The organism is Synechococcus sp. Tobar12-5m-g, assembly GCF_024345415.1.
GTDB lineage: Bacteria > Cyanobacteriota > Cyanobacteriia > PCC-6307 > Cyanobiaceae > Regnicoccus.
In genome coordinates this window covers 1-55133 of record NZ_JAGQBB010000010.1, presented here as the reverse complement: position 1 = coordinate 55133, position 55133 = coordinate 1, and the positions used below count along the sequence as shown (strand labels likewise).

Below are 55133 nucleotides of genomic sequence, written 5' to 3'. Positions count from 1 at the left end.
CTGCAGGTGCTGGAGGCGGCCACCGTGGCGGATGCCCTGGTGGCGGCCCTGGGGGTCGATCCGGCGGCGGACTGAACCCTCAGAAGTACACGTCGACGGAGCCGCGGCCGCTGGTTTTCAGCCAGTTCTGGGCCTCGATGTAGTTGTTGGGGGCCATCCGGATCGCCCTGCCCCAGAACTCGGCGGCCCGGGAGAAGCAGCGATCCGATTCATCGGTGTCGCCCCGCTCCTCGGCCAGGGAGCCGAGGTGGTGATGGATCACCGCCATGTTGTTGAGGGCCTGGGGCATGTTGCCGTTGAGCTCCAGGACCTGGTCATAGAACTCCAGGGCCTTCTGGTGATCGCCGTTGCTGGTGAAGACCAGGGCCATGTTGTAGAGGATGAAGGCCCGGTCATTGGGGTCGTCCTCCAGTTTCAGGGCCTCCTCGTAGTTCTCAAGGGCCTCGGCGTACTCGCCGTCGCCCTGGGCGCTCATGCCGTCGCGGTAATAGGCGAAGGCCTCCTTGGAGCGCCGGTTGGTGGGCAGCACCTTCAGGATCAGATCGGCCATCACCGTGAAGCTCTTGTCGATGAAGTTGTCGTTGCGTTGGCTGCGGGGCACGGCGGAGGACGGCTCGGTGCTCCCATCCTGACGGTTGCGGACGTCCTGCTTCACGGCTCCCCGGTTTCGAGAGGGCCGTGTCCCTAGCCTGGGGCCCCTCGGCTGTGGCTGTGACCCCTCCCGTCGCCCCATCCCCGCTGGGCCCGTTGCTGCCGGACCCCGTTCCGCTGGAGCCCTTGCTGCTGGATGTGGAGGGAATGAAGTGCGGCGGTTGCGTGCGGGCGGTGGAGCAACGGCTGCTGGAGCAGCCGGGCGTCCGCCAGGCCAGCGTCAACCTGCTGACCCGCACCGCCTGGGTGGCTTTGGAGCCCGATCATCCCCGGGATCCGGAGCGGGCCCTGATCGCCAGCCTCGAATCGCTCGGTTTCAGCGCCCAACCTCGGGAGCCCGGCTCCACCCTGCTCAGCCGGTCGGAGCAGGGGGATCACCGGCGCTGGTGGCAGGACTGGCGCCAGTTGATTGTGGCGCTGGCCCTGTTGCTGCTCTCCGGGCTCGGCCATCTCACCATGGCCGGCACCCTGCCCCGATCTCCCCTGGGAGCCCTGTGGTTCCATGCCCTGCTGGCCAGTGTGGCGCTGCTGGGTCCGGGGCGTTCCATCCTGGTGCGCGGGGCCACCCAGGCCTGGCATGGGGTTCCCGGCATGGACAGCCTGGTGGGGCTGGGCATGGGCAGCGCCTACCTGGCAAGTCTGGTGGCCTTCCTCTGGCCCCGCTCCGGCTGGCCCTGCTTCTTCAACGAGCCGGTGATGCTGCTCGGTTTCGTGCTGCTGGGCCGCTTCCTTGAGGAGCGCGCCCGCCACCGCACCGGCCGCGCCCTCGAGGAGCTGGCGGACCTGCAACCGGATACGGCCCTGCTCCTGCTGGGGGATGACCCGCCCAGGCCGGTGCGGGTGGGTGGCTTACGGCCCGGCGACCGGCTCCGCCTCCTCCCCGGTGACCGGATCCCGGTCGATGGGGTGGTGCTCGACGGCAGCTCCGCCGTGGATGTGTCCAGTTTCAGCGGGGAATCCCTGCCCCTGGAGGCCAAGCCCGGCACCGAGCTGGAGGCCGGCATGCTGAATCTGCAGGCTCCCCTGGTGCTGGAGGTGCGCCGGGCCGGGGCCGAGACCGCCCTGGCGCGGATCATCGCGATGGTGGAGCAGGCCCAGGCCCGCAAGGCGCCGATCCAGGGGCTTGCCGATCGGATCGCGGGCCGCTTCAGCCTGGCTGTGCTGGTGCTGGCCCTCGGCACGTTTCTGTTCTGGTGGCGGTGGGGCACCCAGCTCTGGCCCCAGGTGCTGCTCGCCTCACCCCATGGCGAGGGCGGGATGGCTGCTCACGGCGGCATGCCTGTGGTGCTGGGTGGTGGCGGCGGCACCCCCTTCTCCCTGGCCCTGCAACTGGCGATCGCCGTGCTGGTGGTGGCCTGTCCCTGCGCCCTCGGCCTGGCGACCCCCACGGCGATCACGGTGGGATCGGGATTGGCGGCGCGCTCCGGGCTGCTGTTCCGCGGTGGCGACGCGATCGAGATGGCCTCCCGCCTGCAGACGGTGCTGTTCGACAAGACCGGCACCCTCACCCTGGGCCGCCCCCTGGTGATCGCCCTGGAGCCAGCCGAAGCCGATGGGGCCGAGCGGCTCCTGCAGGTGGCCGCCAGCCTCGAGCAGCAGAGCCGTCATCCGCTTGGCCATGCCTTGCTGCAGGAGGCCCGGTTGCGCCAGTTGCCGTTGCTGGAGGTGGCCCGCAGCACCACCTTCGCCGGAGCCGGTGTGGAAGGGGAGATCACTGGATTGGCAGGGGTCTGCCGGGTGGGCAGGCCCGATTGGCTTGCCCAACTCGACCTCAACGGTGGCGAGGCTCTCGAAACCCAGGTGGCTGCGCTGGAAGCCGATGGGGCCACGGTGATGGGTGTGGCCTCCGGCGCCTCCATCCTTGGCCTGGTGGCCGTGCAGGATCAACCGCGCCCCGATGCCGCCCGCACCCTGGAGACCCTCAACGCGATGGGGTTGCAGCTGGGGGTGCTGAGCGGCGATCGCCGCCAGGCGGTGCAGCGACTTGGCGAGGCCCTGGGCCTGCTGCCGGGAACCTTGGCCTGGGAGCTGCGGCCCGAGCAGAAACTGGAGCACATCCTGGGTTGGCGCGACCAGGGGCCGGTGGCGATGGTCGGGGATGGGATCAACGACGCTCCTGCCCTGGCGGCTGCCGACCTGGGCATCGCCGTGGGCACCGGCACCCAGATCGCCCAGGACACCGCCGATCTGGTGATCCTCGGTGAGCGCCTCGAGGGCGTGGTGGAGGCCCTGCGCCTGGCCCGGCGCACCATGGCCAAGGTGCGCCAGAACCTTGCCTGGGCCTTCGGCTACAACCTGGTGATGCTGCCGATCGCCGCCGGCCTGCTGCTGCCGGGTTTCGGTCTGCTGCTCTCTCCGCCCTTCGCCGCCCTGCTGATGGCCGTCAGTTCGATCACGGTGGTGGTCAATGCGCTTTCGCTGCATGGCCGCCCCTGAAGACCGCCCTGGCCGGGGCAGGTTTCTGGTCCTCGAAGGCATCGATGGCTGCGGCAAGACCACCCAGCTGGAGCTGCTCCGGCGCTGGCTCCCCAGCAGCGGCCTGATGCCCGAGGCGGCCGAGCTGGTGGTCAGCCGGGAGCCGGGCGGCACCCCCCTGGGCCTGGCCCTGCGCCAGCTGCTGCTGCATCCGCCGGAGGCCTCGATTCCCTGCCCCACCGCCGAGCTCCTGCTCTACGCGGCAGATCGGGCCCAGCATGTCCAGGAGCTCATCGCCCCGGCCCTGGAGGCCGGTGATTGGGTGGTGAGTGACCGCTTCACCGGCTCCACCGCCGCCTACCAGGGCCATGGCCGCGGCCTCAGCCTGGAGCTGATCGCCACGCTGGAAACGATTGCCACCGCAGGGCTGAGCGCCGATCTCACCCTCTGGCTCGATCTGCCCCTGGAGCTTTCGCTGCAACGGCGGGGCCACCGCCACCGCCCCGCCGATCGGATCGAAGCTGGCGGCATCGCCCTGCTGGAGCGGGTTCGCCAGGGCTTTGCGGCCCTGGCCCCCGCGCGCGGCTGGCAGCGGATCGATGCCGCCCCGCCCACCGCCGAGGTGGCCGCGGCGATTCGTGCCGCCGTCGCCGGCCGTGTGGGGATCCAGGCCGATGGCTGATGTGTTCGCCGACCTGGTCGGCCAATCCCGGGCCGTAGGCCTGCTCAGGGCCAGCCTCGATCGGCAGCGGCTGGCCCCGGCCTACCTGTTTGCCGGCCCCGACGGCGTCGGCCGGCGCCTGGCCGCCCGGCGCTTTCTCGAGGGCCTGCTGGCCGGCCTGGAGGGTTCTTCCAGCCTGCGGCGGCGCCTGCTGGAGGGAAACCATCCCGACCTGCTCTGGCTGGAGCCCACCTACCAGCACCAGGGCCAGCTGGTGCCGGCCTCCCAGGCGGAGCAGCAGGGCGTCGCCAGTCGGGCCTTGCCCCAGCTGCGCTTGGAGCAGGTGCGCGCTGTCAGCCGCTTTCTGGCCCGCCGCCCCCTTGAGGCCAGCCGCTGCCTGGTGGTGATCGAAGCGGCCGAGGCGATGGCCGAAGCTGCGGCCAACGCCCTGCTCAAGACCCTGGAGGAGCCTGGGGATGGGCTGCTGATCCTGCTGACGGCAGCGCCGGAGCGGTTGCTGAGCACGATCCGCTCCCGCTGCCAGCAGATCCCCTTCGCCCGCCTCGATGCGGTGGCGATGGCCCAGGTGCTGAACCGGCTGGAGCAGGCATCCGCTGCCGGCCCTGCGGCTTCGGTCGACCCAACGGCGCTGCTGGATCTGGCGGCAGGATCCCCTGGCGCCCTGCTGCGGCACCGGCAGCAATGGCAGTCGCTACCCCAGGACCTGGCCCCACGGCTGCTCGCCGATTCCACGGCTCCGATCGAGGCCCTGGCCCTGGCCCGCGACCTCTGCGAAGCCCTGGATCTCGACCAGCAGCTCTGGCTGCTGGATTGGTGGCAATGGCAGCTCTGGCGCCGGGATCACCAACCCCGAGACCAGGGCCGGATCGAGCGGTTGCGCGGCCAGCTGAAGGGGTTTGTCCAACCCCGGCTGGCCTGGGAGGTGGCCTTGCTGGAGCTCAGGGGGACGTGAGCCCGCCCAGCTCCAGGTGGGGATCGGTGGGAAGTTCAAGGCAGTAGCCAGCCCCATAGACCGTCTTGATGAACCGGGGCTTGCGGGGGTCGGGCTCCAGCTTCGTGCGCAGATGGCGAACATGCACCCGGATCGTCTCGATGTCGTCATCGGGTTCGTAGCCCCAGACCTCCTTGAGAATCACCGGCGGTGCCACGGTTTGTCCGTGCCGCTGCAGCAGGCAATGCAACAGCTCGAATTCCAGGTGGGTGAGCCGCACCGCCCGCTCGAACCAGATCGCCTCGAACCGCTCCCGCACCAGGGTCAGGGGGCCGAAGTCGAGAATGTCCCCCGGCTTGGTGGACAGGGGCGCCCGATCGCTGCGGCGGATCAGGGCCTTGACCCTGGCCAGCAGCTCCTCGAGGTCGAAGGGTTTGGTGAGGTAATCGTCGGCGCCGGAGTTGAAGCCGCTCACCTTGTCTTTGGTTCCCCCCAGGGCGGTGATCATCAGGATCGGGATGCCGGCGCTGCGCTCATCCCGCCGCAGCCGCTGGCAGAGGGTGATGCCATCCACATGGGGAAGCATCAGATCGAGCAGGATCACATCCGGATTGGCCTGCAGGGCCAGGGCCTGGCCCTTGATCCCATCGGCGGCGCACTCGACCCGAAAGCCGCTGTGCTCAAGATGGCCCGCCACCAGCTCCCGCATGTCCCGGTCGTCTTCGATCAGCAGGATGCAGGGCTTCATCGTGGATGGCCGGTGCGGTGATGGCGGCAGTGCATCGGCAGCTCAAGGCGCATCGGGGCCGATTCTTTCACTGCCTCACCACGGCTTCAGCTTCAATCTTCCCTTTTGCTTTGGAATCGGCCCCTGTCAAGGCGCTCGATCGGGGTCGTGGGGGCGGCATGCACCGCAGGCGCAGGCAGGCGGCGTTCTTCAAAAAACTCCCCGGGCGGGATTCGAACCTGCGACCAATCGGTTAACAGCCGACCGCTCTACCACTGAGCTACCGAGGATCGTGGCTTCGTGAACCTACCCCTCAGCCTTGCCGCCAGGCAAGGGGGGAAGCCTCCGCTCCAGCCGTTCCCGCAATCGGCGCCCCTCCTGCCAGGGTCCCAGCTGCCCCGCCTCCATCAGGGCGGCTCCATCGCAGCGCTCCAGTTCCTCCAGCCGATGGGTGATCCACAGCGCGGCCAGGGGCGCTGGCAGGCGGCTGCAGAGGTGTTGGATCAGCCCCAGCACCTCCTCCTGGCTGGTTGGATCCAGCAGGGCAGTGGGTTCATCGAGCAGCAGCAGGCTGGCCTCGCTTGCCAGGGCGCCGGCGATTGCCAGCCGTTGTTTCTGGCCGCCGCTGAGGGTGTGGATGGGCCGTTGCTGGAAGCCATCGAGGCCCACCTGGGCGAGGGCCGCTTCAACCCTGGCTTGCCGCTGGCCGCGGTCGAGCCCTTCGGGAAGGGAGAGCTGGAGATCGGTGCCGCAGCTGGGCAGCAGCAGTTGGTGGTCGGGGTTCTGGAACACCAGGGCGGTTTTGAACGGGCACTGGATGCGGCCCCGCTGCGGCTCAAGCAGGCCGGCGATCAAGCGCAGCAAGGTGCTTTTGCCGCTGCCGTTGCCGCCCACCAGCATCCAGAGACCGGCCTCCGGCAGGCTGAAAGTGCAGTGGTTGAGGGCCGGGCTGCCGGAGGGCCAGGTGAAGCCCAGCCGCTCCACCACCAAGGGGCTCGTCAAGGTCAGGTGTCGAAGGAGAAGCCGGGCCGCTTGCTGCCCCCTCCGCCCGCCGCCGACTTCTCGTAGATCTGCAGGGCCACCAGTTCGCTGCTCAGCAGGCTGACCCGCTTTTCTTCCGCCTTCTCGCAGGAGAGCTCGAGCACCCGGGGCTGGCCGGTCTCAAGGGCGGTCTTGATCTCCGCGTAGAGGGCCTGGGCGTCGCTCAGCTCCTTGCGCTGCACCGAAACGGGCATGGGGCTGAGCTTGAGGGAGAGCTCGACGACGTACACGGGTTGTTGGGAAAGGCCAGGGTTCACTCTGGCGAATGGCGGGGCCCCGCGCTGACGGGTGCCGCCCGGATGGCAGGGCACCGGATGACAGGGCACAGGATGAACCAGCTCCGAAAGACCCGGCGAAGCCAGTTAAGAAGGAATGCTCATCTTTGGTGATCCGCGGCATGCTGGCCACGGGCGCCCCCTCGGGCTGCGTATGGTTTGGATGTAACGCTTCATGAAGCACCCATGACGATTGCCCTAGGGCGCGCGCCGGCGACACGGGGATGGTTCGATGTCCTCGACGACTGGCTCAAGCGCGACCGGTTTGTTTTTGTCGGCTGGTCCGGCCTGTTGCTGTTCCCCACCGCTTACCTGGCGTTGGGCGGCTGGCTGACCGGCACCACCTTCGCCACCTCCTGGTACACCCACGGCATCGCCAGCAGCTACCTGGAGGGCTGCAACTTCCTCACCGCCGCCGTCAGCACCCCCGCTGATGCCATGGGCCACAGCCTGCTGCTGCTCTGGGGCCCGGAAGCCCAGGGTGACTTCGTGCGCTGGGTGCAACTGGGCGGTCTCTGGCCGTTCGTCGCCCTGCACGGTGCCTTCTCCCTGATCGGCTTCATGCTGCGCCAGTTCGAGATCGCCCGCCTGGTGGGAATCCGCCCTTACAACGCGATCGCCTTCTCCGGGCCGATCGCGGTCTTCGTGAGCGTGTTCCTGATCTATCCCCTGGGCCAGAGCAGCTGGTTCTTCGCTCCCAGCTTCGGTGTGGCGGCGATTTTCCGCTTCCTGCTGTTCCTGCAGGGCTTCCACAACTGGACCCTGAACCCCTTCCACATGATGGGGGTGGCCGGCATCCTGGGCGGTGCGCTGCTGTGCGCCATCCACGGCGCCACGGTGGAGAACACCCTGTTCGAGGATTCCGAGCAGGCGAACACCTTCAAGGCGTTCGAGCCCACCCAGGAGGAGGAGACCTATTCCATGGTGACGGCCAACCGCTTCTGGAGCCAGATCTTCGGGATCGCCTTCTCGAACAAGCGCTGGCTGCACTTCTTCATGCTGTTCGTGCCGGTGATGGGTCTGTGGACCAGCAGCATCGGCATCATCGGCCTGGCGCTGAACCTACGGGCCTACGACTTCGTGTCCCAGGAGATCCGCGCCGCTGAGGACCCCGAGTTCGAGACCTTCTACACGAAGAACATTCTTCTCAATGAAGGTCTGCGTGCCTGGATGGCACCGGCCGACCAGCCCCATGAAAACTTCGTCTTCCCTGAGGAGGTCCTGCCCCGTGGTAACGCTCTCTAAGGAGTGATCCTACGGAGCTTTGAATCCTCTTTCCATCTTTGAATAGGATCAATCACTGCACCAACCAATCAAAAGGCGCTCAATCGGGCGCCTTTTTTTATGGACAATCAGCCCATGGGATCCCTCCATTTTCAGCTATGATCATTGTGTTCTGTCAGCAGTGACGTGGAACGAGGTTTTGGAGCTTGCTCCATTGCTCGCTCCGAATGCGCCACCGGCTGACGCTGTCCCCCAGGGGAGGAGGTGTTCGTGAGCCACAGTTCCATGTACAAGGGTCTGCTGATCGCGGAGAACGCCGTCTGATGTCAGGCAGCCTGCTCTGAGTTCAAACGGTTCCGCGCCAGAGCGGACCCGGCGAGAGCCCCCGGAGTCACCGAATCTGGTGCCTCCGGGGGCATCGTTCATGAATGGAGATGACGACGAACGATCCCCTTCATCAACCCTGGGCTCACCTTGGAACTGTTCCCTGTCCTCTTGCCTCGAGTTTCGTGACCAGGTTGGCCCGGAGTTCCACGGCATCGGCCCGATCCTTGAGGCCCCTGCCCATCAGCACGATGCCGCCCTGCACATCCACAAGTCCATAGGCGGGGGAGAGCTCGGGCATCAGTTCCATGATGCTGGCCAGTTCCTTGCGATCGCCATCCGAGACATCCAGATGGCGATTCAGCATCTCCAGATCTGCCACAATCCAGTCAACCTCTGGGGCTTGTCCTGCCCTGTCCAGATAGGTCCAGTTGCGGGGAAACCGCACCAGCACCTCCCGTTCAGCAAGCAAAGGAACCAAGGGTGTGGTGGCTGAAACGCTGGCGGTGTGTGGGATCTGGTTCACGATCCTCCTGGCGGCCTGACCATGGTCCCAGAGCTGTTTTGGGTTGGTGTAGATCCAGGGTCGCACGCTGTCAGGAATCACGAAGGAGAGGCTTCGATTGGGATTGCTGGTGATCGTGAGCAGAATGGAGAGACCAATCGCCCCGATCCAGGCCGAGCGAAGCCGCGGCTGATGGAATGCGCTTGAATGCCGCTCCCACCAGAGCACGGCCCCGGCAAACAGGCCTGGCACCACAAGCAATGCATACCGCACATTGATGTCGAGGGGTGGTGGTTTCCCCTGGGCGAGGAGCAACCCCAGGAAGGGCAACCCCATCAGCAGCCAGGCATCGCGGGAGATCAACGGAATGAACAGAAGTGGCAAACTCTGCGCGAAGAGATAGCGAAGGGTGTCGCCTGGCTCGTTGAGAATTTCCCGCAGGATGGCGAGGGGTTGCGAGAGGATCCTGGCGCCCACATCCAGGCTGCTGGCCCGATCACGTTCACCCAGAAACTGGCCGAAGTTCTCCACCATGAAGCGGCGTGAATTGTCTTCGCTGAACAGGGGCATCAGCCCATTGGTGACGATCACCACCCAGCCGATTCCCACCGCTCCAAGCAGAAGCGCCAGGGGCCATGGCTCCTTCCTCCGCCAGAGCATCCAGAGGCTCACCCCCACCAGCAGCACGCCGGTGTCCTCCCGGATCATCGGAATCAGCACGGTGCAGAGGGCCACCAGCCACCAGTGCCGCTGTTTGAGCCCCCAGAGGAGCAGAAAAAAGGCCAGGGGCAACTGGCAAAGATCCGTGAAATTGCCCCAGGTGGGACCGAGCACGGCATTGGCTCCGAAAAAGGAGCAGGCCAGCAGGGCCGCGAGCCGATCCTTGTTGCGTCCAAGCGTTTGGAGGGCAAACCGATGCAGCACCAGACCGGCCCCGCTCATCAGCCCCACCTGAACCAGGGGCAAGGCTCCGGCACCGAGCAAGCCCACAAGCGGAGCCCAGAGCACCAGAGCTGGAGTGAAATGCTGGCCCAACCGCTGGTAGCCCAAGGCCGGTAACTGGTCGTCACGGGTCACGCTCGCCGAGAGCTGGGAGGACAGGGTGCTCTCGAACGGGTGGCCGTGAAGGGTGTTCCACAGCACCTGAAGAAAGATGCCCTGGTCATAGGTGGCGGCAAGAACCTGCAGGCGCCACCACTGCAGGGACAGCCCCACCACGGCAAACAGCAGGGCGGCCACCAGGACCAGGTGGTTCCAGGAACGGCTTTGCTGCGTCAATGCAGGGCTCCGTTCAGGGGTGCGGTGCAGTTCAGTGTCTCGGTGCATCGGATTGATCCGGGAGTGTGCAACGCCAGAGCTGCCAGCCCTGCTCGCCCAGCCCCGTGAGCCGGCAACGGGCACCCGCCTGGAGCAGCAGCGGGGGGGGCGGTTCGATGGCTTTCTCGATCAGCAGGAACTGCTGGGGAGAGCTTGGCTCTGCCCTCTCCGGCAACCGCAGGATCCTTCGCTGGGCATACCAGCTGAGGCTCGGTCGCTGCCCGGAGTCTCCCGTCATGTAGATCGGCAGCGAGCGATCGACCGCCACTGCCGCCGCTTCCCTGGCCAGCCTGGCCACGGGGCGAACGGCGTCGCGTTCGTTCAATTCCCAGTTCCACAGCGGACCCTGGAAGAGCAGCAGGAGGGAAAGGCACCAGCCCGTCAGCAGCAAGACCAGGCCACAGCGGCGCTGCCGCTCAAGCGGGCACTGGAGAAGCAGGCCCCCAGCCAGCAGGCCCACCCCCGCCGGCAAAACAAGCAGGCTGGCGGCGGCGGGCAGTCCGGTTCGGCTGCTCGCGGCGACCAGGGAGAGCAGCAGCAGAACGCCGCCGAGCAGGGCCCAGAGCACCGGCACGACCTGCAGCGCTGGGCGATCCCGCCGGGGTTGCAGCAACAGGGGTAGAAGCGGCCCGCAGAGCAGGGCGAAGGGCAACCAGAGTGGGTGGCTGTACCAGGGCAGCTGGGTGCGCAGCGGCAGGATCGCCGCCGCCAGCACCCCCTGGAGCACCAGGCACCACCGCCCCCAGGGAGTGTGGCGCTGCCGCCAGGCCAGAACCAGCGCCAACGGCCAGAGCGGCAGCCAGGGCCAGCCGCCCTCCAGCAACTTGATCAGGGGAACCCTCCAACCCAGGTCACTGCCTTCGCCGGCATCCAGCAGCACCCGGGTGACCCCGTCTCCGCCCCAGAGCCAGAGGGCGTCGCTTCCACGCTTCAGTCCATGCCAGAGATGCCAGCCGAGCCCAGGGGCCAACCCCAGCCCCAGACCTGTCATCAGAGGTGTCCAGCGGGGCCGGCCACCGCTGGGGTCAAGGGCCAGCCCGATCAGCCCAGCCGCCAGGGCCGGCAGCAGGATCGGCGCCTTCAGCAGCAACAGCCCGCTTCCGGCCAGCCCGGCCAGGCCCCCTTCCCGCAGCGCTGAGCTTCCGGCGGCCCGACTGCGCAGCAGGGCCCACCACAGCAGGGCCATGGCCGAAAGCTGGGTGCCGTCCAGCATCGCCAGGCGGCCGTGGCGTGCCACCGGCAGCAGGCTCACCATCACGGCTGCTGTGGCCAGGGCCGTGGCCCGTTGGCCCGGCCGCAGCTGGAACTGAACCAGCCCCACCAGGGGCACCACCAGGGTCGAGAGCACCGCCGGCACCAGCCGAACCACCCACTCCGGCGGGAGGGCATCGGCGGCGGCGGCGCTGCCAAGGCGCCAGAGCGAGATGGCCCCGGCGATGAGGAGATGGAGCCCGGGGGGCTTGTTCCGATAGGGGTCCCCCCACAGCGTCGGCAGCAGCCCCTGGGGCAAACCCCGATCGGCGATTTCCAGGCTCACCCGGGCCACGATGCCCTCATCCCAGTCGCGCAGCGGCAGGTTGCCCAGGCCCGCGAAGGCCAGGATCAGGGCGACGCCCCAGAGCAGCAGCAGGCCGCGCCAAGGGACGCGCGGATGGCCTGGATCAGGGTTGGCGTGATCCATGGCTCTCAGGGGGTTGGTTGGGGCCCAGGCCCAGCCGGGGCGAGCCGGATCAGAAAGCCCGAATCCGCCTCCTCCACCCCCGAATGGCTGCGGACCCATTGCTGCAGCCTGGTCTTGCCGGGACCATCCTCGAAGGGCAGGAAGCTTTCGACCTCCCGATAGCTCCCGGCCAGAGCCTCCGCCCCCTGTTCGCGCCACTCGTTCGGGCTGCGCTTCATCAGGCCCTCCGGCGAGACCAGCCATCCCTTGCGGTGGGCCAGATAGAGAACGGTGGGGTCCGAGCCGCTCACCACCACCACCCGCCCCCCGGCGGGGGTGTCCCGCCGGATCCGCTCGGCCAGCGCCAGGGTCGCCGAACCGGCCGTTCGCTCCCGGCTCCAGTAGTCGATCGTCAGGACCGTCAGGCTGACAACCATCAGCAAGGCCAGCACGATCCAGCCCTTGCCGCTCAGGAAGGGCACGGCTCCCTGCTCCAGCCGCACCCAGCCCAGGCCGATCAGGGGACCGGCGAACAGGGTGAGCGGCAATTGGTAATACTCGTGGACGGCGCTGCTCTCCGGTGCCAAGGCCCCGGCGGCGATCACAGCCCCCAGGCCGATCGGCAGCACCAGGGCCCGGCTTCGCTGCTGCCGGTCCGGGATGCGGCGAAGCGCCACCAGCCCCAGTGCCAGCAGCGGCAGCCCCACCACCGCCAGGTTCCGGACCGTGATCCTCAGGGCCAGACCGGCCCAGTAGCTGGGGCCAAGCAGGTCTAGCCAGGTGTAGCGGTGGGCCTCCCCACCCCAGAATCCGAAACTCAGGCCGCTGCTCTGGCCAAGCCGGTGGGCATGCCAATACCAAAGAGCTGTCACCGCCAGGGCGGTCAGGGGAAACAGCCAGGTCCCGGGATGGCGGAGCACCCGCCAGCGGCGGCGTGACCCCCAGAGCCAGAGCAGGGGCACCCCAAGCCAGACGAAGGGCAGTACCTTGATCAGACAGGCTCCGCAGAAGGCCAGCCAGGCCACCAGGAGCGCCAGGGGTTTGCCGCGCTCCAGCCAGGCCAGGAACCGCTCAAGGCAGAGGGCGGCCAGGAACAGCAGGGCCGCCTCCGGCTGCACGCTGCGGCCATAAAAAACCGGAATCGGCAGCACCGCCACGAACACTCCCCCCCACCAGCCCGCCCTGGCGCCCACCAGCCGCCGTCCGATCCGGATCAGCAGCCAGATCGTCAGCACGCTCAGCGCCACCGAAAGGCCCCGGGCCAGCCACTCATGCACCCCGATCAGGCGATACAGCAGGGCCACGCTGTAGGGATAGAGGGGAAATTCCGCCTCCACCAGGCCGCTTCCTGCCCCCCCCCAGTCGATCTGGGGACGCCAGAACACCAGACCCTGCTCCACGAAGTTGCGGGCCATGGCGGCCGTGTCGGCCTGGCGCCAGCTGTGGACCCCCAGGATCGGCGCCTGGATCTGCACCAGCCGCAGCCCGAGCCCGAGGGCCAGGGGAAACCAGAGGGGAAGGCCGGCGGCGCCGCGCCCGGTCGCGGAGGGTTCTGCGACGGGCATCGTTCACCGGGCTGCTCGGCTGGAGGTTACTGGCGGGGCTTCGCTGCGGCCTCCAGTTCGCTGCGGACCGCCTCGATGGCGCGGGGTATGGACTCCCTGGCCGGCTGGATCCGGCCCAGATCACCCCGCAGGACACCGGCCAGATCCGCGAGGGCCGGCAGCACGGGCTGCTCGAACCTCAGGGAGGCGGCTTTGGCAACGGAGGCGGCCGTGCCGGCCTGCCAGTCGGCCAGCAGCACCACGGCCCGGTAGGCGCTGGGCCAGGGATTGGTTCGCTCGAGTTGCTCGAGCCGGGCGAACCAGCCGTCCGCTTCGGCGGGCCGGTTGCGCAGCACCGCCAGCAGCGCCAGGCTCCAGAGCGCATCGGGATCGGATCGGTTCAGCCGCAGCCGTTGCTGGGCCCAATCGCTGACGCGTTGTTGATAAAGAAAGTGGCCATCGAGCTGGTGCTGGGAGCCGATGGCATCGGACATCGCCGCCAGCCCGGCCGGCCCCCGCTCCAGCCCCCTTGCCAAGGTGATGAACGGTCCGTCAAACCGCTGGGCTGGCGGGGCCTCGGCTCGGCGCCGCCACAGCTCGAGCTGGCGCCCCTTGTCCCAGGGCCAGTTGCCAACCATCCGGAAACGGCCATCCCGCCGCACCTCCCCGCTCAGGCGCCGCGACTCCTCCCGTTTGGTGCCCTGATCGCCACTGGCCAGCAGGACCCAATCGGCCTGGTTGAGCACCAGGGGCTGCTCCTGCTCCCGCTTGCCGATTTCCCGGCCGAGGATCTGCCCCCCGCCGAGGCGCCCGAAGCTGGTGGCGTTGTGTTGGTTGACCGGGCCGGCCGAGGGAATCACCATCAGGGTGGTGGGTTGGTTGCCCACCTGTTGCCGCAGCGCCGCGAGCACGGCGGGAAGGGGCGAGCCTGGCTGGGTCTCGATCTGCCCGGTTCGCTCCACCGCCGTCGTGGTCCCGGCCGCGGCCAGCCCGACCCCGAGCAGCGAGGCCGCCGCCGCCAGCCCCCAGCGCCCCCGGGCGCGCCGCAGCAGGCTCCACCAGCCCCAGCCCAGCAGCAGCACCAGCAGGGGCAGCACCGGGGCGATGTAGCGCGGATCCTTGTTGGGGCTGAGGCTGGTGCAGATCCAGCCGGCCAGGGCGCAGCCGATCACCCAGCCCCAGCCCCGGCCGCTTTCGCCGCCGTTTTCGCTTGCTAGCCTTGCCCCAGGCCCGGTTCGTAGCCGCTCGAACCAGGCCAGCAGTCCCCCCAGCACCCCGAGGCCCAGCAGGGGAATCCCGAGCTGCTCGGGCCAGAGCCTTGGGTACCAGAGCAAGCTGGCGGTGCTGAAGGGCTCCGGATCCCCCTCCCGCGCCCCCGATTCGATCACCGCCCTGTTGGTACCGCCGAGGGTGGTGATCCAGTTGTGATGCAGCCAGGGAAGGCTGACCCCCACCACCAGGGCCAGGGCCGCCAGCACCTGCAGCCGCCGTCCCCGGCTGCCCAGGCCCAGCGCCGCGGCCCAGAGGCAGGGGAGCACCAGCACGAGCAGGGCGCTCTGCTTCACCAGCACGGCCGCCGCGATGGCTCCCGCGGCGGCGAGCCCCTGGCTCCAGCGGCCGCCGGTGGGGGCCGGTGCGACCCAGCGCCCCAGCAACCACAGCGCCAGCAGCGCGGTGGCGGTGAGCGGCAGATCGAGGGTGAAATCCACCCGCAGGGCGGCCAGCGCCGGAGTGAGCCCAACCAGAGCCGCCGCCAGCAGGCCGAACCCCGGGCCCACCAGCTGCCGCCCCCAGCCAGCCACCACGGCCAGCAGCAGCGCCTGCCAGAGGGCAAGGGCCCAGCTGGCCTGGTCGGGGGTGTCGCCGGCGGCGGCCATCACGGTGCCGTTCACCAGGCTGGCCAGGGGCGGGATCTTGGGGGAGAGATCCAGCAGGGCGCTCCAGCCCTGCCAGCCACCGCCCGGGAGCAGGCCCAGGGCGCGGCCATGGTCGACGGCACTGTTGAGGTATTCGGCCTGATCCCAGGCCGGCAGCCGCTGGTCGAGCCGGAGCCAGAGCCGGTCGGCGGCGGTGCAGGCGAGCCAGATCAGGCCGAGCGCCAGCCACCAGCCCGCCGCTCTCCGGGGCACTGGCAAGCGCAGACGATGGGCAACCAGGGGCTTGCCGCGGGGCCCCGACACTTTGAACGCCCGATGGCCGTTCCGCGTTCTGGCACAACCTCCTTGGCCACCCTGTTCCGCCCGGGTGACTGTGGTGTTGTGCGCTTTGCGCCATCTCGTGTGTGAGGATTCCATGAAACTTTTCCAGCAATTGCTGCTGGCGCCTGCAGCCCTCGGTCTGCTGGCTCCGATGGCCGTTTCGGCCTCTGAGCTGAACATCAACGGCGTCAACAAGTACGCCGGCTCCGAGGAGCAGGTCACAAGCATCACCCAATTCTCCGACGTTCAGCCCACCGAGTGGGCCTACCAGGCTCTCTCCAACCTGGTGGAGCGCTACGGCTGCGTCGCTGGCTATCCCGATGGCACCTTCCGCGGCAAGAAGCCGCTGAGCCGCTGGGAAGCCGCCGCCCTGCTCAACGCCTGCCTCGACCGCATCACCGAGGTGACCGACGAGCTCCGTCGCCTGATGAAGGAGTTCGAAGCCGAACTCGCCGTGCTCAAGGGCCGGGTGGATGGCCTCGAGGCCAAGGTGGGTGAGCTGGAGGCCAACCAGTTCTCCACCACCACCAAGCTGAAAGGTCAGGCCACCTTCGTGATCGGTGCCAACGCCTACAGCGGTGACAGTACCCGCACGGATCTGGCCCAGCAGCTTCAAGGTGCCACCGCCTTCAACTACGACCTGCGGATTGACTTCGACACCAGCTTCACCGGCAAAGACCTGCTGCGCACCCGCCTGCGCGCCGGCAACTTCGGTGACGGCCCCTACGGCCAGCCCATCGTTGGCCTGAACGCCCTGGAAGTGGCCTTCGAAGGCCCTCCCGGTCCTGACTCGGTCATGATCAACCGGCTCTTCTACCAGTTCCCGATCGGCAGCAGCTTCACCGCCACCGTCGGTCCCCGGGTCCGTCAGGACGACATGCTGGCTGTCTGGCCCAGCGTGTACCCCGCTGACACCGTTCTCGACATCTTCACCTACGGCGGTGCTCCCGGCGCCTACAGCCTCAACCTCGGCGCAGGTGGTGGTCTGTGGTGGAAGAGCGGGGGCTTCAGTGCGAGTGTCAACTACGTGGCCGCCAATGGCAACGTGGGCAGCCCAAGCCTTGACAGCGCCACCTGCGGCGGCATCGGCAACGATTGCTCCCAGCAGACCGGCACCGCCCAGATCGCCTACACGGGTAGCAACTTCGGCCTTGCCGTTGCTTACACCTACTCCACCCCCAATGGGGTTGCTGGCCTCTACGGAGGCAACGGCACCCCTACGGCTGTCACGGGTTTTCTTTTCGCTAACAGCGTCAACTCCGTTGGCGTCAGTGGCTACTGGCAGCCCTCCAATTCCGGCTGGATTCCTTCAATCAGCACAGGCTGGGGCATCAACCAGTACACGATTGACTCCAGCTGCGTGGGTGTGGATTGCGTAACGTTCGATAACGCCCAATCCCAGTCCTGGTATGTTGGTTTGCAGTGGAACGATGTGTTCATCAAGGGCAATGCTGCCGGCATGGCCGTCGGTCAGCCCACCTTCCTGACCAAAACAGGTGATGACGCCAGCTTTGATGCCAACGACGGGCAATATGCCTGGGAGTGGTGGTACAAGTTCCAGGTCACCGACAACATCAGCGTGACGCCTGCGATCTACTATCTCAGTGCTCCCTTGGGCCAAGATGTAGGCACTGATTTCAGGGCCGATCTGAACAACTTTGGCGGCCTGCTCAAGACCACCTTCAAGTTCTGATCGCTTAGGCCACCTCAAGGTTTTCGGCTGATCCCTCACACACCATCAGCCGAAAATCAATTCATTCGTTTCCTTCCAAGCACCCCTCATCGAGTTCCTTCTTTCTTGGCCACAGCTTAAGGCTGTGGCTTTTTTATGGCACCTTGATGAAGATCAGGCACTCCGATTGACTGTTGCTCCGATGGCCTTGGGGACCCAAAATGGGGTATCCCAGAACACACCACTCCGCCGTTTTGCTGTGGTCAAAGCAAGCTCGATCGGATAGACTTCGCCAAGCTTCCCTATGGAAGCCCCCTCAATTGGTGTGAGGATCCAATGAAACCGTTCCAGCAACTGCTGCTGGCGCCTGTTGCCCTTGGGCTTTTGAGCCCCTTGGCCGCATCCGCCGCAGATCTCAATCTCGATGGCATCAACAAGTATGCCCGGCCTTCCACCGCGAAGAGCCAGAATCAAGTCACCAGCATCAGCCAGTTCTCCGATGTTCAACCCACCGAGTGGGCCTATCAGGCTCTCTCCAACCTGGTTGAGCAATATGGCTGCGTAGCCGGTTATCCCGACGGCACCTTCCGCGGCAAGCAGCCGCTGAGCCGCTGGGAAGCCGCCGCTCTCCTCAACGCCTGCCTCGATCGGATCACCGAGGTGACCGATGAGCTCCGTCGGCTGATGAAGGAGTTCGAAGCCGAGCTCGCCGTGCTCAAGGGTCGGGTGGATGGCCTCGAGGCCAAGGTGGGTGAACTCGAAGCCAGCCAGTTCTCCACCACCACCAAGCTCCAGGGCGAAGCCAACTTCGTGCTGGGTGCCCTCATTGCCGGTGGTGATCGCAATGGCTCGCTGTCTTCTGTGCCTCCGGCAAACACAGGCCGTAAAACGTCTGATATCTACAATCAGGCCAACGGTGCCACCACCTTCAGCTATGACGTTCGCCTGAACTTCCTGACCAGCTTCACCGGCAAGGACCTGCTCTACACCCGTCTTCGCTCCGGGAATTTTGCCAATGCCTTCAACGCAGGCAGTGGTGATCCTGTCAACCTGACCACGCTTGATAAAGCCAGTAATGGCTTCGGTGGTTCCGATGGTGTCGGTATTGATCGTCTCTACTACCGCTTCCCCGTTGGCAAGGAGTTCAGCTTCATCGTTGGCCCCAAAGCTCGGAACACCGAATCGCTGGCAGTGAACCCCTCGGTTTACAACAGCAATATTCTTGATTATTTCTCTGTCCATGGTGCCCCGGGCGTCTATAACAAGGCAACCGGTTCTCTGCTGGCTGGTATCTGGAAACAGAATGTCAAGAAGGGGCAAGGCGCCTTCAGCTTCGGTGCCAGCTATGTGGCCCAGCAAGGTAACGTGGGCACCGTATATGAGAGCAACCCGTTTACTTGCTCTGGTAGCGAAGGTGGCATTGGCACGGATTGCGCCCGCGGCAACTTCCTGGCCCAGCTGAACTACACAGCGCCCCAGTGGAACATCTCCCTGGCTTACCGCTATGGCCAGGCAGCCACCAACTTCCGCCGCAGCACGGGCTTTGCTGCCTCCAACAGCTCCTTCCTGGCCAACGGTGAATCCAACAACTTCGCCGTCAATGCCTACTGGCAACCCAAGAAGGCAGGAGGGTTCATCCCCTCGCTGAGCGTTGGTTGGGGCATTAACACCCTCACCGATAACGACATCAGAAGCAACGGACTGGAGTTCTCTACTCCTTATGTCACCCAGTCCCAGAGCTGGTTTGCGGGTCTCCAGTGGAATAATGTGTTCGCGAAAGGCAATGCCGCCGGCATGGCCGTCGGTCAAGGCACCTTCGCCACTCAGTTGTCTTCCGGCACCAACAAGGATGCCAGCACCACCCCCGACGACGGCAACTACGTCTGGGAGTGGTGGTATCGCTTCCGGGTCTCCGACAACATCTCGGTCACCCCGGCGATCTTCTACCTGAGCCGTCCCCTCGGCCAGAACACCGGCAGCAACGACGACTTCAATGTCTTCGGCGGCCTGGTGCAGACCACCTTCCGGTTCTGATCCTCAGCACCGACCTCCTCACACACCACACCAGCGCCCCCCGGAAACGGGGGGCTTTCTGTTGGGTGATCGCGCAACGATGGACCACCCTGGCGATGATGGATCCGCCCTTCGGTTCCCTGATGGTTTCGCCCGCCACGACAGAGCTTTACGCCGTGTTGGGGGTCGCCCCCGGTGCCAGTGCCGCGGCCATCAAGGCGGCCTACCGCGCCCTGGTGAAGCGGCACCATCCCGATGCCGGGGGCGATGCCACGGTGATCCTGTCCCTCAACGCCGCCTGGGCGGTGCTGGGCGATGTGGAGCAGCGCCGCCGCTATGACCAGGAACGGGCCGGCTTCGTCGGCACTGGTCATGCCGCTCCTTCGCACCGACGCGGGCGCTCACGGGACGGCGAGCTGGTGGCCTGGCTGCAGCAGGTTTACGCCCCGATCGATCGGTTGCTGGCCCAGGTGATCAACCCCTTCCCCGCCCAGCTGCGGGCCCTCTCCGCCGATCCCTACGACGACGCCCTGATGGAGTCGTTCTGCGCCTTTCTCGCCCAGAGCAAGGCCAAGCTCGAGAAGGTGGAGGCGCTGTTTCGTTCGCTGGCTTGCCCAGCCGCCGCCAAGGGGTTCGGCCTCAGCCTCTACCACTGCCTCAGCCAGGTGCAGGACGCCCTGGCCGAACTGGAGCGCTACACCCTGGGCTACGTGGACAGCTACCTGAGCGATGGGCGCGAAATGCTGCGGGAGGCGAAGCACCGCCGCAGCTTGCTTCAACAGGAGCGGCGCCGCCTGGAGCTCTGAAGCACCGGCGCTCAGAAGGCTTCCAGTTGATCCAGCCGCAGCCACACGTCGGGAATCGGCAGGCTCCAGTGCAGCTGGGCGTAGTCGCCCCGGATGGCCAGCACCTCGCCGGGCCCTTCGAACAGGTAGGCGGGCGGGGTGGGATCGCTCGCCGCGGCTTCGAGGCTGCCGGCATAGGCGGCCCCGTTCACCTTGACCAGGCTTCCTTTCTTGATTGCGGTCTTGATCGCGGCTGCGGGAGTTTCGGCCATCACACGGACAATGCGGCAAAGGCAGGCTAGAACCCCCTCGACTGTGGTGGCACCTCCGTGAGTTCGACCCTGGCCATGGCGCTGGCGGTGTTCGGCGCCCTGCTGCTGGCGGCCGTTCTGCTCGATTCGCTCGCCGTCAAGGTGCGGGTGCCCGGCATCCTGCTGGTGCTCGTGCTCGGGTTGCTCACCGATAACAACCTCGATGCGTTGCCCGGGGAACCCCTGCCGCTGCTCAGCCTCGCCAAGGCCGAGGAGGTGGCCCAGGTGGCGTTGGTGCTGGTGCTCTTCTTCGGTGGCCTCACCACGAACTGGCACCGGGTCCGCTCCGTGGTGCGGCCGGCCACCCGCCTGGCCACCGCCGGTTCCCTGATCACCGCCCTGTTGTTGATGGGGGTGGTGCTGGGCTTCCAGCAGCTCCCCGGCGGTGAGATTCCCCCAAGCCTGCCCCTGGCGCTGTTCGTCGGAGCGATGGTCTGCAGCACCGATGCCTCGGCGGTGCTGGCCATGCTGCGTCCCCTCTCCGACCGGCTGCCTCTGCGGCTGCTCGCCCTGATCGAGGTGGAATCGGCGGTGAACGATCCGGTGGCCGTGGTGTTCTCGGGCCTTGCCCTCGCCATGGCGGGGGGGGCTGCCACAGCCCCTTCCGGACTGGTGATCGACGTGGTGCGTCAGTTTCTGTTGGGCGGCTTGCTGGGCTTCATGGGCGGCAGCGTCGCCCAGTTCCTGCTCGCGAAGCACCGCGGCAAGGCCGGCCCTTCGGTGCTGGCGGTGATGAGCCTGGCGGAGCTGCTGCTGCTGGTGGGTGCCACGGAATTGCTGGGTGGAAGTGGCCTGCTGGCGGCCTTCATCGCCGGGCTGGTGCTGGGCAACAGCCCGGACGGGGATCAGCCAGCCATGGAGGAGGCCCATGCCGGCTTCACCAAGATGGCCGAGCTGATGTTGTTCCTCTGCATGGGGCTGGTGGTGGATCCCCAGGAGGTGGTGCAGACCTTCGGCTGGGCGTTGGCGTTGTTCCTGGCGATGCTGCTGGCGCGTTGGCTCATGGTGCAGGGGATGCTGGTGGGCGCGGGCTACAGCCAGGAAGAAAAGCTCTTTGTGGGCATGGCCGGTCTGCGGGGTGCGGTGCCGATCGCCATGGCGATTCAGGCCGCCGCCAGCGGCGTGCCCTGGGGTCACCTGATGCCGCCGTTGGCCCTCGGGGTGGTGCTGCTGGGCCTGCTGGGTCAGGGCTTCGCCCTGGTGCCCCTGGCCCGTCGCCTCGGCCTCACCACGCCCACGCCGGTCCTGGCCAACCCCGGCTCCTAGCCTGGGCTCACCCCGGGGGAACGATCGCCATGCGCCTGCTGCTGCTCGGATGCACGGGTTTCGTCGGGCGGGCCCTGGTTCCCCTTCTGCTGGAGCGGGGCCATGCCTGCAGCGTGGTGAGTCGCCGGCCAGGCAGCCTCGATGGTCTGCAGCATCCCCGCCTGGATCGGCTCGTGGCCGACCCTGCCCAGGCCGACAGCTGGAAGCAGCCCGAGCTGGCCGCTGCCATGGCCGAGGCCGAGGGGGTGGTGAACCTGGCCGGCGAGCCGATCGCCGAGAAGCGATGGACGGCCGATCACGTTCGCCTGCTGGTCAACAGCCGCCTGCAGACCACCCGGCTTCTGGTCGAGGCGATGGCCTCCCAGCCGCGCCCGCCGGCGGTGCTGGTGAGTGGCTCGGCGGTGGGCTACTACGGCACGAGCCTGGAGCAGCGGTTCAGCGAGGCGAGCCCTCCCGCCGATGATGTGCTCGGCCGCCTCTGCAGCCAGTGGGAGGCGGCCGCCGATGGGGCGGCTGCTTTAGCCAGGGTGGTGAAACTGCGGATCGGCATCGTGCTCGCCGCCGATGGCGGAGCCCTCGGCAAGATGCTGCCGGTGTTCCGCGCCGGGCTCGGTGGGCCGATCGGCTCGGGCGGCCAGTGGATGAGCTGGATCCACCGCGACGACCTCTGCGCCTTGATCGCCACGGCGCTGGAGGATCCGGCCTACGGGGGTGCCTACAACGCCGTGGCGCCGAATCCGGTTTCGATGGCAACGTTTGCTAACGCCCTGGGCAAGGTGCTGGGGCGACCCAGCCTGCTGCCGGTGCCGGGCCCGGTGCTGCAGCTCCTGCTCGGTGACGGGGCCCAGGTGGTGCTCCAGGGCCAGGAGGTGGTGCCGGAGCGCCTGCAGGGCCAAGGCTTCAGCTTCCACTACCCGGAGCTTGCCGCGGCCCTCGCCGCTGCCACCAGCCCAGAATCCCGCTGAGCACCGATGCGGCCATCAGCACCCCGATCGCTGGGGTGAACACTGGAGTCCAGAGCTGCTGAAACAGCTCCAGGGGTGCCTCCACCTTCCGGCTGTGCAGCGCAATAGCCACCCCGAACCAGATGGCTCCGGCGATCACCAGGAAGACATCGGCCACCAGCAGGTTGTCAAGCCAACCCTTCAGACGCTCGATCAGGGGCCTCGAAGCCGGTTCAGTCATCCAGCACGGCCAGGATCTGCTCCGCCATTCTCGCTGAGCCCCCCGGGCCGCCGATCCGCTCCAGCCCGTTGGCCCGGCAGCGATCCGCCAGGTCCGTGCCGATCACCAGCGCTTCGAGCTGCTCCGACAGGAGCCGGGCGGTGCCACCCAGGCTTTGTTCGGTTCCCGGTTCCCCGGCGCTGCAGGCCAAGGAGGGACCCAGCAGGCGCCGTTGGGCTTCGGCAAAGGCCGGGGTGAACTGCGGCCCGAACCCGACCAGCTGCATCACCGGTTTGCCTAGCCCAACCGCCTGCTCGGCGGCGGTGCCAGTCATGGAGAGCAGGAGGCTGGCTCGCTGCAGCACGGCGGGAAAGCGCCCCCAGTGCAGCCGAAGCTCCAGGGGTCCGCGGCGCAGGCTCCTGCCCTCCAGCCTCCAGCCCAGCCGGGCCGCCAGGGCGACGATCTGCTCCAGCTGGAATCCCTTCACCAGGGCGGCCTCCAGACCCAGGCGATCCGGCTGCTGCAGAGGGGCTGGAAGCCGCTCCAGAACCAGAAGCATCAACTCCAGATTGCGCTCGGCCTCCGGCAGCCGGCTTCCCGGCAGAAGGGCGAGCGCCTGGGCCGATGGTGCTGCTGGCTGCTCCTCGCTGTCAGGCGGTGGAGCTGCTGCCAGGGCGGGATCGAGAAAGGGGTTGCCGAGAAACCGCACCGGTCGCCCCAGCTGGGCCGTGAGATCGGTGGCGGAGAAGGCATCGCGGCTGAACACCCGCCGGAACCGCTGGCTGCGCAGGCAGCCGCCGCATGGCCAAGGCAGCCGCAGCCGGCCCTCGTAGTGGCTGGAGTAGGCCACGAGGTAGGTCACCACCGGCCGCCGGCACAACCAGGCGGCCAGCACCGGGATCACATCACCGACCACCACCACAAGATCGGCCTGTCGGCTCTGACGCAGGAACAGGCCCAGCCGGCCGAGCAGGTAGCTCACCTGGCCCTGGAACAGCTCGGTCAGCCGCCCGCCCAGGCTGGTGTAGCCCAGGCCGCCGGTGCTGAATTCGCGGGTGCGGCCCAGCACCGCGATGCCCGCTTGCCTGTAGGCGGCCCCATGGCCCACCAGGGGCAGGGCCTGCACGGCCACACCGCTCGCCTGGAGCCGATCGCCGATCAGGCTGGCGCTCAGATCCTCACCATGGCCATTGCTGAGCAACAGAACGCGCTTCATGCCGCTGGGGCTCCCGAGGGCCTCCCGTTCACCCCTGCAGCCAGTTCTTCACCTTCTCCAGCGCCTTCCAGCCGGGCTTGCGCCGCAGGCCATCGGCGATCGAACCCTGCAGTTCGGTGGCCAGCTCGGGCGCCACCGCTGTCACCCGAAGGACCAGATCAATGTGTTCGCGCACCCCCTTGGCGCCGGTGTCCAGCATCGCCAGACAGAGATTGATGCGCGACTGCGGATCCTGAGGATTGAGCTTCACGGCCGTGCGCGCCGAGCGCAAGGCCTGCTCCGGCTGGTCCTCCAGCAGCTGCAGCCAGGCCAGGCAGGTCCAGGCGGCGGAGAGGCGTGGGGCCTGGGCTGTGATCGCCACAAAATCGTCGATCAGCTCGGCGGCCGGGGCGCCCTCCTGGTACCGGTGGATCGCCTGATCGAACTGGGATTCGGCGGAAGGGCTGGAGGCCGTCATCGGCAGCGGCGGTGATCGAGGGAATCCCTTCAGGTTCCCATGTTCGATGCTGCCGCCAGTTCAGACGGCGAAGGAACTGCCGCAGCCACAGGTCTGGCTGGCGTTCGGGTTCGTGAAATTGAAACCACCGCCAATCAGGGCGGAGCTGAAATCGAGCTGCATGCCGTAGATGTACAGCAGGCTCTTCGGGTCGCACACCACCCGGAAGCTCGCGGCCCCGGCAGGTTGGTACACATACACCGCGTCGTCGTCGGCGATGGCGTCGGCGGCCACGAAATCCATGGTGTAGCTCATGCCGCTGCAGCCGCCGGAGCGGACACCCACCCGCAGCAGTTTTTCTTCGCCCTGCTGCTGGGTCAGGCTGGCCAGCTGCTTCATGGCCGGATCGGTGATCAGGATCCCCTTGCCGTCCTTGCCGGTGTGGGTGGCCGGGACCATCTCCACTGACACCGTTGCGATCGTGCTGCTCATGGGGGGCGCCTTGCGGGATCGGATGGACACATTGCCTCCACTCTATGGAGGCTGCCTGGTTTTTGGACAACCGCTTCTCGGCAACCGCTTCAGAACGACCGCCGCCGCAGCGGGTGGCTCCATAGAGTCAGGGAAAGTCGGAGAGACGGGGTGCGGGTCGCCATCGTGGGTGCGGGTCTGGCCGGCTTGTCGGCGGCCGTCGACCTCTGTGATGCCGGCCACCAGGTGGACCTCTATGAGGTCCGGCCATTCGTGGGCGGCAAGGTGGGCAGCTGGGTGGATTCAGGCGGCAACCACATTGAGATGGGGCTGCATGTGTTCTTCTTCAACTACGCCAACCTCTTTGCCCTGATGCGCAAGGTGGGGGCCTTCGAGAACCTGCTCCCGAAGGACCACACCCACCTGTTCGTCAACAAGGGCGGCGACCTGCGGGAGCTGGATTTTCGCTTTCCGATCGGCGCCCCCTTCAACGGCCTCAAGGCCTTCTTCACCACGCCCCAGCTCGACTGGATCGACAAGCTGCGCAATGCCCTGGCCCTTGGCACCAGCCCGATCGTGCGGGGCCTGGTCGACTACGACGGCGCCATGGCGGTGATCCGTGACCTGGATCGGATCAGCTTCAAAACCTGGTTCGTGGGCCACGGCGGCAGCGAGCGCAGCATCGAGCGGATGTGGGATCCGATTGCCTATGCCCTCGGCTTCATTGATTGCGCCGCGATTTCCGCCCGCTGCATGCTGACGATCTTCCTGATGTTCGCCACCCGCACCGAGGCCTCCCAGCTCAACCTGCTCAGGGGCTCGCCCCATCGCTGGCTGCACCGGCCGATCCTCGACTACATCGAAGCCCGGGGCGCCCGTCTGCACCTGCGCCATCGCGTCAGCGAGGTGCGTTACGAGGAGATCGGCAGCGAAGCCCCTCGGATCACCAGCCTGCGCCTGGGCACACCCGAGGGCGAGGTCACCGTGGAGGCAGACGCCTATCTGGCGGCCTGTGACGTGCCGGGCATCCAGCGGCTGCTGCCGCTGGCCTGGCGGCGCTTCCCTCAGTTCGATGCCATCTACAAGCTTGATGCCGTGCCGGTGGCCACCGTGCAGCTCCGCTACGACGGCTGGGTGACCGAACTGGGCGATTCGGAGGCCAACCGCGCCGCCCGCAGCGATCTGGGCCGCCCCACGGGGCTCAACAACTTGCTGTACACCGCCGACGCCGATTTCAGCTGCTTCGCTGATCTGGCCCTGGCCAGCCCCGACGACTACCGCCGCGAGGGCCAGGGCTCCCTGCTGCAGTGCGTGCTCACCCCCGGCGATCCCTGGATCGCCAAGGGCAACGAGGCGATCGCTGCTGCGGTGGATGCCCAGGTGCGGGACCTGTTCCCTTCCGCCCGGGACCTCACCTTGATCTGGAGCAATGTGGTGAAATTGGCCCAGTCGCTCTATCGGGAGGCCCCGGGCATGGAGCCATTCCGTCCACAGCAGCGCACCCCGGTGGCCAACTTCTTCCTGGCCGGCAGCTACACCCGCCAGGACTACATCGATTCGATGGAGGGCGCCACCATGAGTGGCCGGCTGGCGGCGGCGGCCATCCTCGATCTGCCGGTCCGGCTGGCTCCTTGCGCCGCGGTGGCCTGATCACCATGGGCCGTTGGCTGGAGCACAGCGTCACCACTGAAATCAATGCCCCGGCCAATCGGGTCTGGGAGGTGTGGAGCGACCTGGAGGCGATGCCGCGCTGGATGCGTTGGATCGAATCGGTGAAAACCCTCGACGATCCAAATCTCACCGACTGGACTCTCTCCGCCCAGGGTTTCCGCTTTCATTGGAAGGCCAGGATCTCCCAGCGGGTCGAAGCGCAGCAGCTCCATTGGGAATCGGTGGGAGGGCTGCCCACCAAGGGCGCCGTGCGTTTCTATCCCCAGAGCGAGTCGCTCACGGCCGTTCGCCTCACGGTGAGCTACGAGTTGCCCGGGGTGCTTGCGCCGCTGATGGAACCCGCCATCCTGGGGGGCATCGTCACCCGGGAGCTCCAGGCCAATCTTGATCGCTTCAAGGATCTCGTGGAACGGGGCCAGGCAATCGTCTGAATTGCGGTGCTTCCTGGCCACCCTGGCGCTCCCTGCCCTGGCCAGTTGCGCCAGTGCCCCGCCGCCAGGTCCTGAAGCCCAGGTGTTGGCGCTGACCCCCCAAGTCTCCCCCGCTGGGGATTCCGCCAAGCCCCCGGCCGTTGCGGCTGCGGCAGGCACACCGGCTTCAAACGGTTTCACGCCTCTGCCAACTCCCCAGCAGGTGCTGGCCACCACTCCGGAGCGGCGCCTCGACCCCTTTGCCCCCCTGCCCCGCCCGCCCCAGGCCCCGCCAGCGGGTCCGCCCGGCAGCCGGCCCGGCCTCCAGACTCCGATCACTCTGCCGAAGGGGTTTCAGTTCAACGGGGTTGTCAGCGTCGGGGGCGTGCCCCAGGCCCTGGTGACCTACGGCAACGAGAGCGGCAGCCTCTCGCCCGGCGACCACGGCGGCCGCACCACCCCCCTGCTTCCCGCCGGTTGGAGCGTGGCTTCGATCGATGCCAGGGCGGGCCGCCTGTGGCTCCGCCAGGGCCAGCGGACGATCAGCGCCCGGATCAACCCCGCGCTGCTCTGAGGTCGGGGCGGCTCGCCAGGGTGGCGATGCAGCTTCCCACCAGGCCTTCAAGATCGTGGGGATCAGCTTCCCCATCCACCCTCCCGAGCAACTCCCGGCAGGCGCGGCTGGTCTGGGGCCCGATCGAAATCAGCGCCACCCGCTCCAGGAGATCGCGCCAACCAGCACCCAAGCTCTGCTCCAGCAGTTGGCGGCTGTGCAGCACGGTCTTGCCGCTGCTGAAGGTGATCGCATCGATCCCCTTCTGCCCCAGGGCAGCGGCGGTGGCCGGTGGCATGTGCTGCGGGCAACGTGATTCATAGGCGGCCACCTCCACAACCCGGGCGCCGGCTTCGCCGAAGGCTTCGCCCAGCAGCGAGCGGCCGCCGCTCTGCACCCGGGGCAACAGCAAGCGCAGCCCCCAACCCGACACGGGAAAGTGTTCGATCAGGCTCTCAGCCACGAAGGTGGGCGGCACGAAGTCGGCCGGGGCCCGGAGGGCTTCGAGGTGTGCGGCGGTTTTGACTCCCACCGCCGCGATCTTCAGGGGGCGGGGTCGGCTGGCAAGGTTGCGGCCGATCCGCTCCAGGCGCTGCTCCACGGCGTCCACGCCGTTGCTGCTGGAGAAGACCAGCCAATGGAAGTCATCGAGCTCGGCGAGGGCGTCGTCGAGGGGGCCCCATTCATCGGGAGGGCCAATCACCAGGGCGGGCAGGTCGAGCACCCGGGCACCAGCCCGCTCGAACCGTTGCCGCGCCTCCCCCAACTGCCGCTCGGCCCGGGTCACCACCACGGTGCGGCCTTCGAGCGGTGGCCGGGGTGAACCGCTGGCGCTGGGCTCTGGGTTGGCTTCGCGCATCGGCTCAGACCTGGAGCTTCACCATCGCACCGGCCTGGCGGAGCAACTGGTCGGCATCCCCAGCCCTTCCCTGGCGTCGCAGCAGGCGGATCGCCTCGCCGAAGCTCTGGCGGGCCGCGTCGATGTTCCCCCCCAGCAGCTGGGCCACCGCCAGATTCTGGTGGGCTTCGGCATGGTCGGGGCTGAGCTGCAGAGCGGTGCCGTAGGCCTCGATCGCCCCGGCGATGTCACCGAGGCGGCGGCGGATCAGGCCGAGATTGAACCAGCCGAGCGCCACCTCCGGTGCCCGCCGTGTGGCTGTCTCGCAGAGCGGCAGGGCGGCCTCGGCCTCGCCCTGGTTCAGCAGCAGCGCCGCCAGGTTCAGCTGGGCCCCCAGGCAGAGGCGGGGATTGAGGGGCAGGGCCAGGGCCTGGTGGTACAGGTCGATCGCCCGGCCGGGATGCCCGGCGGCTTCCGCCATCGCCAGGTGCAGCAGGAGTTCGTAGCGCTCCGGGTGGGCCTCGGCAGGGCAACGGGCCAGACCTTCCTCCAACAGCGCCAGCCCCCGCTCCCGCTGCCCTTCGCTGATCTCCAGCCCTCCCAGCTTGGCGCTGGCATAGGGATCCCCCGGGTTATCGCGCAGTTCCCGCTCCATGGCCTGGCGCAGGCGGGCGGCCTTGCCGCCGTCCGCCAGCAGCTCCGGCCGGTAGCCGTCATGGCTCAGGGCGGGCTGGGGGCAGGCGGCGATGCGCCAGTGGGGCTCATGCTCGATCAGGGCCGCCACGCTGTCATCCACCATCGCGTGATAGGCGCGGCTCCAGCGGATGGCCGGATGGCGCCGAAACAGCCGACTCACACTGGAGTAGGGAGACTGCCGGGCGCCGCGCTCCAGCCGCAGCAGGTTGACCACCAGCACATCCGGGAGCGCCATCAGGGCCCGCAGGGGGCCTCGGGCCTCGGGTAGAAGCTGTTCGTCGGCATCCAGCACCAGCACCCAATCGCAGCTCGCCCATGCCAGGGCCTGGTTGCGGGCCTCGGCGAAATCCCCCGGCCAGGGGACCTGGTGCACCGTGGCGCCGTGGCTTCGGGCAATCTCCACGGTGGCATCACCCGAGCCGGTGTCCACCACCACAAGCTCATCAACGAAGCCCGCCACCGAAGCCAGGCAGGCGTCCAGGCGCTCGGCCTCATCCCGCACGATCATCGAGAGGCTGAGCATCGGTGTATGGGGCGCCTGGGCGGAGCCTAAAGGGGGTGACCACCGGGCTCCCCTTCAGCTGGATTGGGCCCGGGGGCGAAAAAAGCGCTGGGTGATCCCCGCCATGATCAGGCCCAGGCTCAAGGCGGTGATGGCGTTGAACGGCTCGCCAAGAAAGGCCGCCGCACTCACCACGCTCACGATGATGCTGGCGCTGCCACCCAGGGCAAGGGGCGTGACGGCGAACAACCGCCCACAGATCTGCCGCAGAACTTCGGTGCCCAGGGACAGGGTGATTCCATAGACCACGATCACCCAGAACACCCACCAGGCTTCCAGAAACATGAAGTGCTGCGGTCCGTAGAGACGCAGGGCGATGAACAGGAAAACAATCGCTCCAGCCAGGTTGGTGACCCCCACGGTCAGTCCCCGCGAAAGCCCGTAGCTCGCGGTCTTGCGCCGGATGCAGTTGCGCAGGGCCGTGGCCAGGACCGACACCAGGGCCCAGGACACCCCCTTCCAATCACTCATTTCCATCCCGCCACCCGGCGCTCCCAGGATCTTGCCGACCAGCAATCCGCCCAGGATCAAGGTGAGGCTGAGCCAGAAGCGTTGCGGTAGTTTCTCCTTCAGCCAGACCAGCGCCAGCAAAGCGGAAGCGGGCAAGGTCAGCGAGAACAGCAGGGTCTGGGTGATGACGGACAGGCGATCGAGGGAGAGATAGAACGCGACTGGGGCCAGGAAGCAACCCAGGAAGGAATCGGCGGCGATGGCTCGGGCTGCGGCAGGAGGAAGGGTGCGAATCTCATCCCAGACCACCCGAGGTTCGGCGCGCACCAGGGCGATTCCCACCAGGGATTGGGAGAGAAAAAAGACATTGCAGAAGCTGATCGGATTCTCGCCACCGATGGAATTGGCGGCGCCGAAGAGCTGCAATCCCTTCAGCACCGTGCTGCGAAGTCCTGAAACAAGCACATAGCCGGCCAGCAGGATCGGGCCTGCAGACCTCATCTTGGAAACCTGGTGGGCGGGCTCGGAAAGCTTCTGCTGAGGCATTCGATGCACGGCTGATGGGTTCAGATTTGATCTACCCGTGGCGCGTTTGATCGGTTTGGATCGTTACGACTTGTTGGGCGCCGCCCCGGGCGAAGGTTGCATCCTTGGGAGGGGATCTCCCTGGCTTCTCAGGATTCTGCCGGTGATTCCATCCACCTGGATCGAGCCGTTCGCCGATGGTGCCAACTGCCGGAAGACCATTGCTCCCTGGCCATAGAAGGCCTTCACGATCGAGCGCGGTACAAAGCGCCCTGTGGCCTGGTAGCGATCCAGAACCCTCCGTTGGCTGATCGCCTCGGGAATCACCACCTGGACAAGGAAAACCCTGTAGCCCATGCGCTTCAGCGCTGGAATCAGCGTCAGGTAGCGATCAGCCCGGGCCATGGTTCCGTCGTAGATCACATGGAGTGGGCATGGTTTTGAGATGGCCTGAAGCTGCTGGTCGACGATGTCGCGAACCTCTTCCTGGGTGGCACTGGCATTCCAGCCCTGGTATTCCGGCAAGGCTTCGCGTACCTCATCGGCATCGATCCTGTAGGTGTTCTGGAGCACCGAGCTGGGGATGTGTCGCTTCAGCCAGGTGGTTTTTCCGGCACCCGGTGGGCCTCCGGTGAGGATGGCGAAGGGCCGTCCGGTGGTGATGCAGGGCTTCCCTGACCTTGCTTTTTCGATGATGTCGTCGTGGAGTTTCTGGCGGTCTTTTGTATAGCCCTGATCCGTTGAATTGGCACTCTTGGTGGAGGGGAGGCCGACCAGGCAGCGCTCCAACCAGTCAATCGCCGCCGGTGTGATGTCAGGCCGGCCAAAACGGTTGAGCCATTGGCAGCCCTGCCCAACGGCAGGGCCTTCCCCGGCAACCGGACTGGCCCGGATCTGCGGGGCCGCCAGGCCGAAGGCAATCAGGGCGGAGAGGGCGGCGATCCGCCAGGCCGGCAGGGCTGTCATGGCTCAGTCGGTGAATCCGCCTTCGAGGCCGCCGCCCGTGAGGTCGAGGGCATCCAGGAGTATGGCCTGGGCCAGGGGCATCTGGCCGGGGGAGTAGGCCGCCGGGAGGCCTGCTGGCAGCAAGGGTTGCAACGCCTGCCACAGGTAGGGGCTGCCGTAGATGGCCAGCCCCGCCAGCCGGCCGGCCGCCAGGAGCTGGCTGATCACCGCAGGCCAAGGTTCTTCGCCGCCGGCGCTGCCGCGGAAGGGGTTGCCCCGCACGAACAGCTGCAGCAGCACCGGCCCCGGCGGCAGCCGCTCCAGGGCCAGGGGCGCGGCGGAGTTGCTGTTCCAGGGGCTGGGGCTGCGCCCATCGATCAGGCAGGCGGCGTAGCCGCTTTGGGCCGGTCGCTGCAGGGCGGGGGCCATCAGCGGCAGGCAGGGGTTGGCCAGGGTGCTGTCGAGCCGGATCAGATTCAGGCCCGGCCCCGGTGGAAGGCCGGGGTTGCCCTGGGCCTGAAGGCTCACCTCCCCCAGCTCCCGGGCCAGGGCCCTCTCGCTGCTGGATTCGAGCCCCTCCACAGCCTCTGATCCAGACCCTGCTCCTGCCAACGCCGGCGCCACCGCTTCCAGGGCCCGTTCGCGCCTTTGCAGGCTGAGCTCCAGCCTCTCCCGGCTGATCCGCCCGCTCCCCAGGGCCGCCAGCAGGGCCGCCATCGCGACGTTGGCATCGGCGGGCATCAGCAGCAGATCCGCCCCGGCTTCGAAGGCCAGCACCGCCGCTTCACCGGCGCCCCACCGTCCGGCAATCGCCTCCATCACCAGGGCATCGGTCACCACCAGCCCGCCGAAGCCCAGTTCCCGGCGCAGCAGTTGGTCGAGCACCACGGGCGAGAGGGTGGCGGGGCGGCCTGGATCCAGCTCCGGCAGCTGGAGGTGGGCGGTCATCACCGTGGCCACGCCCGCTGCGATCGCGGCGCGAAAGGGGGGCAGCTCCACCGCCTCCAGCCGGCCGCGGCCGTGGGGCAGGACGGGCAGCTCCAGGTGGGAGTCGCTGGCGGTGTCGCCGTGGCCGGGGAAGTGCTTGGCGCAGCAGAGCACCCCCTCGGCCTGGGCGGCGGTGATGAAGGCGGCCGCCAGGCGCCCCGCCGTGGCGGGATCCTCCCCCCAGGCCCGCACGTTGATCACCGGATTGGCCGGATTGTTGTTCACATCGCAGACCGGCGCCAGAACCCAGTTCAGGCCCAGCAGGCGGGCCTGGCGGCCGGTGCAGCGCCCGTAGGCGGCGGCCAGGGCGAGCGCCCTGGCCTGATCGCTGCCGTGGAGCCGGCCGATGGCCAGGGGGGGCACCAGCCAGCTGGCCCCCTCGAAGCGTTGGCCGACCCCTTCCTCCACATCGGCGCAGAGCAGCAGGTCGTGGCCCGCCCAGCGCCGCAGCTGGTCGGTGCGCCAGCGCAGTTCGGCGGCACTGCCGCCCAGCAGGATCACCCCTCCCACCCCTTCGCCCAGGAGGCGCTTCAGCTCAGCGTTGGGCAGCTCCCAGCGGGGATAACGGCGCTGGCCATCGCCCAGGTGGCCGCTGCCCCGCACCACCAACAGGCGGGCCACCTGCTGCGGCAGGCTCAGCTGGCGCCAGTCAGGCGCAGGGCGCATCACTGCCCGTTGGCACCTCACCCTTCTCGTCCCGCTGGCGTCCGAGTTGGTTGAGAAGCCCCAGCACTGAGGTGCCTTTCTCGATGCCGCGATCGAGCTGGAAGATCACCTCGGGGGTGCGCCGCAGTTTCAGCCGCCGGCCCAGTTCCCCCTTCACGAACGGCGTGGCGGAGGTCAGGCCGGCCAGGGCCTTCTGGCGGTCGTCCTCGCTGCCATAGATGCTCACAAAGATCTTGCAGTGCTGCAGGTCGCCGGCCACCTCCACCTCGGTGACGCTCACCATGCCGAGCCCCACCCGCTCGTCCTTGATGCCCTGGACGAGCAGTTCGCTGACTTCGCGCCGGATCAGCGCCGCGACCCGCTCCACCCGTCGGCCCTGTGCCATGCCTATGCCAGCGGTGCGGGATTCACCATCGCACGCAGCACCAGGGCCAGGCTGAGCAAGCCACTCAGCAGGGCCCCGATCAGCGCCACGGCCGTGACGGGATTGCTGCCCCGGCGGGCCAGCGGTTCGAGCACCGAGTTGAACACCCCCAGGCTGAAGGCCACCAGATAGCGCGGGTAGCGCGTCACGTTGAGAAAGAAATCCTTCATGGCTTGGGGTGCGCTGCGGTGCCCCTGCGCGAGGGTTCACGGAATGAGAGCTACTCTGCCGCCAAGGGGTTCGAGGCGACGCTGTTCGCGACGACGATGTTGGAGCTTTACCAGTTCAGGCATTCCGCCTTCTGCGAGAAGGTTCGGCTGAACCTCGCCGCCCGTGGCCTGGACTACACGGTGGTGGAGGTCACCCCTGGCCTCGGCCAGCTGGAGCTGTTCCGGCTCTCTGGGCAGCGGCAGGTGCCGGTGCTCCGCGATGGGGCGGAGGTGATCGCCGATTCCTCGGCCATCGCCGTCTATCTCGATGGCCAGGGGAAGGCTCCGCCGCTGATCCCCGCCGATCCGCTCGAGCGGGCCCGGGTGCTGCTGCTGGAGGACTGGGCCGACACCACCCTGGCCGCCGGGGTGCGCCTTGCCCTTTGGCAAGCCGCCAGCCAGGACGGCGTCCTGCGGGGTGCCCTGCTGCCGGAGGCGACTCCAGGCCCCCTCCGCTCCCTGCTGGGGGCGTTTCCGGGTGAGTTGCTCAGCAGCCTCGGCGAGGTGATCTCCCGCGATGGCCGCCAGCAGTTGCAGACCAGCCTCGAGCAACTGGCGATGCTGGTCGACAGCCAGCCGTTTCTGGTGGGTGATCAGCTCTCGTTGGCGGATCTGGCCGTGGCCGCCCAGCTCTACCTGCTCCGGTTCCCCGCCAGTGCCGGAGCGCCCCTGGCGGGCCTGGGTGTTCCCGGAGTGGCCGATCATCCCCTGCTCCTGCCCCTTTTCGCTTGGAGGGACCGGCTCTACGTCAGCCTCGGCCGGGTGACTGAAGCCGCCGGTGCTCCCCCGGTCGCCGAGGGGACGGGTCCAGGCGATCCGCCCGATTGAACTCTGCCCATGTCGGATCCGCTGCTGCGCCAACGCGATCATTACGTCGTCCTCGAACCCCAGGCTGGCGAACGAACCCTGACGGCGGAAGAAACCGTGGGCTGGCTGGCCGAGCTGTTGGCTGGTCTGCCGGAGCCGCCGGCCGATCTGGCCGACTTTCCCCATGATCGGGCCCGGGCCGAGCGGTTGCTTGATACGGCCTGCGAACTGGAGCTGGAGCCAGGACGAACGGCGCAGTGGTTCGCCGTGCGGTTGGAGCCGCCCCGCCGCTAGGACCGCTTCAGCACCCCAGGCAGCGCCGCGAGCACCTGGCCCGCCACCGCCGCTGGCGGGCTTCCGTCCTGCTGGATGTGCACATCCGCCTGGCCGTACAGCGTCCGCCGCTGGTTGAGCAAGGTCCGCAGCTTAGCGGCCGGGTCGGGGCCGCCCATCAACGGCCGTGGGGTGGGATCGGCCGCCAGTCGCTCCAGCAGCAGGGCCTCTGGAGCATCGAGCCAGACCACGATGCCTTGCCGCAGCTGGCCCCAGTTGTCGGGGCGCAGCACCACCCCCCCCCCGGTGGCCACCACAAGCGAATGCCAGCTGGCGATGCGCGCCAGCACGGAGGACTCCAGATCCCGGAAGCCCTGCTCGCCTGCCGCCGCGAACAGCTCCGGGATGGTCTGTCCCGCCGCTTGCTCGAGCACCAGATCGGCGTCGATGAAGCGATAGCCCAGGCCCTCAGCCAGGGGGCGACCCACGGCACTCTTGCCTGCCCCCATCATTCCCACCAGGTAAAGGTTGATGCCGCCCAGACGATCCAACAGCGGTCGATCGGATGGGCCGGGGTCAGGCAGACCGGAACCGGACGGGGACGACATCGAGGCGAAAAGGCTTTGGATCAGGGGATCGCCCTTCTTAGGATGCTGCAACACGATGGGAAACCCGATGCAGGCCCCCGGGGTGATGATCAACGGCCCAGTGGCCCATGGACAGGGCCGACCCTGCGTGATCACCCGCCGCGCCACCTTCAGCTCCAGCCACCTCTACCGCTTGCCCGAGCTCAGCGAAGCCCAGAACCAGGTGCACTTCGGCCGTTGCAGTCTCGCCCCCGGCCATGGCCACAACTACGAACTGATCGTGGCGATGGGTGGCGGTCTTGATGAGGACGGCATGGTGCTGAACCTCTCGGAGGTCAAGCACGCCATCCGCCGCGAGGTGACCGACCAGCTGGATTTCCGTTTCCTCAACGACTGCTGGCCCGAATTCGATCTCAGCGCACCCGACGGCCGGCTGCCCACCACCGAGGCCCTCTGCCAGGCGATCTGGCAGCGGCTGGCGCCCCATCTCCCCCTGATCGGCCTGCGCCTCTACGAACAACCCACCCTCTGGGCCGACGTGCTCGACAACTCCATGGAAGCCTTCCTCTCGATTCGCACCCATTTCGCCGCCGCCCACCGCCTGGCCCGCCCCGAGCTCTCCCAGGCCGAGAACGAACGGATTTACGGCAAGTGCGCCCGCCCCCATGGCCACGGCCACAACTACCTGCTCGATGTCACGGTCCGGGGCAGGATCGATCCCCGCACCGGCATGGTCTGCGATCTTGCTGAGCTGCAGCAACTCGTCCAAAACCTTGTGGTGGAGCCCTTCGACCACACCTTCCTCAACAAGGATGTGGAGCACTTCGCCCGCTGTGTCCCCACCGCCGAGAACATCGCCCTGCACATCGTTGACCTGCTCAGCGCGCCAATCGCCGCCATCGGGGCCAGCCTCCACAAGGTGCGGCTGCAGGAAAGCCCCAACAATGCGGCCGAAGTCTTCGCGGAAACGCCCCTGCTCGACATGCGCCCGGCCGCCCTGGAGGTCCTCGCCGCCGTTTGAGCCTCCTGCCCGAGCTGCGTCTGGTGCTGGCGATCAGCCTCGACGGAAAGTTGGCCCCCCCAGCCGGTGGGGCCGCCCAGCTGGGGGGCCGTGGTGACCGCCGGGTTCTGGAGGAAGCCCTGGCCTGGGCGGATGGTTGCCTGATCGGCGCCCGCACCCTGCGGCTGCACCGCTCCACCTGCCTGATCCACCGCCCTGAGTTGCTCCAGGCGCGGCAGCAGGCTCAGCGTTCTCCCCAGCCGATTGCCCTGGTGGCCAGCCGCAGCGGGGCCTTTGAGGCTGCCCTGCCCTTTTTCGAGCAGCCGCTGCAGCGCTGGTTGCTCCTGGGGGCTGAGGCGGACCCGGCCAGGCCGTCTGACCCTGGCCCGCTCACACCCGGGTTCGATCGCCGGTTCATGGTCCGGACCTGGGCGAGCAGCTTGCCCGAGCTCCGGCGCCTGGGGCTGGAGCGGCTGGTGTTGCTGGGCGGAGCCGAGCTGGCGGCATCGCTGTTGGCCGGTGCCTGGGTGGATGAACTCCAGCTCACCCTCTGCCCCGTGCTGTTGGGGGGAGGGCATGGCTGGTGCCCTGCACCGGCGCTGCCGCCCGGCACGGGCTGGGACCTGGAGGAGCACCGCGCTCTCGGCGGTGGGGAGCTGCTGCTTCGCTACCGCAGGCGACCGGGGGAGCATCAAGCGAACGGGGGCTAACCGGCCGGGAGTCCGAAGCGTTGCTTCAGCTCCCGTATCGGCACCTCCTTGAGCGTCTCGGGGGGGAGCCCCAGCAGCCTGGCAGCGCAGCGTTTCACCACCACCTCGCTGTCATCGCCGAAGCGGCCCGCCACCAGCTCGGTGATCACCCCGAAGCTGCGGCCGCTGGTTTCGGCCTCCTGGATCAGGCACCGGCTGGCCGGACCCGCCAGCTGGCGGCAGGGCTCCTGCAGGCTCCGCTCCAGGGCGCCCTGGCCCCCGGCCGCCACAGTGAGGCAGAGGCGGGTGAGGCGCTGCTCCAACTGGGGCCGCAACAATTGGAGCACCGGCCCCAGCAGGCTGGCCTGAGCTGGCGTGGCGAGCATCGCGGTGCCGAGGGCTCCCAGGAGCCAGGCTGTCGGGCTGGGTGCGCGGCGCACCGCTGTTCGGGTCATCCCGTTAGTTTTGCGCAGCCGCCACTCGGTCGGATCGGATTTGCCCCCCATGGCTGAGCTGCAGGCCCGCTGGCACCGGGCGATCGGCGAGATCCCGGAGGCCCAGTGGCAGGCGCTTACGGCGGCTGCCGGTCTGCCCTTCTACGACTGGCGCTGGCTGCACGGGCTGGAGACATCCGGCAGCGTCGTCCCCCGGCAGGGTTGGCAGCCTTGCCACCTCGGCCTGTGGCGGGACCAGACCCTGGTGGCCGTTGCGCCGCTCTACCTCAAGGGACACAGCTACGGCGAGTTCGTCTTCGACCAGTCCTTCGCCCAGCTGGCTGGTCAGCTGGGCCTGCGCTATTACCCGAAGCTGCTGGGCATGAGTCCGCTCAGCCCGGTGGAGGGCTACCGCTTCCATGTCGCCCCCGGCGAAGACGCCGCCGCCCTCACCGCGGTGATGCTGGAGCTGATCGACGCGTTCTGCCGCGAGCAACGCATCCTGAGCTGCAACTTTCTCTACGTCGATCCCAGCTGGCAGCTGCTGGCGGAGCAGGCCGGCTGTGCCACCTGGCTGAACCAGCAGAGCCTCTGGAGCAACGATGGCTTCACCTGTTTCGACGATTACCTGGCCAGCTTCAATGCCAACCAGCGCCGCAACATCCGCCGTGAGCGGCGCTCGATCGCCGCGGCGGGACTCACGGTGACGGCATTGGCGGGGGAGGACCTCTCCGAGGGGATGGTGCACCGCATGCACGGGTTCTATGCCCGGCACTGTGACCGCTGGGGGGCCTGGGGCAGCAAGTACCTCACCGAAGAGTTCTTCCGTTTCGCCGCCGCCGAGCTGCGCCCCAACATCGTCTTGTTCAGTGCCCATCGCGGTGATCCGCGTGATCCGGTCGCTCTGTCGCTCTGCGTCTACACGGCAGCGTCGCTCTGGGGGCGCTACTGGGGCAGCAGCGAGGAGATTGAAAACCTGCACTTCGAGGTGTGCTACTACGCGCCGATCGCCTGGGCGATCGAGCAGGGCATCCGCAGCTTCGATCCCGGTGCCGGCGGCAGCCACAAGCGTCGCCGCGGCTTCATCGCCCAGCCTCGGGCCAGCCTGCATCGCTGGCAAGACCGTGGCTTCGATCGGATTCTGCGCAACTGGTTGCCGCTTGCCAACGCCCAGTTGCTGGAGGAGCTGGAGGCGGTGAACGCCGAGCTTCCCTTCAGTCGCCGGGAGCTGCCCCTGGAGGCGGACTAGGGTTCATGGCCTGATCAGTATCGGATCAAGCACGCTCGACCCATGGAGCAGAACAAAGCCGAGCCATTGGCTACGCCATTGATCGAGAGCGCTGCGTTGTTCTCGGAGCAGGCAGGGGACATCCTCGATGCACGCCTCTCCGACCGTTTCATTGCTCTCGATCCCGCCGGTTATCTGCTGATCAAGGTGGATACAGCCGCTGGCCTGCTGATTGCCGAGCATTACCCCAATGCGATCAATGACCGGGGCCTGGCCACCGATCCCGACACCGGCGCCGTGCTCAGTTGCCGTGGCGGCGATCCAAGGTTGCCCGCGAAGGTGTATGAAGGCCGTACGGCCAAGGAGCTGGGAATTCGCTTGACCGAGGAGGGGGATCCCCTACCGGTCAGTCGCCTGGACCATGCCCTCTATCTCGGCAGGGAACTGCAGAAAGCCGAGGCCTGCCTGAGGGAAGGCAGGCCCTACATCCAGGATTAGGGGCCCGCTCAGGCTCGGTCAGGCCGGTTGCAACTCTTTGACCACCGCCGATGGAGGCGGAAGTTCCGGTGGCAGGGTCTTGAGCTGGCTTTCGATTTCGAGGGTCACCACGCTGCGGTATTCCATGAAGTGTTCGTTGTGGGCCAGCACAACGAGGAATTGCTCCAGCTGGGCGGGATTCTGCCGGGCAATCCCCAGCATGTAGCGCCAGAAGCGGCCGCGGGTGTCCCGCCGGATTCCCTGACGCCAGACCACGATCGCAAGAGCCCGGACATCGGTCCAGCTGGGCAGCTTGGCGGCGGCATCGGCCGGCTTGAGGAACTTCTGCCAGCGCGGAGTTCCCACCTTGAGGTAATAGTGATAAACCCTGTCCATGTAGGCATTGGGTTCATAGAGGGCACAGAAGGCATCCACGTATTCGTTGGCAATCTCGCGGATGGGCCTCGTCGGAACGAAGTTCAGCAGATTGGTCTGGTTGACCCCCTTGGCGGCCGCCTTGTCCTGCACCAGCCGCCCCTCCTTCTCCAGGCGATACCAGAGCCCCGTGTTGGGAAGGGCCTGGAGCATGCCCATCATGGCGGCGGGGATGCCGGTGCGGGTCACGAATTCAACAATGCGCTGGCCGGCGCCGGTTTTTTCCCCATCGAAGCCGATGATGAACCCGGCCATCACACGGATGCCATAGGAGGTGATCCGATCCACGGATTCCTCCAGGGAACTGCGCATGTTCTGGAGTTTCTTGGCTGTCTCCAGGCTGGCTTCGTCGGGGGTTTCGATGCCGAGAAACACACTGTCGAAACGGCTCTCGGCCATCATCTGCATCATCTCCTCATCGGAGGCCAGATCCACGGAGGCTTCGGTGGCGAAGCTGAAGGGATAGCCATGCTCGATCTGCCATTCCTTGATGGCAGGCAGCAACAACTTGGCGTTGCGCTTGTTGCCGATGAAGTTATCGTCAACCAAAAAGATCGAACGCCGCCAGCCGAGATCGTAGAGGGATTGCAACTCGGCAATCAGTTGGTCTGGTGATTTCGTGCGGGGCTTGCGCCCATACAGCACGATGATGTCGCAGAATTCGCACTGAAACGGACAGCCCCTGGAGAATTGCACCGACATCGAGTCGTAGGCATCGAGCTCGAGCAGGTCGAAGCGGGGGATTGGGGTGCCGGTGACATCCGGCTTCTCGCCATTGGAGGAGAAACGGCCCTGGCTGTCTCCCCGCTCGATCGCCTCAACGAACATGGGGAGTGTGATTTCCCCTTCATCGAGAATCTTGAAGTCGGCGAGATCCAGCTCGGGCGCATCCGGCGTTGAACTGGCGAACGGACCGCCCACGGCCACGGGCAGCCCCCGCTGCTTGGCCTTGGCCATCTGGGCGGCCATGTCGGCCTTCTGCACGATCATCCCCGAAATGATCACCAGTTCAGCCCAGTTCCATTCCTCTTCAGTGACCTCCCGCACGTTGCGGTCGGCCAGCTTGAACTCCCAGTGCTGGGGAAGCAGGGCGGCCACGGTGACCATGCCCAGTGGGGGCAGCAGCACCTTGCGATTGACCAGCTCGAGAATCTTCTCGTAGCTCCAGAAGGTCTTGGGGAATTCCGGGTAGATGAGCAGGGCGCGCATGCCGTTCCGGGGTGTCGATGGATTCCACGCAGACCTTTTGTTCCGCAGTGCAGACCTTTCGTTCCGCAAAGCCGCTCTGGTCCCGTGTTGATTGGTGGCCACCCTAGGCGCTGCTCCAACGATCGGGCCTTGTTCTGCTCTAATGGCAGCGCTGTGTGCCTTCGGCAACCATGGGCGTGGTGCTTTATCTGGGACTGGTCGGGGCAGGGCTTGCCACCGCCTTCCTGCTCTCCACCGTGCTCCGGGGGATCAAGCTGATCTGACTCCGGGGGCTCGCAGCAAGGTGCGGGGACGGTGAATCAGTTCCCAGACGGCAAGGGCCATCCCGACACCGCCCATCACGGCAAAGGTGGCCTGCAATCCGAGCCGAAGGCTGAGGCCCGCCGCCAGCAATCCGCTCAGGCCGCCGCCGCCCAGGAAGGCGATCTGTCCCAACCCGGCCATGCGGCCCCGTAGCACAGGCGCGGAGGCCACCTGGGTGATCACGTTGCTGCCGGCCAGCAGACCGGCGGTGCCGGCGCCGATGCAGAAGGTCATCGCCAGTTTGAAGTTCCCACCAGCCGGCAGGGCCATGCCGAGTTGGGCCAGGCTGGTCAGCAGCGTGCAGCCCCCCAGCAGCAGGGAGGGTCTCTGGCTGAGCCAGAGACTGTGGCGTTGCAGCAGCAGGCCACCGCTGATGCTCCCGGCGGCCAGCACGCTGGTGAACAGGCCCAGGGCCTGGGGGCTGGGCCCGAGTACCTGCCTGGCGATCAGGGGAGCAAGCCCCGGGTGGAAGAACACGGCCAGGCAGGCCAGGGCCGTGAACACCAGCACATGGCGCAGGGGGGCGCCGCATTCCCGCCAGGCCGTGGCCAGGGAAGCGGCCTGGCCCCGCTGGCTTCGCTGCTCGGTTTCCCTGTGGGGATTGAGCAGCCAGAGCACGGTGGCGATCGGCAGCAGGTAGCTGGCCGCGTCGATGGTGAGGGCCGCCGTGGGGCCGCTCAGGGCGAGCAGCAGGCCTCCGATCGGTGGCCCCACCAGCTTCCCCACGTTGAACACCACCGAAAAGCTGGTGAGGTAAGGGGCCAGCTGCTGGGGTTCATCCACCAGCAGGGCGCAGTATTTGTTGCGGGCGGTGAGTTCGAAGGCGCTGGAGATCCCCACGACGAGGGTGCTCAGCAACAGCAACACCACCTGGGCGGAGCCGGCCAGCAGTGGGATGGCAATTGCCCCGAGCGAGGCCCCCGCCAACAGCCCCCACTGGGAGCGGATCAGCACCCGCTCGCAGCCGATCCGGTCGGTGAGCACGCCGGCAGAGCCACTCACCAGCAGGCTGGGCATCGCCAGGGCGCCGAAGTGCAGGGCCAGCAGCAAGGGGTTGGCGGTGTCGTGCATCAGGATCCAGCCCTTGGCCGTGATCCCCGCGAACGAACCGGCGGTGCTGAGCCCGGAGGCGATCAGAAAGGTGGTGCGCTGGTTCCGTTGGATCCAGCCCCTCAAGCACCAACCCTCACCACAGAACCTTCCAGGTCGTAGGTGTCGGCTGCGGTGATCCGCACCGGCACCATGGTGCCCGGGGCGGCACAGAGGCCCCCTTCCCCCGGGCTGACGCGCACCTCACCATCCACATCGGGGGCGAAGCGGGCGCAGCGGCCCAGCATGGCGCCCGTGGAGGGGTTCTCCTGCTCAATCAGCACCTCGACGGTGCGGCCCAGCCAGGCGGCGTTGCGATCGGTGGCGATCGGTTGCTGCAGGGCCATCAGCCGGTCCCGGCGTTCTGCGGCGATCTCGGGCGCCACCGGATCCGGCAGATCGGCCGCCGCGGTTCCCTCCTCCGAGGAAAACGTGAACACGCCGACATGGTCGAAGAGCTGCCCCTCGACGAAGTTCAGCAGGTGTTGGAAATGCTCCTCGGTTTCACCCGGGAAGCCGACGATGAAGGTGGTGCGCAGCACCGCATCGGGCAGCTGGGAGCGGATGCGCTCGAGCAGGGCACTGTTCACGTTGGTTTGCCAGGGGCGGTTCATGGCCCGCAGCACCTCGGGGTGGCTGTGCTGCAGCGGCAGATCCAGGTAGGGCAGCACGTTGGGCACCTCCCGGTAGGCGGCGAGCACCTCGGGGGTGAGGCCGGTGGGGTAGGCGTAGTGCACCCGGATCCAGGGAATCTCCACCTCACCGAGGGCCCTCAGCAGCTCGGCCAGGCGGGGTTTTCCGTAGAGGTCGAGGCCGTAGTTGGTGGTGATCTGACTGATCAGGATCAGCTCCTTGACCCCCTGGGCCGCCAGTTGCTGGGCCTCGGCCACGATCGATTCGATCGGCCGCGAACGCTGGTCGCCCCGCAGCTTCGGAATGATGCAGAAGGCGCAGCGGTAGTCGCAGCCTTCGGCCACCTTCAGGTAGGCCACCGCTTCGGAGGTGGTGCGGTAGCGGGGCAGGTGCTCGTCGGCCACGAAGGTGGGAACGGCGCTCACCCGGTTCACCCGCTCGCCCGCCTCCACCCGCCTGAGCACCTCCACGATGTGCTGGTAATCGCCGGTGCCCACGATCGCCCGGGCTTCCGGCAGCGATTCGAGCAGCTCCTCCTGGAAGTGCTGGGCCAGGCAGCCGGCGATGATGATCTCCTTGCCCTGCTCGGCCAGTTCGACCAGGGTGCGCACCGATTCGGTGCGAGCCTCCTCGATGAAGCTGCAGGTGTTCACCACCACCACGGCCGCGTCGCTCTCGTCAGCGCTGATGCCGTAGCCCGCCTCGGCCAGCAGGCCCAGCATGTGCTCGGTGTCCACCCGGTTCTTCTCACAGCCCAGGTGGGCGAAGGCCACAGTGGGCCGGCTGACGGTTTGGCTCATCGGATGGTCAGGCCAAAGCCACGATACGAACACCCTATGAGATGCGGCATCCCGATCCCCCCGCTTCTGGTTTCTCGCCCCAGGAGCGCCTGGCGCCCGGCCGCTGGCAGGGTCTGTTCCCGCAACCCTGCCCCCTGATCGGCGTGGTGCACCTCCATCCGCTGCCGGGCTCGCCTGGTTGGCAGGGCGATTTCGAGGCGGTGCTGGCCGCCGCCTGCGCCGATGCCCGCGCCTATCGCGATGGCGGAGCCGATGGCCTGATCGTGGAGAATTTCGGTGATGTGCCCTTCTGGCGCGGAGCCGTGCCGCCGGAGACCGTGGCGGCCATGACCCGACTGGCGACATGCGTGGCGGCTGAAACCGCCTTGCCGCTGGGGATCAATGTGCTCCGCAATGACGCCCTGGCGGCCCTGGCGATTGCCCAGGTCAGCGGGGCTCGCTTTCTGAGGGTCAACGTGCTCAGCGGTGCCACCGTGACCGATCAGGGGGTGATCGAGGGTCAGGCGGCCGAGTTGTTGCGACGCCGTCGACTGCTAGGGGCCGAGGCAATTCTGATCCTGGCCGATGTGCTGGTCAAGCACGGTGCGCCGTTGGCCCCGCTCGGCATGGCCGAGGCCGTGGCCGATACCCTGCAGCGCGGCGGGGCCGACGGGGTGATCGTCTCGGGTGCGGGCACCGGCCAGCCCACCGCCCGGCCCAACCTGGAGACGGCGATGGCGGCCTCGCTGGGCGCGCCGGTGCTGATCGGCAGCGGGGCCACCCTGGCGCTGATGCGCCAGCTGGCCCCCTTCTGCAACGGTGTGATCGCCGGCACCGCCCTCAAGCAGGACGGGTTGATCAGCCGCCCGGTGGATCCGGGGCGGGTGGCGGCCCTCAAGCAGCTGCTGCCACAATCGCCCCACTGGCACCCGTCGCCGTGACCACCACCCGCCTGACCAGCCGCCTGAGCAGTCGTCGCCGCGGCGAACCCAACCATCGCTGGATCCGGGTGGTGATGGCGGTGCTGGCCACCATCGGCGTGATCGACACCGGAACCATCACCCTGAAGCGCTGGGGGGTGATCGGGCAGCTCAGCTGTCCGGGGGGAGCCGATGGTTGCGACAAGGTGCTCAACAGCGTCTGGGGAAGCCTGTTCGGCCAGCCCCTCTCCCTGTTCGGCTTCCTTGCCTACGCCACGGTTCTGGTGCTGGCTGTGTTGCCGCTGGTGTTGAAGGGCGAGCTCCGCTCCAGCCTCTCGGAGCGGAGCTGGTGGGGGCTGTTCCTGGTAACCGGTGGCATGGTCGTGTTCAGCCTGCTGCTGATGGGTCTGCTGATCGTCAAGATCAAGGCGTTCTGTTTCTTCTGTGTGCTCTCGGCCGTGTTGAGCCTGTCGCTCTTCGCCTTGAGCCTGGCGGGCGGCGATTGGGAAGACCGAGGCCAGCTCGTGTTTCGCGGGGTGATCGTGGCGCTGGTGGTGGGGCTGGTCGGGCTGGGCTGGGCGGCCTCCGTCGATCGCCCGGCTGCACTCACCACCAAGGGAACGCCTCCGGCCGTCGTCAGCGCCAGCACACCGGCCACCCTCGCCCTGGCCGAGCATCTCAAGGCACGGGGGGCGGTCATGTACTCCGCCTACTGGTGTCCCCATTGCCATGAACAGAAGGAACTGTTTGGCAAGGAGGCGACCGCGAAGCTCACCGTCATCGAATGCGCTCCCGATGGGGTGAACAGCCAGAGGGCGCTCTGCGAACAGAAGAAGATCGAAGGCTTTCCCACCTGGGAGATCAACGGGCGTCTCGATTCCGGCGTCAAGCCGCTGGCAAAACTGGCCGAATGGAGTGGGTTCAAGGGTCCTGCCCTCCCCTGAGTCAGCCCCCCAGGGCTGTCGTGCTGATCGCCTTGCCCCTTGTCTGAACGGTGTGGCGCCGCCAGAAGGGTTGAGGGGAGGGGGCATCGGTGCGGAAATGGCCGCCGCGGCTTTCCTCCCGGAACAGGGCTGCTTCGATCAACAGCTCGGCCAGGGTGAGCATCTGGCGCAGATCCTGGAGGGGCCGCAGGCGGCTCTGTTGCTGGGCCGTGAGCTGCAGTTGGTGTCCAGGCTGGAGCCTCTCGAGCTGCTGAAGCAACGGCTGCTGATCCAGCTCGCGGCGTTCGGCCCGGGTGGCGACCAGGGCGCGCCACAACGGGCTCCCACTCCGCTCCACGCCGGCGACACGCCAGCAGCGCCTACGCAGGGCTTCGATCCTGGCCGCGAGGGTGGGCCCATCGAGATCGGCGCCGGACTCGCGATCCGCCTGGATCCAGGGTTCAACCCCGGCTCCTGACAGGGGTTGCCGCTCGGTGATCTCCAGGCGCAGGCTGCCCAGCTGGCGGGCGAACACCAGGCATTCCATCAGCGAATTGCTGGCCAGGCGGTTGGCGCCGTGCACCCCCGTGCAGGCCACTTCACCGACGGCGTAGAGGCCCGGCAGGCTGGTGGCCGCCGTGAGGTTGGTGCTGACCCCTCCCATCCAGTAGTGGGCGGCTGGGGCGATCGGGATCGGAGCGGTGGTGGGTTCCAGGCCCAGCTCGCGGCAGCGCCCGAGGATGGTGGGGAACTGCTTCTCCAGCAGCGCGCTGCCAACGGGCCGCAGGTCGAGCCAGAGCCGATCCACCCCCTGCTCCTGCATGGTCCGCACCAGGGCGCGGCTCACCTGATCCCGGGGGGCCAGGTCCCGACCGGGCAGTTGGGCCACCGGGCTGCGGCCCGCCTCGTCGATCAGGCGGGCCCCTTCCCCCCGCACCGCCTCGGAGATCAGGAAATGGGGAGCCCCCGGCAGCATCAGCGCCGTGGGATGGAATTGAACGAATTCGAGATCGCGCACCTGGGCGCCGGCCTCCCAGGCCATCGCCACCCCGTCGCCGGTGGCCTGGGAGGGGTTGGTGGTTTTCTCGAACAGATGACCCCCGCCGCCACTGGCCAGCACCACCGCCCTGGCCTGGATCCAGCGCACCCGATCCCCCTCCAGCACCTGAACGCCACAGCAGCGACCCTGCTCGACCCAGAGCTTCAGGGCAACCAATCCCTTGCGCTGCGTCAGCTGGGGTCTCCGGCTCGCCTCCCGCTCCAGGGCCTCCACCAGGGCCCCGCCGGTTCGGTCCTGGGCATGGAGAACCCGGCGATGGCTGTGGGCCGCTTCCAGGGTGGCGCTCAGTCCCCCGTCCACCCGATCGAAGGCCATGCCGAGCTCGAGCAAACGCTTGACGCAGCCAGGAGCCTGGTGCACCAGCAACTCCACGGCGTCGGCGTCGCAGAGGCCGACGCCGGCTTTGAGGGTGTCGTCCCGATGGCTCTCGAAACTGTCCTCGGGCCCGGTCACCGAGGCAATGCCCCCCTGGGCCCAGCGGCTGGCTGAGCGGGGTGCCTTCTCCTTGCTGATCAGCAGGACCCGAAAGGCCCCGGGGAGCTCCAGGCAGGCCATCAATCCGGCGGCACCACCGCCGATCACCACCACATCCCAGCGCGCCCTGAGCGGCGGTTGTGCTGGCCCATCCGCAGCCTTGGAGTCAGTCAAGGAGCCAACAAAAAAGCCGCCGGAAGGGAGCCGACGGCTTCAGAGATGAACGGGAGCTGGGATCTCAGCGGTAGACCCCGTTGTTGATGCGATCAAACCCTTCGTTGAGAGCAATGGAGGAGGGGGTGATGGTGAAGTTGTCCCGATACTTCGCGAAGAGTTCCTTCTGCCGCTCGGTGAGATCAAGACTCAACACATCATCGATGGTTTCATAGGGCCCGCCCAAAACGATCTTGCCGGCAAGGGTGGGGTACATCCCGGGAAACTGCTGGAAGCTTCTGACCGGGGAGTTGTTCAGGTCCACCTTGCCCTCGGACGCGGCGATCTTGTCGTCGGCCACGTTCCGGCGCTCCTCCGCCTGGGCGGCCGCGGGAAGCAACAGGGACAGAAGCAGGCCGGCAACAAGAACACCGCTCATCAGCCAGGCAACCAGCCGTTTCATCGCAAAATCTCCTCGTTTGGATCGCCAGTCGTGGCCTCGCCAAGGCTACAGGCGCACTCCAGGCAATCCCAGCTCACCTGCTTGAGCATTCGCAGTTCTTCAATTCTCCCGAAGGGTCCTCAGATCAAGCCACTCAGCCGGGGGCTGAGCAGGGCTGCGGCCAGAAACAGCCCATCCACCACCAGGGTGGTGAGCAGAACGGCTGCGGCGATCCGTGAAGCGCTCCCGCCTGGCCACAGCCGGCGTGCCACCAGGATCAAGCCGCTGCCGGCGGCGGCGACCGTCAGCAAGGCGGAGGGATGGAGCAGCTGGCGGCCGGCCAGGGTCAGCAGCCCGGGGGCTTCGGCGAGTGGGGCTTGCAGAACCAGGGGCCAGTAGGCGATGACCCCGGTCAGGGCCATCGCCGTGTCGGTGCAGGCCGTACCGGCCAGGGAGGCCAGGTAGAAGCTGCAGGCGATCCGCCAGCGTCCGTTGATGCCGGCCAGCGCCAGGGGGAGGGCAAAGGCTTCGATCGGCAGGTGCAGGACGGGATGGAGACGGAACCATCCCCAGAACAGGCATCCCCCAAGCCAGCTGCCGGTGAAGCCGAGCAGCAGCTGGCCAACCTCCCGCCAGCGACCGTGGCCGAGCCGATCGAGCAGAAGCGCTGCCGTCAGCAGCCCAGCGGAGAAGACAGCCGCACTGAAGGGCTGGAGCCGCACCCAGGGGGCTTGCAGGAACACGGGCAGGACCACCAGCATGGCCGCCACGGCCGCTCGATTCCAGGCCCCCGCCAAGGGTTGGGCCGGAGCGACGGGAATCCTCAGCAACAGGCTGAATGGGGCGGCAGGCAGGAGAGTGGCTGGAGCCCCGAACACCGGCATGTGTGAAGAAAGGTAATCAACCTTAAGGGAAGGCTGTCGTGGTCTGGATGGGCGTCCGGCCATAGGGTCGGTCTCTCAACCGTTTGTCCTGGTGCCGATGTCCACCGCCGTATCGGCCCCTGGCATTGGCCTCTTCGAGGCCTGCTGGCATGCCCTTGTGCTGGGGGTCGTGCAGGGGCTGACCGAGTTTCTGCCGATCAGCAGCACGGCCCATCTCAAGGTCGTGCCCGTGCTGCTGGGTTGGGGGGATCCGGGGGTCGCCGTGACCGCGGTGATCCAGCTGGGCAGCATCGCGGCCGTGATTCTCTATTTCCGCCAGGACCTGGCCGCTGTGCTGCGTGGCATCAGCCGCGCTTTTCGTCTCGGCCAGTGGAAGGATCCCTCGGCGCGGCTCGGCCTGGCGATGGCGATCGGCACGGTGCCGATCGTGCTGGCTGGGCTGGCGATCAAGCTGTTCTGGCCGGGCTACGAAACCTCTCCCCTGCGTGGGATCGCTTCGATCGGCATCGTTTCGATCGTGATGGCGTTGCTCCTGGCCCTGGCCGAAACGCTGGGCCAGCGGAGCCGCGACCTGGCCCGGGTTCGCCCCATCGACGGAGTCTGGGTCGGGTTGGCCCAGACCCTGGCGCTGATCCCCGGAGTGTCGCGCTCCGGCAGCACCCTGACGGCCTCGCTGTTGGATGGCTGGGAGCGATCGGCGGCGGCCCGGTTCTCGTTCCTGCTGGGCATCCCCGCGATCACGCTGGCCGGCCTGGTGGAGCTCAAATCGGCCTTCGCGACCGATGCGGCGCTCGGCCCGGTTCCCATGCTGGTGGGGATCATTTCGGCGGCGGTGGTGTCCTGGCTGGCGATCGCCTGGTTGCTGCGTTTCCTGCAGAACCACAGCACCTGGCTGTTCGTCGCCTACCGGCTTGGCTTCGGGGCGTTTCTGCTGGCCTGGGCGGCCAGGTCGGGCAGCCCAGCCGGCTGATCGGGTCCCCGTCGTCCACACTGGAGGGCCCTGCAGCGCAGATTCCGTGTGGAATGAGCCTTCCGCCGGAGTTGCGCTGCAAGCCGGTCCCGCTGATCGCCCGCCGCAGCCGGCGGTGGTGGCCACCGTGGCGCCCGGATCGATCGGCGAGGAGCTCGGCTTTCAACCCGGCGACCGGTTGTTCAGCGTCAATGGGGTGAGGCCCAGGGACCTGATCGATCTGCAGGTCCTGGTCGCGGAGGAAGACCTCCTGCTTGAGGTGGAGGATCCCGAGGGTTCGCTTCACCGTCTGCAGATCGAGAAGGACGCCGATGAGGGCCTGGGACTGGGATTCACCGAGGCGCTGTTCGATGGCCTGCGGCAATGCAACAACCATTGCGCCTTCTGCTTCATCGACCAGCAACCCCCCGGCAGGCGTCGCAGCCTGTATGTCAAGGATGACGATTACCGGCTCAGCTTTCTTTACGGCTCCTATCTCACCCTCACCAACCTCACCCCGGCCGACTGGGAGCGGATCGAGGCCCAGCGCCTCTCCCCCCTGTTTGTCTCGGTCCATGCCACCGATCCTGACCTGCGGCGGCGCCTGCTGGTCAATCCCCGGGCGGGGTTGCTCCTGGACCAGCTGGCCTGGTTTGCCCAGCGTCGGCTGCAGATCCATGCCCAGGTGGTGGTTTGTCCCGGCCTGAACGATGGTGCGGCCCTGGAGCGCAGCCTGAACGACCTGGCCAGCTTTGCCGCCGAACCCTGGCCGGCGGTGCTCTCCGTGGCGGTGGTGCCGGTGGGGCTGACCCGTTTCCGGCCAAGCCAGGACGGCTTGGTGCCTGTCGATCGTGCCTGCGCCCGGGCCGTCATCGCCCAGGTGGAGTCGATGCAGGCCAGCTTCCTGGCCAGCCTGGGCAGCCGCTTCGCCTGGCTCTCCGATGAGTGGTACCTGATGGCGGGCCTCCCTTTGCCCACCCGCGCCGCCTACGAGGATCTTCCCCAGCAGGAGAATGGCGTCGGCAGCATCCGGGCCTTCCTCGAATCCCTGGCGCGGGCCACCGAGACCTTGCCGGAGCGGCTGGCGGCTCCCCGCCGGATCAGCTGGGTGGTGGGGCGGCTGGTGGCCGAGGCCCTCTGCCCCGTGGTGGAGAGGCTCAACCGCGTCGGTGGCCTGGAGCTGATCCTCCATGGCCTGCCCAGTCCCTATTGGGGCCAGGACCAGGTGGTCACGGGGCTGCTGACCGGCTCGGACCTCTTGACGGGGTTGGCCGGGATGGATCTGGGTGATCAGCTTCTCCTCCCTTCGGTGGTGTTGCGCCAGGGGGCGCCGGTCTTCCTCGACGATCTGAGCCTCGACCAGTTCCGTGGCCAGTGCCCGGTGCCGGTTCGGCTGGTGGATGGAGCGGATGATTTCGTGGCCGCCTGCATCGGCGCAACAGCCTCGTTTCCTTAAGCTCTGGCTGAACCACGATCTGATTGGCGTGCGGCCTTCGATCCTTGCAATCACGGCACTCGCAGGGATGGCCTTGGCCCCCGTCTCGGCGCTGCCGGGTTGGGGACAGCCGGCGGCCTCGCCAGCGCAACCCCCGGTGGCCTCGGACGAGCTGCCCCTGGCCCCGGCGGTGATCGGCAACCGCCCCAAGTCGGATCCCACCGTGCTGGCCCCGGCGGCGACCCAGCTCGACCCCAGCCTCCAGCGCCTGGGAGCTCCGCCATCGCTGGCTTTGCCCACCAAGCCCAACCAGGTGCGGATTCAGGAACTCAGGCCCCTGGGGCTGCGGGATGTGGAAACCATCGCGGAGGTGAACAACCCCAATCTCAAGGCGGTGGCTTCCCAGGTGGATCAGGCCAAATCCAACCTGCGGGCGCAGATCTCGGCCTGGTATCCCACCATCAACCTCAACACGTCGACCGACAGCTTTCCAGGCCTGACCAATAGTTTCAGCAGTGACACAAACTTTCCTGCCTGCCCTAGGAACGGTCCCTGCACCACCCCCAACAAAACCACCACAAAAAATTCCGTGAGCTATGGCGCCCGGATGAGCATCGGCATCAACTGGGATCTGATCAACCCCCAGCGGGTGCCCCAGATCGCCGCGGCCCGGGATCAATACGAACAGGCCCAGAACCAGTACCTGATCGCCCTGAGGGATCTGCGGCTCCAGGTCGCCCAGGCCTACTTCGATCTGCAGCTCGCCGATGAGAACGTGCGGATCGGCCAGGAATCGGTGCGCGCCTCCCTGGTGAGCCTCCGGGATGCCAGGGCCCGCTTCCAGGCGGGCGTGTCCACCAAGCTGGAGGTGCTGCAGGCCGAAACCCAGCTGGCCCGCGACCAGCAACTGCTGACGACGGCGCTGTCGGATCAGTCCGTGGCCCGCCGCACCCTGGCCGCCTTTCTCGATCTGCCCCAGAACGTGACGCCCACGGCCAAGGAGCCGGCCCGGGTGCTGGCGTCCTGGTTGCCTTCTCTGCAGGAGAGCATCGTGGCGGCCTATGCCTTCCGCGAAGAACTCGATCAGATCATTCTCGACATCTCGATCGCCAACAGCAACGCCAATGCCTCGCTCGGTGCGGTGCAGCCCTTCCTCAGCATCGTCAACAACTTCAGTTGGAACCGTTTCAACGGTCAGAACACGGTCAGTTCTGCGAATACAAACACGACCGACACCCTGACCTACGGCGTCGACAATGCGATCGGTCTCAACCTGAGCTGGTCGCTGTTTGACGGCGGCCGCGCTGCCGCCCAGTACCGCCAGCAGAAGCAGGTCGCCGAGCAAAACCGCTTTCTGTTCGCCAGCCGCCGCGATGGGATCCGCCAGGAGGTGGAAACCAGCTTCTACGAATTGCTCAAGAACAACCGCGATATCGCCACCACCACCCGGGAGGTGACGTCTGCGCGGGAGTCGCTCCGGTTGGCGCGCCTTCGCTTCCAGGCCGGTGTCACCACCCAGCGGGAAGTTGTCGACACGCAGCGGGATCTCACCCAGGCCGAAGTCCGCTACGCAAGCGCCGTGACCGGGTATAACAAGCGCCTGGCGGAGCTGCGCCGTCGCACGGGCCTCGATCAGGTGGCCCTCTGCAAACCCCCGGTTCTGCCGGCAACCAAGCCGGCCGCGGATCCAGCCACCCAGATTCCGATCGAACCCCTGCCTCTGCAGCCGGCCTGTCAGCTGGATTCCAGCCTTTGAGCTTCGACGCGGTGGCGATCATCGCTTCATTCACGTCCTTGATAAGGTCACAGCGGTTTTTTCTTCCGCCCGGATGAACCCGGTTGCTTCACCAAGCCCCCGGCTCTCCATACCAGGCACCTTGCGGCTCGGTCTCTTTCAGGCCTGCCTGGGGTTTCTGGCGGTGGTGTTTGCCGGGCTGCTGAACCGGGTCATGGTGAGTGAGCTGGGCTTCCCCGCGCTTCTGGTCGGGGGCGCCCTGGCGTTTGAGCAGTTCGTTGCTCCCTCCCGGGTGCTGTTTGGGCAGATTTCCGACCGTTATGCCTGGGCTGGACGACACCGCACGCCCTACATCCTGTTGGGCGCCGCCTGCTTCTGTGGCCTGGCGGTGCTCGTTGTTCCGGTGATTTTCAGCCTCGCCAGGGCGTTCCAGCAGCAGGATTCGCAGGCCACCGTGCTGGGGGCGGCCCTGCTCTGTGGGTTGTTTGCTTGCTACGGGCTGGCCGTTTCGATGGCCAGCACGCCCTATCTGGCCCTGGTCATCGACCGCACCGAAGAGAAGGACCGCTCCAGAGCGGTCGGGATCATCTGGTGCATGCTCACCGTCGGCATCGTCGCCGGGGCTGTGGCGATCTCCCTCAGTCTTAGGAATCTGGATGGGGTCAAGGATCCAGCCGTGCTTGAGGCAGCCCTGGTGCCGTTCATGCTGCGCTCGGCCGCCGTGGTGTTCGCTCTCACGTTGCTGGCCACCTGGGGAATGGAACCAGCCAGGGCCCAGGCGGACCTGAGCCGCAGCGCCGAGAGGGACGACGCGATCACCTTGAAACGGGCCTGGCAGCTTGTCACCTCCAGCCGTCAGGTGGCGATCTTCTTCCTCTTCCTGATCCTGTTCACCCTGGCGCTGTTCCTTCAGGATCCCGTGCTGGAGAGTTACGGCGCCGAAGTCTTTGGCATGCCGATCGCCGCGACCGCCGGACTCAATGCCCTCTGGGGATCCGGAACCCTGGTCGGCCTGGTGCTGGCCGGCTGGTGGATCGTTCCCCGTCTCGGCCCTCTGGCCACGGCGAGGCTTGGCTGTCAGCTGATCGCCGGCTCGATGCTGCTGCTGCTCCTGGCAGGACTCACCGCTCAGGTGGCTGCACTCAAGACGGTGATGCTGGTGTTCGGCCTGGCTTCGGGGATCGGCACCAACAGCACCCTTTGCTTGATGCTCGATCTCACCCTGCCCGCGGCGGCGGGCACCTTCGTTGGGGTGTGGGGCCTGGCCCAGGCTTTGTCCCGCGCCCTGGGCAAGCTGCTGGGCGGAGGCCTGCTCGACCTGGGGCGCGCCATCAGTGCGGAATCGTCGCGATTTCTACCCTTTGCTTTGGTGCTCTCGATCGAAACCCTGATGGCGTTTGCGGCGCTGTTGCTGCTTTCCCGGCTGAATCTGCGTCAGTTCCGCGATGACACCAGCCGCAGCCTCGGACAGGTTCTGGCGATCGAGCTCGGATGAACCCTCCCCACCCATCCACTCCCCCTCTGGAAGCCTGGCCCATCCAGGCCCTTCTTGATGACGTCGCCAGCCGCCAGCGTCTCGATTTCGGCCACATGGCCGCGGAGGCCAAGGCCGATGGCAGCTTGATCACGGCCTGTGATCGCTGGAGCGATCACACACTGGTGCACGGGCTGGATCAGCTCTATCCAGGGGAGGGGGTTCTCAGTGAGGAGGGCGACAAGATCATCCCCGGCTCCCCGGCCTTCTGGGTGGTGGATCCCCTCGATGGGACCACCAATTTCGCGGCGGGAATTCCCTACTGGGCGATATCCCTGGCCCGCTTCGAAGCGGGAGTCCCCGTTCTGGCGATTCTGGATGTGCCCCCCCTGCGGCAGCGCATCGTGGCTGTGCGCGGCCAGGGGGCCTGGAGGAACGGCAAGCGTCTGGAGCCGCCGTCCTCCCATGGGCAGCTCATCGGTTGCGCCTCGCTCTGCAGCCGCTCGATCGGGGTGCTGCAGAAGCTGCCCGATCGCCGGTTCCCCGGCAAGATCCGCTTGCTCGGGGTCGCCAGCCTCAATCTGGTCAGCGTGGCGATGGGACAGACCGTGGCTGCCCTGGAGGCCACACCGAAGATCTGGGATCTGGCTGCGGCCTGGCTGGTGCTCACGGAGCTGGGCTGTCCGCTCCGATGGCTGGTGAACAGCCCGGAGCATCTGGAGGCGGGTGAGAACCATGCCGACACAGATTTCCCGGTTTTGGCGGCCCGAGATCGAGCCACCCTGGAGATTTTCCTGCCCTGGGCGGAGGCGTTGGTAGGAGAGGGAGGAGATGTGTGATAGGTTGATGAACTGCGCGGGAGCCGAGAGGCGAGCGTTGCAGGGGGCTTGGAGCAGAGGGGGCGGAAGCCGTTGATGCTGTAAGTTTCAGAAGCGGTTGAGAGACCGCGGAGCCGAGGAAGCCCGAGAGGGCGGGTA

Annotated in this window: 56 protein-coding genes and 1 tRNA gene (1 of these 57 running past the window's edge); 27 read left to right on the top strand and 30 right to left on the bottom strand. The window is 67.3% G+C overall.

What is annotated here, in order from left to right; genetic code table 11:
- Nucleotides 1-75: the end of a DNA repair protein RadA gene (gene radA, locus KBY66_RS07895; RefSeq protein ID WP_255088751.1), read on the top strand. Its footprint begins 1347 nt before the window's first position; only the last 75 of its 1422 coding nucleotides appear in the window; its start codon lies off the left edge, out of view; the stop codon is at nt 73-75.
- Between the two features lie 4 nt (nt 76-79).
- On the opposite strand, the gene KBY66_RS07890 is transcribed toward radA, so the two are convergent.
- Nucleotides 80-601: a photosystem I assembly protein Ycf3 gene (locus KBY66_RS07890; RefSeq protein WP_255088750.1), complete on the bottom strand. Its 522-nt coding sequence runs from the start codon at nt 599-601 to the stop codon at nt 80-82.
- Nucleotides 602-705: 104 nt separating this feature from the next.
- Here KBY66_RS07890 and KBY66_RS07885 point away from each other — a divergent pair, with 104 nt between their 5' ends.
- The 3 genes from KBY66_RS07885 to KBY66_RS07875 are packed head-to-tail and all read left to right on the top strand — an operon-like array spanning nt 706 to nt 4700.
- Entirely contained in the window at nt 706-3087 is a 2382-nt protein-coding gene (locus KBY66_RS07885) for a heavy metal translocating P-type ATPase (protein ID WP_399225044.1), read from the top strand.
- On the top strand, nt 3074-3748 hold the full coding sequence (gene tmk, locus KBY66_RS07880) for a dTMP kinase (RefSeq protein WP_255088749.1): 675 nt from the start codon (nt 3074-3076) through the stop codon (nt 3746-3748). Before KBY66_RS07885 ends, tmk begins: the two co-directional genes overlap by 14 nt.
- Entirely contained in the window at nt 3741-4700 is a 960-nt protein-coding gene (locus KBY66_RS07875; protein WP_255088748.1) for a DNA polymerase III subunit delta', read from the top strand. The genes tmk and KBY66_RS07875 overlap by 8 nt, the downstream gene beginning before the upstream one ends.
- Here KBY66_RS07875 and KBY66_RS07870 read toward each other — a convergent pair.
- From KBY66_RS07870 to KBY66_RS07855, 4 genes are all read right to left on the bottom strand, one after another.
- The gene (locus KBY66_RS07870; RefSeq protein ID WP_255088747.1) at nt 4687-5427 is read right to left on the bottom strand and encodes a response regulator transcription factor; all 741 of its coding nucleotides are present in this window, start codon (nt 5425-5427) and stop codon (nt 4687-4689) included. The genes KBY66_RS07875 and KBY66_RS07870 overlap by 14 nt on opposite strands.
- A 197-nt stretch (nt 5428-5624) precedes the next feature.
- A tRNA-Asn gene (locus KBY66_RS07865) sits at nt 5625-5696 on the bottom strand.
- A 16-nt stretch (nt 5697-5712) separates the two neighbouring features.
- On the bottom strand, nt 5713-6408 hold the full coding sequence (locus KBY66_RS07860) for an ABC transporter ATP-binding protein (protein WP_399225041.1): 696 nt from the start codon (nt 6406-6408) through the stop codon (nt 5713-5715).
- 2 nt (nt 6409-6410) lie between these two features.
- The gene (locus tag KBY66_RS07855; protein ID WP_255088746.1) at nt 6411-6677 is read right to left on the bottom strand and encodes a hypothetical protein; all 267 of its coding nucleotides are present in this window, start codon (nt 6675-6677) and stop codon (nt 6411-6413) included.
- 231 nt (nt 6678-6908) lie between these two features.
- Here KBY66_RS07855 and psbD point away from each other — a divergent pair, with 231 nt between their 5' ends.
- On the top strand, nt 6909-7967 hold the full coding sequence (psbD, locus tag KBY66_RS07850; protein ID WP_255088745.1) for a photosystem II D2 protein (photosystem q(a) protein): 1059 nt from the start codon (nt 6909-6911) through the stop codon (nt 7965-7967).
- Nucleotides 7968-8415: 448 nt separating this feature from the next.
- Here the strand turns inward: psbD and KBY66_RS07845 are convergent, their stop codons facing one another.
- From KBY66_RS07845 to KBY66_RS07830, 4 genes are read right to left on the bottom strand one after another with little or no spacing between them, the layout of a single operon-like run.
- Entirely contained in the window at nt 8416-10053 is a 1638-nt protein-coding gene (locus KBY66_RS07845; RefSeq protein ID WP_255088744.1) for a DUF2079 domain-containing protein, read from the bottom strand.
- A gap of 31 nt (nt 10054-10084) precedes the next feature.
- Nucleotides 10085-11773: an ArnT family glycosyltransferase gene (locus KBY66_RS07840; protein WP_255088743.1), complete on the bottom strand. Its 1689-nt coding sequence runs from the start codon at nt 11771-11773 to the stop codon at nt 10085-10087.
- A 5-nt stretch (nt 11774-11778) separates the two neighbouring features.
- Nucleotides 11779-13317 carry an ArnT family glycosyltransferase gene (locus KBY66_RS07835; RefSeq protein WP_255088742.1) on the bottom strand — a complete coding sequence of 513 codons (1539 nt, stop codon included), beginning with the start codon at nt 13315-13317 and terminating at the stop codon, nt 11779-11781.
- 26 nt (nt 13318-13343) lie between these two features.
- The gene (locus KBY66_RS07830; RefSeq protein ID WP_255088741.1) at nt 13344-15476 is read right to left on the bottom strand and encodes a glycosyltransferase family 39 protein; all 2133 of its coding nucleotides are present in this window, start codon (nt 15474-15476) and stop codon (nt 13344-13346) included.
- A gap of 112 nt (nt 15477-15588) precedes the next feature.
- Here KBY66_RS07830 and KBY66_RS07825 point away from each other — a divergent pair, with 112 nt between their 5' ends.
- The gene (locus KBY66_RS07825; protein WP_255088740.1) at nt 15589-17187 is read left to right on the top strand and encodes an iron uptake porin; all 1599 of its coding nucleotides are present in this window, start codon (nt 15589-15591) and stop codon (nt 17185-17187) included.
- A 153-nt stretch (nt 17188-17340) separates the two neighbouring features.
- On the opposite strand, the gene KBY66_RS07820 is transcribed toward KBY66_RS07825, so the two are convergent.
- On the bottom strand, nt 17341-17673 hold the full coding sequence (locus KBY66_RS07820; RefSeq protein ID WP_255088824.1) for a hypothetical protein: 333 nt from the start codon (nt 17671-17673) through the stop codon (nt 17341-17343).
- On the opposite strand from KBY66_RS07820, the gene KBY66_RS07815 reads away from it, so the two are divergent.
- Complete coding sequence (locus KBY66_RS07815) at nt 17560-19200, top strand: iron uptake porin (RefSeq protein WP_255088739.1); 1641 nt, start codon at nt 17560-17562, stop codon at nt 19198-19200. The two genes, KBY66_RS07820 and KBY66_RS07815, sit on opposite strands and share 114 nt — an antisense overlap.
- A gap of 122 nt (nt 19201-19322) precedes the next feature.
- Complete coding sequence (locus KBY66_RS07810) at nt 19323-19985, top strand: J domain-containing protein (RefSeq protein ID WP_255088738.1); 663 nt, start codon at nt 19323-19325, stop codon at nt 19983-19985.
- Nucleotides 19986-19996: 11 nt separating this feature from the next.
- Here the strand turns inward: KBY66_RS07810 and ndhO are convergent, their stop codons facing one another.
- The gene (gene ndhO, locus KBY66_RS07805; RefSeq protein WP_255088737.1) at nt 19997-20236 is read right to left on the bottom strand and encodes an NAD(P)H-quinone oxidoreductase subunit O; all 240 of its coding nucleotides are present in this window, start codon (nt 20234-20236) and stop codon (nt 19997-19999) included.
- A gap of 57 nt (nt 20237-20293) precedes the next feature.
- Here ndhO and KBY66_RS07800 point away from each other — a divergent pair, with 57 nt between their 5' ends.
- Entirely contained in the window at nt 20294-21541 is a 1248-nt protein-coding gene (locus tag KBY66_RS07800; protein WP_255088736.1) for a cation:proton antiporter, read from the top strand.
- A 29-nt stretch (nt 21542-21570) separates the two neighbouring features.
- The gene (locus KBY66_RS07795) at nt 21571-22506 is read left to right on the top strand and encodes a TIGR01777 family oxidoreductase (protein ID WP_255088735.1); all 936 of its coding nucleotides are present in this window, start codon (nt 21571-21573) and stop codon (nt 22504-22506) included.
- On the opposite strand, the gene KBY66_RS07790 is transcribed toward KBY66_RS07795, so the two are convergent.
- From KBY66_RS07790 to KBY66_RS07775, 4 genes are read right to left on the bottom strand one after another with little or no spacing between them, the layout of a single operon-like run.
- Nucleotides 22442-22726 (bottom strand): hypothetical protein, encoded by a 285-nt coding sequence (locus KBY66_RS07790; protein WP_255088734.1) that lies wholly within the window; start codon nt 22724-22726, stop codon nt 22442-22444. The genes KBY66_RS07795 and KBY66_RS07790 overlap by 65 nt on opposite strands.
- On the bottom strand, nt 22719-23921 hold the full coding sequence (locus tag KBY66_RS07785) for a lipid-A-disaccharide synthase-related protein (protein ID WP_255088733.1): 1203 nt from the start codon (nt 23919-23921) through the stop codon (nt 22719-22721). Before KBY66_RS07785 ends, KBY66_RS07790 begins: the two co-directional genes overlap by 8 nt.
- Before the next feature lie 28 nt (nt 23922-23949).
- A complete protein-coding gene (locus KBY66_RS07780) occupies nt 23950-24378 on the bottom strand; it encodes a hypothetical protein (RefSeq protein WP_255088732.1) in 429 nt (142 codons plus the stop codon).
- Between the two features lie 60 nt (nt 24379-24438).
- Complete coding sequence (locus KBY66_RS07775) at nt 24439-24849, bottom strand: iron-sulfur cluster assembly accessory protein (RefSeq protein WP_255088731.1); 411 nt, start codon at nt 24847-24849, stop codon at nt 24439-24441.
- Nucleotides 24850-24999: 150 nt separating this feature from the next.
- Between KBY66_RS07775 and zds the strand changes: the two genes are divergently transcribed.
- The 3 genes from zds to KBY66_RS07760 are packed head-to-tail and all read left to right on the top strand — an operon-like array spanning nt 25000 to nt 27483.
- The gene (gene zds / locus KBY66_RS07770; RefSeq protein WP_255088730.1) at nt 25000-26478 is read left to right on the top strand and encodes a 9,9'-di-cis-zeta-carotene desaturase; all 1479 of its coding nucleotides are present in this window, start codon (nt 25000-25002) and stop codon (nt 26476-26478) included.
- A 5-nt stretch (nt 26479-26483) separates the two neighbouring features.
- Nucleotides 26484-26930, top strand: a complete 447-nt coding sequence (locus tag KBY66_RS07765; RefSeq protein WP_255088815.1) for an SRPBCC family protein — start codon at nt 26484-26486, stop codon at nt 26928-26930.
- A gap of 1 nt (nt 26931) precedes the next feature.
- Nucleotides 26932-27483: a hypothetical protein gene (locus tag KBY66_RS07760; protein ID WP_255088729.1), complete on the top strand. Its 552-nt coding sequence runs from the start codon at nt 26932-26934 to the stop codon at nt 27481-27483.
- Here KBY66_RS07760 and KBY66_RS07755 read toward each other — a convergent pair.
- The 7 genes from KBY66_RS07755 to KBY66_RS07725 form a co-directional block, all read right to left on the bottom strand.
- Nucleotides 27464-28321 carry a uroporphyrinogen-III synthase gene (locus KBY66_RS07755; RefSeq protein ID WP_255088728.1) on the bottom strand — a complete coding sequence of 286 codons (858 nt, stop codon included), beginning with the start codon at nt 28319-28321 and terminating at the stop codon, nt 27464-27466. The genes KBY66_RS07760 and KBY66_RS07755 overlap by 20 nt on opposite strands.
- Before the next feature lie 4 nt (nt 28322-28325).
- Nucleotides 28326-29519 (bottom strand): glycosyltransferase, encoded by a 1194-nt coding sequence (locus KBY66_RS07750; RefSeq protein WP_255088727.1) that lies wholly within the window; start codon nt 29517-29519, stop codon nt 28326-28328.
- Nucleotides 29520-29573: 54 nt separating this feature from the next.
- The gene (locus KBY66_RS07745; protein WP_255088726.1) at nt 29574-30509 is read right to left on the bottom strand and encodes a DMT family transporter; all 936 of its coding nucleotides are present in this window, start codon (nt 30507-30509) and stop codon (nt 29574-29576) included.
- A gap of 108 nt (nt 30510-30617) precedes the next feature.
- On the bottom strand, nt 30618-31499 hold the full coding sequence (locus KBY66_RS07740; protein WP_255088725.1) for a zeta toxin family protein: 882 nt from the start codon (nt 31497-31499) through the stop codon (nt 30618-30620).
- A gap of 3 nt (nt 31500-31502) precedes the next feature.
- Nucleotides 31503-33131: a glycoside hydrolase family 3 N-terminal domain-containing protein gene (locus KBY66_RS07735; protein ID WP_255088724.1), complete on the bottom strand. Its 1629-nt coding sequence runs from the start codon at nt 33129-33131 to the stop codon at nt 31503-31505.
- Nucleotides 33115-33516, bottom strand: coding sequence for a 30S ribosome-binding factor RbfA (gene rbfA, locus KBY66_RS07730; protein WP_255088723.1), 402 nt, complete (start codon nt 33514-33516; stop codon nt 33115-33117). Before rbfA ends, KBY66_RS07735 begins: the two co-directional genes overlap by 17 nt.
- A gap of 2 nt (nt 33517-33518) precedes the next feature.
- Nucleotides 33519-33725 (bottom strand): DUF751 family protein, encoded by a 207-nt coding sequence (locus KBY66_RS07725; protein WP_255088722.1) that lies wholly within the window; start codon nt 33723-33725, stop codon nt 33519-33521.
- 96 nt (nt 33726-33821) lie between these two features.
- Between KBY66_RS07725 and KBY66_RS07720 the strand changes: the two genes are divergently transcribed.
- Nucleotides 33822-34592: a glutathione S-transferase family protein gene (locus KBY66_RS07720; RefSeq protein ID WP_255088814.1), complete on the top strand. Its 771-nt coding sequence runs from the start codon at nt 33822-33824 to the stop codon at nt 34590-34592.
- Nucleotides 34593-34601: 9 nt separating this feature from the next.
- Nucleotides 34602-34865: a chlororespiratory reduction protein 7 gene (locus tag KBY66_RS07715; protein WP_255088721.1), complete on the top strand. Its 264-nt coding sequence runs from the start codon at nt 34602-34604 to the stop codon at nt 34863-34865.
- Here the strand turns inward: KBY66_RS07715 and KBY66_RS07710 are convergent.
- Nucleotides 34862-35452 carry a shikimate kinase gene (locus KBY66_RS07710; protein ID WP_255088720.1) on the bottom strand — a complete coding sequence of 197 codons (591 nt, stop codon included), beginning with the start codon at nt 35450-35452 and terminating at the stop codon, nt 34862-34864. The genes KBY66_RS07715 and KBY66_RS07710 overlap by 4 nt on opposite strands.
- Nucleotides 35453-35519: 67 nt before the next feature.
- Between KBY66_RS07710 and KBY66_RS07705 the strand changes: the two genes are divergently transcribed.
- Nucleotides 35520-36452, top strand: coding sequence for a 6-carboxytetrahydropterin synthase (locus KBY66_RS07705; protein WP_255088719.1), 933 nt, complete (start codon nt 35520-35522; stop codon nt 36450-36452).
- 5 nt (nt 36453-36457) lie between these two features.
- Nucleotides 36458-37141: a RibD family protein gene (locus tag KBY66_RS07700; protein WP_255088813.1), complete on the top strand. Its 684-nt coding sequence runs from the start codon at nt 36458-36460 to the stop codon at nt 37139-37141.
- On the opposite strand, the gene KBY66_RS07695 is transcribed toward KBY66_RS07700, so the two are convergent.
- Nucleotides 37138-37626 carry a hypothetical protein gene (locus tag KBY66_RS07695; RefSeq protein ID WP_255088718.1) on the bottom strand — a complete coding sequence of 163 codons (489 nt, stop codon included), beginning with the start codon at nt 37624-37626 and terminating at the stop codon, nt 37138-37140. The genes KBY66_RS07700 and KBY66_RS07695 overlap by 4 nt on opposite strands.
- Here KBY66_RS07695 and KBY66_RS07690 point away from each other — a divergent pair.
- Together KBY66_RS07690 and KBY66_RS07685 are read left to right on the top strand one after the other, a co-directional pair.
- Complete coding sequence (locus tag KBY66_RS07690; RefSeq protein ID WP_255088717.1) at nt 37625-38803, top strand: GNAT family N-acetyltransferase; 1179 nt, start codon at nt 37625-37627, stop codon at nt 38801-38803. The two genes, KBY66_RS07695 and KBY66_RS07690, sit on opposite strands and share 2 nt — an antisense overlap.
- A 42-nt stretch (nt 38804-38845) precedes the next feature.
- A complete protein-coding gene (locus KBY66_RS07685; protein ID WP_255088716.1) occupies nt 38846-39280 on the top strand; it encodes a DUF4346 domain-containing protein in 435 nt (144 codons plus the stop codon).
- 18 nt (nt 39281-39298) lie between these two features.
- Here the strand turns inward: KBY66_RS07685 and KBY66_RS07680 are convergent, their stop codons facing one another.
- Nucleotides 39299-40903, bottom strand: coding sequence for a B12-binding domain-containing radical SAM protein (locus tag KBY66_RS07680; protein ID WP_255088715.1), 1605 nt, complete (start codon nt 40901-40903; stop codon nt 39299-39301).
- Between the two features lie 155 nt (nt 40904-41058).
- On the opposite strand from KBY66_RS07680, the gene KBY66_RS07675 reads away from it, so the two are divergent.
- Complete coding sequence (locus KBY66_RS07675; RefSeq protein ID WP_255088714.1) at nt 41059-41166, top strand: cytochrome B6; 108 nt, start codon at nt 41059-41061, stop codon at nt 41164-41166.
- Here the strand turns inward: KBY66_RS07675 and KBY66_RS07670 are convergent.
- Nucleotides 41153-42382, bottom strand: coding sequence for an MFS transporter (locus KBY66_RS07670; protein ID WP_255088713.1), 1230 nt, complete (start codon nt 42380-42382; stop codon nt 41153-41155). The genes KBY66_RS07675 and KBY66_RS07670 overlap by 14 nt on opposite strands.
- Nucleotides 42379-43728 carry a 30S ribosomal protein S12 methylthiotransferase RimO gene (rimO, locus tag KBY66_RS07665; protein ID WP_255088712.1) on the bottom strand — a complete coding sequence of 450 codons (1350 nt, stop codon included), beginning with the start codon at nt 43726-43728 and terminating at the stop codon, nt 42379-42381. Before rimO ends, KBY66_RS07670 begins: the two co-directional genes overlap by 4 nt.
- Nucleotides 43729-43769: 41 nt before the next feature.
- Between rimO and KBY66_RS07660 the strand changes: the two genes are divergently transcribed.
- Complete coding sequence (locus tag KBY66_RS07660) at nt 43770-44648, top strand: BtpA/SgcQ family protein (protein ID WP_255088711.1); 879 nt, start codon at nt 43770-43772, stop codon at nt 44646-44648.
- The gene (locus tag KBY66_RS07655; protein WP_255088710.1) at nt 44645-45571 is read left to right on the top strand and encodes a vitamin K epoxide reductase family protein; all 927 of its coding nucleotides are present in this window, start codon (nt 44645-44647) and stop codon (nt 45569-45571) included. Before KBY66_RS07660 ends, KBY66_RS07655 begins: the two co-directional genes overlap by 4 nt.
- A gap of 1 nt (nt 45572) precedes the next feature.
- Here KBY66_RS07655 and nadB read toward each other — a convergent pair whose 3' ends face one another.
- The 3 genes from nadB to KBY66_RS07640 all read right to left on the bottom strand — a co-directional run bounded on the left by nadB (nt 45573) and on the right by KBY66_RS07640 (nt 48563).
- Nucleotides 45573-47165 carry an L-aspartate oxidase gene (nadB, locus tag KBY66_RS07650; protein WP_399225066.1) on the bottom strand — a complete coding sequence of 531 codons (1593 nt, stop codon included), beginning with the start codon at nt 47163-47165 and terminating at the stop codon, nt 45573-45575.
- Between the two features lie 157 nt (nt 47166-47322).
- Nucleotides 47323-47700: a photosystem II complex extrinsic protein PsbU gene (psbU, locus tag KBY66_RS07645; protein WP_255088708.1), complete on the bottom strand. Its 378-nt coding sequence runs from the start codon at nt 47698-47700 to the stop codon at nt 47323-47325.
- Nucleotides 47701-47819: 119 nt separating this feature from the next.
- A complete protein-coding gene (locus tag KBY66_RS07640; RefSeq protein ID WP_255088707.1) occupies nt 47820-48563 on the bottom strand; it encodes a DUF3120 domain-containing protein in 744 nt (247 codons plus the stop codon).
- Between the two features lie 97 nt (nt 48564-48660).
- On the opposite strand from KBY66_RS07640, the gene KBY66_RS07635 reads away from it, so the two are divergent.
- The 5 genes from KBY66_RS07635 to KBY66_RS07615 all read left to right on the top strand — a co-directional run bounded on the left by KBY66_RS07635 (nt 48661) and on the right by KBY66_RS07615 (nt 54995).
- Nucleotides 48661-49533, top strand: coding sequence for an undecaprenyl-diphosphate phosphatase (locus KBY66_RS07635; protein ID WP_255088812.1), 873 nt, complete (start codon nt 48661-48663; stop codon nt 49531-49533).
- Nucleotides 49534-49579: 46 nt separating this feature from the next.
- Entirely contained in the window at nt 49580-50968 is a 1389-nt protein-coding gene (locus KBY66_RS07630; protein ID WP_255088706.1) for a TIGR03279 family radical SAM protein, read from the top strand.
- A 67-nt stretch (nt 50969-51035) separates the two neighbouring features.
- Nucleotides 51036-52703: a TolC family protein gene (locus KBY66_RS07625; RefSeq protein WP_255088705.1), complete on the top strand. Its 1668-nt coding sequence runs from the start codon at nt 51036-51038 to the stop codon at nt 52701-52703.
- A 73-nt stretch (nt 52704-52776) separates the two neighbouring features.
- Nucleotides 52777-54177, top strand: a complete 1401-nt coding sequence (locus KBY66_RS07620) for a BCD family MFS transporter (RefSeq protein WP_399225022.1) — start codon at nt 52777-52779, stop codon at nt 54175-54177.
- Nucleotides 54174-54995, top strand: a complete 822-nt coding sequence (locus KBY66_RS07615) for an inositol monophosphatase family protein (protein ID WP_255088704.1) — start codon at nt 54174-54176, stop codon at nt 54993-54995. The genes KBY66_RS07620 and KBY66_RS07615 overlap by 4 nt, the downstream gene beginning before the upstream one ends.
- Nucleotides 54996-55133 lie beyond the last annotated feature (138 nt).

Coding starts and splice junctions, on each gene's coding strand:
- KBY66_RS07825 (WP_255088740.1), top strand. CDS start 15,589: ATGAAACTTTTCCAGCAATTGCTGCTGGCGCCTGCAGCCCTCGGTCTG.
- KBY66_RS07710 (WP_255088720.1), bottom strand. CDS start 35,452: ATGTCGTCCCCGTCCGGTTCCGGTCTGCCTGACCCCGGCCCATCCGAT.
- KBY66_RS07635 (WP_255088812.1), top strand. CDS start 48,661: ATGTCCACCGCCGTATCGGCCCCTGGCATTGGCCTCTTCGAGGCCTGC.
- psbU (WP_255088708.1), bottom strand. CDS start 47,700: ATGAAACGGCTGGTTGCCTGGCTGATGAGCGGTGTTCTTGTTGCCGGC.
- KBY66_RS07810 (WP_255088738.1), top strand. CDS start 19,323: ATGGTTTCGCCCGCCACGACAGAGCTTTACGCCGTGTTGGGGGTCGCC.
- KBY66_RS07790 (WP_255088734.1), bottom strand. CDS start 22,726: ATGACTGAACCGGCTTCGAGGCCCCTGATCGAGCGTCTGAAGGGTTGG.
- KBY66_RS07765 (WP_255088815.1), top strand. CDS start 26,484: ATGGGCCGTTGGCTGGAGCACAGCGTCACCACTGAAATCAATGCCCCG.
- KBY66_RS07705 (WP_255088719.1), top strand. CDS start 35,520: ATGCAGGCCCCCGGGGTGATGATCAACGGCCCAGTGGCCCATGGACAG.
- KBY66_RS07680 (WP_255088715.1), bottom strand. CDS start 40,903: ATGCGCGCCCTGCTCATCTACCCGGAATTCCCCAAGACCTTCTGGAGC.
- rimO (WP_255088712.1), bottom strand. CDS start 43,728: ATGAGCCAAACCGTCAGCCGGCCCACTGTGGCCTTCGCCCACCTGGGC.
- psbD (WP_255088745.1), top strand. CDS start 6,909: ATGACGATTGCCCTAGGGCGCGCGCCGGCGACACGGGGATGGTTCGAT.
- KBY66_RS07755 (WP_255088728.1), bottom strand. CDS start 28,321: ATGCGCGAAGCCAACCCAGAGCCCAGCGCCAGCGGTTCACCCCGGCCA.
- KBY66_RS07695 (WP_255088718.1), bottom strand. CDS start 37,626: ATGGGGGGCAAATCCGATCCGACCGAGTGGCGGCTGCGCAAAACTAAC.
- tmk (WP_255088749.1), top strand. CDS start 3,074: ATGGCCGCCCCTGAAGACCGCCCTGGCCGGGGCAGGTTTCTGGTCCTC.
- KBY66_RS07640 (WP_255088707.1), bottom strand. CDS start 48,563: ATGCCGGTGTTCGGGGCTCCAGCCACTCTCCTGCCTGCCGCCCCATTC.
- KBY66_RS07785 (WP_255088733.1), bottom strand. CDS start 23,921: ATGAAGCGCGTTCTGTTGCTCAGCAATGGCCATGGTGAGGATCTGAGC.
- KBY66_RS07685 (WP_255088716.1), top strand. CDS start 38,846: ATGGAGCAGAACAAAGCCGAGCCATTGGCTACGCCATTGATCGAGAGC.
- KBY66_RS07625 (WP_255088705.1), top strand. CDS start 51,036: ATGGCCTTGGCCCCCGTCTCGGCGCTGCCGGGTTGGGGACAGCCGGCG.
- KBY66_RS07740 (WP_255088725.1), bottom strand. CDS start 31,499: ATGACAGCCCTGCCGGCCTGGCGGATCGCCGCCCTCTCCGCCCTGATT.
- KBY66_RS07870 (WP_255088747.1), bottom strand. CDS start 5,427: ATGAAGCCCTGCATCCTGCTGATCGAAGACGACCGGGACATGCGGGAG.
- KBY66_RS07750 (WP_255088727.1), bottom strand. CDS start 29,519: ATGCTCAGCCTCTCGATGATCGTGCGGGATGAGGCCGAGCGCCTGGAC.
- KBY66_RS07775 (WP_255088731.1), bottom strand. CDS start 24,849: ATGAGCAGCACGATCGCAACGGTGTCAGTGGAGATGGTCCCGGCCACC.
- ndhO (WP_255088737.1), bottom strand. CDS start 20,236: ATGGCCGAAACTCCCGCAGCCGCGATCAAGACCGCAATCAAGAAAGGA.
- KBY66_RS07875 (WP_255088748.1), top strand. CDS start 3,741: ATGGCTGATGTGTTCGCCGACCTGGTCGGCCAATCCCGGGCCGTAGGC.
- KBY66_RS07690 (WP_255088717.1), top strand. CDS start 37,625: ATGGCTGAGCTGCAGGCCCGCTGGCACCGGGCGATCGGCGAGATCCCG.
- KBY66_RS07780 (WP_255088732.1), bottom strand. CDS start 24,378: ATGACGGCCTCCAGCCCTTCCGCCGAATCCCAGTTCGATCAGGCGATC.
- KBY66_RS07615 (WP_255088704.1), top strand. CDS start 54,174: ATGAACCCTCCCCACCCATCCACTCCCCCTCTGGAAGCCTGGCCCATC.
- rbfA (WP_255088723.1), bottom strand. CDS start 33,516: ATGGCACAGGGCCGACGGGTGGAGCGGGTCGCGGCGCTGATCCGGCGC.
- KBY66_RS07660 (WP_255088711.1), top strand. CDS start 43,770: ATGCGGCATCCCGATCCCCCCGCTTCTGGTTTCTCGCCCCAGGAGCGC.
- KBY66_RS07840 (WP_255088743.1), bottom strand. CDS start 11,773: ATGGATCACGCCAACCCTGATCCAGGCCATCCGCGCGTCCCTTGGCGC.
- KBY66_RS07735 (WP_255088724.1), bottom strand. CDS start 33,131: ATGCGCCCTGCGCCTGACTGGCGCCAGCTGAGCCTGCCGCAGCAGGTG.
- KBY66_RS07620 (WP_399225022.1), top strand. CDS start 52,777: ATGAACCCGGTTGCTTCACCAAGCCCCCGGCTCTCCATACCAGGCACC.
- KBY66_RS07835 (WP_255088742.1), bottom strand. CDS start 13,317: ATGCCCGTCGCAGAACCCTCCGCGACCGGGCGCGGCGCCGCCGGCCTT.
- KBY66_RS07720 (WP_255088814.1), top strand. CDS start 33,822: ATGTTGGAGCTTTACCAGTTCAGGCATTCCGCCTTCTGCGAGAAGGTT.
- KBY66_RS07715 (WP_255088721.1), top strand. CDS start 34,602: ATGTCGGATCCGCTGCTGCGCCAACGCGATCATTACGTCGTCCTCGAA.
- KBY66_RS07725 (WP_255088722.1), bottom strand. CDS start 33,725: ATGAAGGATTTCTTTCTCAACGTGACGCGCTACCCGCGCTATCTGGTG.
- KBY66_RS07745 (WP_255088726.1), bottom strand. CDS start 30,509: ATGAGGTCTGCAGGCCCGATCCTGCTGGCCGGCTATGTGCTTGTTTCA.
- KBY66_RS07795 (WP_255088735.1), top strand. CDS start 21,571: ATGCGCCTGCTGCTGCTCGGATGCACGGGTTTCGTCGGGCGGGCCCTG.
- nadB (WP_399225066.1), bottom strand. CDS start 47,165: ATGGCCTGCCTGGAGCTCCCCGGGGCCTTTCGGGTCCTGCTGATCAGC.